Source organism: Streptomyces longwoodensis, assembly GCF_001514125.1.
Taxonomy (GTDB): Bacteria; Actinomycetota; Actinomycetes; order Streptomycetales; family Streptomycetaceae; genus Streptomyces; species Streptomyces longwoodensis.
The window spans coordinates 542,471-583,539 of sequence record NZ_KQ948551.1 but is presented as its reverse complement, the minus strand read 5'-3'; the positions used below and the strand labels follow the sequence as shown (position 1 = coordinate 583,539).

Below are 41,069 nucleotides of genomic sequence, written 5' to 3'. Positions count from 1 at the left end.
GGCGACGATGAACAGCGTCTCCGCCGGGTCCAGGTCGCGGGTCGCCTCGTGCAGGTCGGCGCCGTCGACGTTGGAGACGAACCGGACCGTCAACTCCCGGTCCGTGTAGGGGCGCAGCACCTCGTAGGCCATCGCCGGGCCCAGGTCCGAGCCGCCGATGCCGATGTTGACGACGGTGCGGATCCGCCGGCCGGTGTGCCCGGTCCACTCCCCGGACCGCACCCGCTCCGCGAAGTCGGCCATCCGGTCCAGCACCGCGTGCACCGCCGGCACGACGTTCTCGCCGTCCACCTCGACCACCGCGTCCGCGGGAGCCCGCAGCGCGCTGTGCAGCACCGCCCGGTGCTCGGTGATGTTGATCTTCTCGCCGCGGAACATCGCGTCGCGGAGTCCGAACACGTCCCGGGCGGCGGCCAGTTCGCGCAGCAGCCGGAGCGTCTCGTCGGTGATCAGGTGCTTGGAGTAGTCGATGTGCAGGTCACCGACCTGGAGCGTGTACCCGGCGCCGCGGGCGGGGTCGGCGGCGAACAGCTCACGCAGCTGCACCTCGCCGACGTCCTCGCGGTGCCCGGCGAGGGCGCTCCACTCGGGCGTCCGGTTCAGCCTCGTACGACCGTCTGCGTTCATGTGCGACTTCAGCCTTCTTCCGTGCCTGTCCCAGCGGATCCAACCTAGTTGATCAGCGCGGGCACGGTGTCACGAAGAGCCCTGTCGGCCCGCGGATCGCGGTCGGGCGCGCCGGAGCGGGGTCACAGCATCTCCAGCAGCTGTTTGCTCCTCGGCGGCGGGAACGCCCGGTCCAGGGTTGCGAGGTCCTCGGCGGTCAGGTCCACCTCCCGCGCCGCCGCGTTCTCCTGGACGTGCGCGCGGGAGGACGCCTTCGGGATCGCGATGACGTCGTCGTGCCGCAGGACCCAGGCCAGGGCGATCTGCGCGGGGGTCGCACCGTGGGCGGCTGCCACGTCCCGCAGCGCCGGGTGGCCGAGCAGGCGGCCCTGCTCGACCGGCGAGTACGCCATGACGGGGATCGACAGTTCACGGCACCTGGGCAGCAGGTCGTACTCGGGCCCCCGACGGCTGAGGTTGTACAGCACCTGGTCGGTCTGCGGCCCGGCTCCGGGCGGCAGGTCGGCGAGATCGTCCACGTCCAGGTTGCTCACTCCCCAGGAGCCGATGGCGCCGTCCCGCACCAGGGACTCGAACGCCTCGACCGTCTCCTCCAGCGGCACGGCCCCGCGCCAGTGCAGCAGGTACAGGTCGATCCGGTCGGTGCGCAGACGACGCAGGCTCCCGCGGCACGCCCGGGTCACCCCGGCGGCGTCCGCGTGGGACGGGAGCACCTTGCTGACCAGGAAGACCTCGTCCCGCCGTCCGGCCACCGCCTCGGCCACCACGTCCTCCGCCGCGCCGTCCCCGTACATCTCCGCGGTGTCGACGAGGGTCATCCCCAGGTCCAGTCCGGCGCGCAGGGCCGACACCTCGGCCGCGCGGTGCCCGGGGTCCTCCCCCATGCCCCAGGTGCCCTGGCCGAGCGCCGGGACGGCAGCACCGCACGGCAGGACGACCGTCCGCGGATCCGCCATGGCTTCCTCCTGGAGGTGAGGGGCGGGATCTCCCGTCGGGATCTCCCCTCGGGATCTCCCGTCGAGGCGTTCAGCCGGGCTGCCGGCCGAGCGCTGCCGTCGGACGCAGGTTCTCCTCGAGTCCGTCGCCCGTGGCGGCCGCGGCCAGTGCCCGTCCCAGCCGGGGTGCCTGCTTGAACAGGTTGTGCCCGGCGGCGAAGTAGATCCCGTCCGCTTCCCAGACCGCCATGCCGTCCTCGCTCCACGGCAGGCTCGTCACCCAGCAGTGCAGGTACTCGACGGGCTCGGGGTCGAGGCCGGGCAGGGCGCGGGAGACGTACGCGCGGGCGCGGTCGTTGAGCGCCACCAGTGCCCGCGGGTCGGCGAAGCTGCCGTCCTCCCGTACCTCGACCGTTTCGTTGAGGCCCACCGCGTACCGGCTGTTGCCGGGGTAGGGGGTCGCGTAGACGCCGACCTCGCCGAAGTCGCCGCTGCTGTCCTGCAGACAGGCGACGCGCTCCGGGGGTGCTCCCCTGACCTGGAAGGTGAGGCGGACGTGGGCTGCGGGCTGCACGGGCAGCGAGAGCCCCACGGTGCGCGCCAGCCGCGCCGTGCCCATGCCCGCGCACACCACGGCCGTCGCGTACTCCTCGCGGCCGACGGAGCTGAGCACCTCCACCGTGCCGCGGCCGGTCGGGTGCAGTGAGATGACCTCGTCGGAGACCACGGCGTCACCCAGCGCGTCGGCCAGGCTCTCGACCGCGGCACGGGTACGGATGGCGCCACCGCCCTCGTCGAGCATGGCGGGGCCGCTGTAGTCGGCCAGCAGCGGCATGCGGGCGTGGAGCTCGGCGCCGTCCACGCTCCGGGCCGGTATGCCGCCGGCCTCCTGGAGGATGCGCAGTCTCCCGGGAACGGAACCGCCGAGGGCGACCACTCCGTCACCGGAGATCAGCTCGGCCCCCAGCCGCTCGGCCCACTCGTCCCAGACGGCGCGGCCCTCGCGGGTGAACTCCACCAGGCGGGGGTCGTCGTGCGCGTGGCGGAAGATGCGGGACTGGCCTCCGGACTGCCCGTGGCCGGGGACGCCGCTCTCGTAGACCCGCACCGGTGTTCCGCGTTCGGCCAGTGCGAAGGCGGTGCAGAGGCCGACGATGCCGGCTCCTACCACGGCCACCTCGGGAACCCGACTCATGCGATCGCCTCGCTTCACGTCCCGGAGCTGTCTGCCCGCCGACTGCCGTCCCGCCGGGCAGGGACAGCCGGGTTCCCCTCCCCTCGGGCCTCACACCGGCCCGGGATGTGTCAACCGGCCGCAGGCCCCGTCCCTCGGACGGATCACGTCGGCCGTCGCCACCCGACGTCGAAGGTGCTCCGGTCCGCGTGGTCGCGACTCGGCGGCATCGACATGCTGGTGAACAACGCCGGCATCGGCATGCGCAGGGTCAACCCACGCTTCATGACGGAGCCTCACAACCACTCGACCATGCGACGCGCCGGTTTCGTTCCCTACGGGCCGTCACGTGCCGGCAGCGAGGCACCCACTAGGGGCACGGGTTCCTGATGCCCGAATCGTCGCCGCCGAGTTCGCACCGTGGCTGCGGGACCGGACGCGCCGGCAATGAGGGCGCGGACCCTAGATCTCGCCCCGCAGCTTGGCGAGCGCCTCGGCGAGGATCGCCTCGCCGTCCGCGTCGCTGCGCCGCTCCCGGACGTACGCGAGGTGCGTCTTGTAGGGCTCGGTGCGCGGGGGGTCCGGCGGGTTGTCCTGGTCCTGTCCGGCCGGGAAGCCGCAGCGGGGGCAGTCCCAGGTGTCGGGGACCTGCGCGTCGCTGGCGAAGCTCGGCTGCGTCTCATGCCCGTTGGAGCACCAGAAGGAGACGCGCAGGCGCGGCGCGGACTCGCCCCGCTCGGCCTCGCCCATCGGCCCCGCCCCGACCCGGCTTCCTCGGATCGCGTTGCCACTTGCCACGGTCGTAACTCCCTGCGTGATGGTGCCGCGAAGCGAGTCGGCGTTTCGCTCCGCTGCGAGCGCCTCAGTCTACGTAAGGCCCAACGCGCGTCCAGTGCGCGGAGTTACCGACCCCCACACAGACGCACGCCCCATGATAGGCCGCGCCGGGGAGCGCGTACCGAACATGGGGCGTTACGTGCGGAACGAGTGTGCCGCGGGGGCGTACCGCGCGTCGGTCTCAGCTGTTGCTCTTCATCAGCAGGCCGAGCACCACGATGCACGCGAACCAGAGCAGACCGATCACCACGGTGATCCGGTCGAGGTTGCGCTCGGCGACCGAGGAGCCGCCGACGGAGGACGCCATGCCACCGCCGAACATGTCGGACAGGCCGCCGCCCTTCCCCTTGTGCATCAGCACCAGCAGCATCAGCAGCAGGCTGAAGACGATCAGGGCGATCGAGAACCCCAAAACCACGGCTGGACCAACTTCCTCGGATTCGGATGACGACGGGGCGTGGTGGCTGCCCACCACGCCCCGCAAGGGTACGACGAAACGCCGTCACCGCCTACTCACAGCTCGTCTCACTGGTCGCGGAAACGCACGATCTTGACGAACTCGTCGGCGTCCAGCGAGGCACCGCCGACCAGGGCGCCGTCGATGTCGGCCTGCGCCATGATCTCGGCGACGTTGCCCGACTTCACGGAGCCGCCGTACTGGATGCGGACCGCGTCGGCCAGCTCCTGGGAGTACAGCTCGGCGAGCTTGCCGCGGATGGCGGCGCAGACCTCCTGCGCGTCCTCGGCGCCGCACACCTTGCCGGTGCCGATGGCCCACACCGGCTCGTAGGCGATCACGACGCTCTCGGCCTGCTCGGCCGGGACGTCCTTCAGGCCGCCCTCGACCTGGGCGAGGGTGTGGCCGACGTGGTTGCCCGCCTCGCGGACCTCCAGCTCCTCGCCGACGCAGAGGATCGGGGTGATGCCGTGCTTGTAGGCGGCCTTCACCTTGGTGTTGACGACCTCGTCGGTCTCGGCGTGGTACTGGCGGCGCTCGGAGTGGCCGACGGCGACGTAGGTGCACTTCAGCTTCGCCAGCATCGGGCCGGAGATCTCGCCGGTGTAGGCGCCCCCGTCGTGCGCCGAGATGTCCTGGGCGCCGTACTTGATCTTCAGCTTGTCGCCGTCGACCAGGGTCTGCACGGAGCGCAGGTCGGTGAAGGGCGGCAGGACGGCGACCTCGACGGCCTCGTAGTCCTTGTCCGCGAGGGCGAAGGCGAGCTTCTGGACGTGGGCGATGGCCTCGAGGTGGTTGAGGTTCATCTTCCAGTTGCCCGCCATCAGCGGCGTGCGAGTGGTCATGCGGGGTCAGTCCTCCAGTGCGGCGAGGCCGGGGAGCGTCTTGCCCTCGAGGTATTCGAGGGAGGCGCCGCCACCGGTCGAGATGTGGCCGAAGGCGTTCTCGTCGAAGCCCAGGGTGCGCACGGCCGCGGCGGAGTCGCCGCCGCCGACCACGGAGAAGCCCTTGGAGTCGACGAGGGCCTGGGCGACGGCCCGGGTGCCCTCGGCGTAGTCGGGGTGCTCGAAGACGCCCATGGGGCCGTTCCAGAAGACGGTGGCGGCGTCGGCGAGCTTCGAGGCGTACAGCGTGCGGGTCTGCGGGCCGATGTCCAGGCCCTCCTGGTCGGCCGGGATGGCGTCCGCGGCGACGGTCGTGGGGTGCGTCGGGGCCTTGGCCTTCAGGTCCGGGAACTCGGTGGAGACCAGCACGTCGACGGGGAGGACGAGCTCGACGCCGTTCTTCTCGGCTCGCTCGATGTACTCCTTGACGGCCGGGACCTGGTCCTCCTGGAGGAGGGAGATGCCGACCTCGTAGCCCTTGGCCTTGAGGAAGGTGTAGGCCATGCCGCCGCCGATGAGGAGGCGGTCGGCCTTGCCGAGGAGCTGGTCGATCACGGCGAGCTTGTCGGAGACCTTGGCACCGCCGAGGGCAACGACGTAGGGCCGCTGGACGTCCTCGGTGAGCTTCTTCAGCACGCCGACCTCGGTGGCGATGAGGTAGCCGGCGTAGTGCGGCAGGCGGGCCGGGAGGTCGTACACGGAGGCGTGCTTGCGGTGCACCGCGCCGAAGCCGTCGCCGACGTAGACGTCGGCGAGCGCGGCGAGTTCGTCGGCGAAGGCGCCGCGCTCGGCGTCGTCCTTGCTGGTCTCGCCCGCGTTGAAACGGAGGTTCTCCAGGACGGCGACCTGGCCGTCGGCGAGGCCGGCGACGGTGGCCTTCGCGGACTCGCCGACCGTGTCGGACGCGAACGCCACCGGGCCGTCGAGGAGTTCACCGAGGCGGGCGGCGGCCGGCGCGAGGGAGAAGGCGGGGTCCGGGGCGCCCTTGGGGCGGCCCAGGTGCGAGGCGACGACCACCTTGGCGCCCGCGTCCACGAGGGCCTTGACGGTGGGCAGCACGGCGCGGATGCGGCCGTCGTCGGTGATGGTGCCGCCGTCCAGCGGCACGTTCAGGTCGGCGCGGACGAAGACCCGCTTGCCGCTGACGCCTTCGGCGAGAAGTTCGTCGATCGTCTTCATTGAGGGGACTCCTGAAGGGCTCGTGATGCCCCTGATGGTAGGAGAGCTGATCCGTACGTGCGGCAGGGCCCGGGCGGCGCGGCGGTGCGCTGCCCGAGCCCTGCTGTCACATCGAGGTGCCTGGTGCGGCGATCAGAGCTGGTTGCCGACGAAGACCGTGAGGTCGACGAGGCGGTTGGAGTAGCCCCACTCGTTGTCGTACCAGCCGAGGATCTTCACCGTCGTGCCCTCCTGGACCATGGTCAGGGAGGAGTCGAAGGTGCAGGACGACGGGTCGCTGACGATGTCCGAGGAGACGATCTCGTCCTCGGTGTAGGTCAGGTAGCCCTGCAGCTCACCCTCGGAGGCCTTCTTGAACGCGGCGTTGACCTCGTCCTTGGTGACCTCGCGGGACAGCTCCACGACGAGGTCGGTGGCCGAGCCGGTCGGGACCGGGACGCGCATGGCGATGCCGTCCAGCTTGCCCTTGAGCTGCGGCAGGACCAGCGCGGTGGCCTTGGCGGCGCCCGTGGTGGTCGGGATGATGTTCTCGGCGGCGGCACGGGCGCGGCGCAGGTCCTTGTGCGGGAAGTCCAGGATGCGCTGGTCGTTCGTGTACGCGTGCACCGTGGTCATCAGACCCTTGACGATGCCGAAGTTCTCGTCGAGGACCTTCGCCATCGGCGCCACACAGTTGGTGGTGCAGGAGGCGTTGGAGATGACATGGTGGTTGGCCGCGTCGTACTTGTCCTGGTTGACGCCCATCACGATGGTGATGTCCTCGTCCTTGGCCGGGGCCGAGATGAGGACCTTCTTGGCGCCGCCGGCGATGTGCTTGGCGGCGTCGTCCTTCTTCGTGAAGATGCCGGTCGACTCGATGACGATGTCGACGCCCAGCTCGCCCCAGGGGATGTCGGCCGGGTTGCGCTCCGAGAGCACCTTGATGGTGTGGCCGTCGACGGTGATCGTGTCGGCGGTGTGGGACACCTCCTGCTTCAGGCGGCCCAGGATCGTGTCGTACTTCAGCAGGTGAGCGGTGGTCGCGGTGTCACCCAAGTCGTTGACGGCCACGACCTCGATGTCCGCTCCCTGCTCCAGCAGTGCGCGGAAGTAGTTGCGCCCGATGCGGCCGAAGCCGTTGATGCCTACGCGGATCGTCACGAACCGATCTCCTCGTTGGTACGCCGGCCATGCGGTGCCGGCGAGCTCTGTTTGGGATGTCCCCGACCACCCCCGACCCTACCTCTCCGGGGCCCCCGGGGTGACATCGAGCTGCCCCATACACGGCAGGACGGTCCGTACCCGCAAGTAGGGTACGGACCGCCCAGACCGTGGGGCTCATTCACTCCTTTTGCGGGTATCCGTTCTGCTCGCTCCGACACCCCTCGTCATCGTTCGAGCGCGTCCAGTGCTCGCTTGAGCAGCGCCGTCCGGTCGGCCGCCGTGCGCAGGTGCTCCAGGCCGAAGCCCAGCAGCACGGTGTCGTCGGTGGTGACCGCGCCGTACGTCTGGAACAGGGCTCCGGTGCGGGTCCAGTCCTTCAGGACGGCCGGGCTGCCCGGGGGCGGTCCGGCGGCCCGCCAGGCGCCCAGGGACGTCTCGAAGCCCTCCGTCTCGGTCGCGGTGCCGCCGGTGACCAGCGAGGCGTCGTCGACGAGGACGCCGTGGCCGCCGCTGCCGGGGTCGGTGACGTAGCTGATCGACACCTCGATCTGCTTGCCGGCGTAGGCGCTCAGGTCGAAGTTCACCTGCTGCCAGCCGCTGGAGGCGCCGGTGAGGGCGTTCCAGGTGCCGGTGGTGCCGCTCGCGGTGCAGTCGTTGCCGGTCAGGGTGAGGTAGTGGGTCAGCCAGGGGTGCTCCCCGACGTAGAACCCGCCCCCGCACTCCGCCGGTACGGCCGTGCCGGTCGCGCCGCCGGCCTCCGGGAGCGTGGTCCAGTCGTCGGCGCCCACGGTGTGGACCTCGACGATCGCGTTGTCATAGCCCGGCTCGGTGTCCCACAGCAGCCGGGTGCGCAGGGTGGGCCGCTGGGCCGCGGGGACACCGGTGAGGTCGACGGTGCGGGTGAGGCGCTTGTAGGCGTCGTCGGTGTGCACGGCGGCGGCCATGCCCGACCCCGAGTACGGCCCGTAGGGGTTGACGGTGCCCGCGAACTGCCCGGCGCCGGCGCTGGCGAACTGCGGGTAGGACGAGACGGGCAGCTCGTCGGAGGTGACGCCGTAGGTGCCGGCCCGGTCCAGCGGGTTGCCGGGCGCGTCGCCGAGGGGTCCGCCGGCGCCGGCGAGCCTGCCCGAGCCGGTGAAGCCGGTGGCCCCGGGCGTGGACGTACGGGAGTAGGCGCCGAGGTAGTACTGGCTGAAGTCGTTGGACGGGGTGCCGTCGCCGAGGTCGACGTTGCCGCCGGCCTGCTCGCCCGCCTCGATCAGCTTGCCGCCCTCGTTGAGGTAGGCGCGCAGTTCGAGCTGGGTCGGGTTGCCGGGCACCTGGGCGCCCGTGTAGTGGACGACGGTGCGGAAGTGCTTCAGCACGCCGAGCGCGTCGGGCACGCCCTGGGTGGCGACGTCCCAGACGGCCGCCCGGCGCCCGTTGGCCCGCAGCGCGTCGACGTAGGCCTGGGCATGGGTGGCGGCGGCGCCCTCCTCGGCGACGACCAGGACGTCGGCGCGGGGCCGTGCGGCCACGGTGTAGGTGAAGTGCGTGCTGGAGGCCTTCTTGCCGCCCCGGCCGCGGCCGGTGAACCAGACCTCCACGCGGTCGCCCGGGTCGGCGCCGCGCACCGTGGCCCGGTACTCGTCGAAGTACAGGTTGTCGTCGCCGCCGTAGGTCTCGCCGCCCCGCCAGGGCCGCAGCGCCGCGGTGTGCGTGCGGCCGCCGTTGACGCGGTACGCCAGTTCCTTGTTCCGCACGGCCTCGCGGACGACGACGGAGACCTCCTGGTCGGCGCCGCGCGCGTACGACGTGGTGAACGGGGCCGGGGTGAAGTCGGCCGCGGTCAGGCCGACGGACGACGCCGGCGTGTCGGGGTGGGCGGCGGTCTCGGCGACCGACAGCGCGAACGGGACGTTCTTGGCGAACTCCTGCTGGATCAGCTTCTCGTCGTCCGGGAAGTTGAACACCGACTGGCAGTCGGCCGCGTTCCACTGGTCGTTCGGGTCGAGCGCGGACGCGGTCTGGCAGGTGGACATCTCGGGGGTGAACATCGCCGTGCCGTTGACGTTGGCCGCGTGACCGTCCGCCTCGCCGTTGGTGGTGTACAGCTCCGAGGAGACCTGCGGGTGGTAGCCGGGGACGGCGGAGTGGTCCGGGGTGCCCGCGAGCGCCTTGTAGAGGACGTCGTCCGGGGTGTCGGTGGCGACCTGCCAGCCGACGCCGTAGAGGAGGAGTTCGGCGGCGGAGTGGTAGTTGATGCCGTACGTGAAGCCGATGCGCTTCTCGAACGCGTCCAGCGCCCGCGTCTCCGGCTCGGAGGCCGGGGCGGCGCCGCGGTAGGTCTGGCTGGTGGGGTTGGGGGACGAGCCCTCGTCGTCGTAGCCCCACTTGTAGGGGAAGTTGCGGTTGAGGTCGACGCCGTCGCCGGTGGAGATCACCCCGTCGCCGTTGACGTCCCGGAGGTTCTTGCGCCACAGGCGGTTCGCCGGGTCCTGGAAGGTGTAGTCGTAGCCGTCGGGGTTGGCCGACAGCACGAACCACAGCTCGGTGGAGTCGACAAGTCGCTTGATCCGCTTGTCGGTCCGGTAGCCGTTCAGGTAGTAGTGCATCAGCCGGCGGGTCATCTCCGGCGTGATCCACTCGCGCGCGTGCTGGTTGGACAGGTAGAGCACGGAGGGCTTGGCGCCGTCCTTGGTCTTCCGGGCGCCCTGGGTGAGCTTGAGCGCCAGGATGTCCTGGCCCTTGAGGGTCTTGCCGATGGAGACGACCTTGGTGAGGCCGGGGTTCTGCTGGGCGGTGCGGAGGATCTCCTCCCTCAGCCCGCCGCTGCCGCTGTACGGCCGGAACACCCCGTCGGCGGCGGCCTCCACCCGCTGTTCGGCCTTCGCGCTGAGGGAGTGCTCGGTGAGGTGGACGCCCTGCTTCTGCAGCTTCTTCGCCTGGTCGTCGGTGAGGTAGACCTCGACGGCGGCGGTGCCCTTCGCGGGCACGCTCTCCCCGAGTTCGTGGCCGTCCTGGCCGGCGGCCAGGAGGAGGGGCACCTGCTGCTTGGTGACCTCGGCGCGGAAGACCTTGACCCCGTCGTCGTCGGAGGTCCGCGCCGGACCGCCGTCCTGGGCCTGGGCGATGGGTGCGATGCTCGCTCCGCCGATCAGGAGCGCGCCGACAGCGAGGATCGATCTCGCTCTGTGTCTCATGAACCCCCCTTGTACGGGTCCGCCGCAGCAGCGAACACATGCCAGGCTCATGACACCGCATGATCGAGTCAAGGGTGCCTCAAGAACGACAGGACGCCGGTGCTCCCGCCCGATCGGGCCATGAGCACCGGCGCCTGACGGGCCGTCGGGCCGGTCCGTGTCCTGACCGGCCCTTTCGCTGAGGGAACGTCAGCCGACGAGGTTGTCCGCGAGTTCCTCGCTGATGTTGGCCTCCGTGCCCGGGATGCCGAGGTCGGACGCGCGCTTGTCGGCCATCGCCAGCAGCCGGCGGATCCGGCCGGCCACCGCGTCCTTGGTCAGCGGCGGGTCGGCGAGCGCGCCCAGCTCCTCCAGCGAGGCCTGCTTGTGGTCCATGCGCAGCCGGCCCGCGGCCGCGAGGTGCTCGGGCACCTCGTCGCCGAGGATCTCCAGGGCGCGCTGGACCCGGGCGCCCGCGGCGACGGCGGCCCGCGCGGAGCGGCGCAGGTTGGCGTCGTCGAAGTTGGCGAGACGGTTGGCCGTGGCGCGCACCTCGCGGCGCATCCGCCGCTCCTCCCAGGCCAGCACCGACTCGTGGGCACCGAGCCGGGTCAGCAGGGCGCCGATGGCGTCGCCGTCGCGGACCACGACCCGGTCCACCCCGCGCACCTCACGGGCCTTGGCGGCGATCGACAGCCGGCGGGCGGCGCCGACCAGGGCGAGCGCGGCCTCCGGGCCGGGGCAGGTCACCTCCAGGGAGGAGGAGCGGCCCGGCTCGGTCAGCGAGCCGTGCGCCAGGAAGGCACCGCGCCAGGCGGCCTCCGCGTCGCAGGTGGCCCCCGAGACCACCTGCGGGGGCAGGCCCCGGATCGGGCGCCCCCGGCCGTCCACCAGGCCCGTCTGGCGGGCCAGCTGGTCGCCGCCGGCGACCACGCGCACCACGTAGCGCGAACCGCGCCGCAGGCCGCCCGGGGCCATCACGATCAGTTCCGAGCTGTGCCCGAAGATCTCCAGGATGTCCCGCTTGAGGCGGCGGGCCGCCATCGCCGTGTCCAGCTCCGCCTCGATCACGATGCGGCCGCTCACCAGGTGGAGGCCGCCGGCGAACCGCAGGATGGCGGAGACCTCCGCCTTCCTGCAGCAGGTCCGGGTGACGGGGAGCCGGGAGATCTCGTCCTTCACCGCTGCCGTCATCGCCATGGGCCGATCCTTCCATGCATCCGAAAAATACGGTCGTACGCGGCGGCCAACAGCTCCGGATCATGCCGCGGAGTCCCGTCGGGCCGGGCCACCGGCGCCAGCTCGATCGCGGCTCCGAACCGTTGGGCGGCGTCGGCCAGGGAGTCGCGGTCGGGCACGGCGGCCTCGTCGGCCAGCACCACGTCCAGGGCGAGTTTAGGGGCGTGTCGGCCCAAAACCTCCAAATGACGCTGCGGGGAGAACCCTTCGGTTTCTCCCGGCTGCGGCGCGAGGTTCAGTACGAGCACCCGGCGTGCCTTGGTCTCCATCAGGGCGTCCAGCAGCTGCGGCACCAGCAGGTGCGGCATCACCGAGGAGAACCAGGACCCCGGTCCGAGGACCACCCAGTCGGCGTCCAGCACCGCGGCAACGGCCTCCGGGACGGCGGGCGGGTCGTGCGGCACCAGGTGCACGGACTGCACCTCGCCCGGGGTGAGCGCGACCGTGGCCTGTCCCCGGACCGTGTCGACGTCGTCCGGGCGCGCCGGGTCGTGGCCCCTGACCAGGGCCTGGAGCTCCAGCGGCACGGCGGACATCGGCAGGACGCGGCCCTGCGCGCCGAGCAGCTTGCCGACCAGGTCCAGGGCCTGGACGTGGTCGCCGAGCTGCTCCCACAGGGCGACGATCAGCAGGTTGCCCACGGCGTGCCCGTTGATCTCGCCCTGCGACTGGAAGCGGTGCTGGATGACCCGGGCCCAGGTCTGGCCCCAGTCGTCGTCGCCGCACAGCGCGGCCAGCGCCTTGCGCAGGTCGCCGGGGGGCAGCACGCCCAGCTCGTCGCGCAGGCGGCCGCTGGAGCCGCCGTCGTCGGCCACCGTGACGACGGCCGTGAGGTCGCCGGTGATCCGGCGCAGCGCGGCCAGCGAGGCGGACAGCCCCATGCCGCCGCCGAGCGCGACGACCTTGGGCTGGGTGCCGCGGCGGCGCGGTTTGCCGCCCCGGGCCTCGACCGGCCGGCCTGCGCGTCCCTCGGGCGTCGCCCTGCGCAGCCGGCCCAGCCGCGGTGTACGTCCTGTCATTCCCGTCCCATGTCCCGGTGCACTACCACCGTCTCCACACCCTCGGCCGCCAGGCGCGCGGCGAGCTTCTCCGACATCGCCACGGACCGGTGTTTGCCGCCCGTACATCCGACGGCGATGGTCACGTAACGCTTGCCCTCCCGACGGTAGCCCGTGGCGATCAGCTGGAGGAGTTCGGCGTACCGGTCGAGGAACTCCTTCGCGCCGGGCTGGTTGAAGACGTAACCCGCGACCTCCTCGTTCAGGCCGGTGAAGGGGCGCAGCTCCGGGACCCAGTGCGGGTTGGGCAGGAAGCGGCAGTCGACGACGAGGTCGGCGTCGACCGGCAGGCCGTACTTGTAGCCGAACGACATGACGGTGGCCCGCAGCTCCGGCTCCTCCTCGCCGGCGAACTGGGCGTCCATCTTGGCGCGCAGCTCGTGCACGTTGAGGCTGGAGGTGTCGATCACCAGGTCGGCGTCGCCGCGCAGCTCGCGCAGCAGCTCGCGCTCGGCGGCGATGCCGTCGACGATGCGGCCGTCGCCCTGGAGGGGGTGCGGGCGGCGCACGGACTCGAAGCGGCGCACCAGGGCCTCGTCGGAGGACTCCAGGAAGACGATCCGCCGGGTGACCTGCTTGGCCTCCAGGTCGGCGAGGGACTCGCGGAGGTTGTCGAAGAAGCGCCGGCCGCGGACGTCGACGACGACCGCGATCCGGGCCACGTTGCCCTGCGAGCGGGCGCCGAGCTCCACCATGGTGGGGATCAGCGCGGGCGGCAGGTTGTCGACGACGAACCAGCCGAGGTCCTCCAGGCACTTGGCGGCGGTCGACCGCCCGGCCCCGGACATGCCGGAGATGATCACCAGCTCGGGAATGGCCGCTTCGGGGATCCCCGGCCCTGTGCTGTCCTGGCTCACCTGTGCTCCGTTGTCGTGACGCCCGCCCTGCGGGACGGGATGCTGACCCCGCGGGACGGGGTGCCCGCCCGCGTCGCCGGGTGCGGGATCTCGCTGTGCTGTGGGCTGCTGCTCGTGCTCGGTCATGGCTCCTGCCCCCGTCGTTCGTCCGGGGCGCCGGTCCGCACCGGCTCCCCCGGGGAACCCGCCGTCGTCACGGGTTCCTCGTCCTCAATGATCTCTCCGGTCGCCGTGTTCACGGCGGGGCCGCCCGGGACCGCCTGGGCGAGGACCGCGGCGATCGTCTCGGCCGTCTTGCGGCCTATGCCCGGGACCTCGCAGATCTGCTCGACGGTCGCGCCCCGCAGCTTCTTCACCGAGCCGAAGTGCCGGATCAGCGCCTGCTTCCGGGTCTCGCCGAGACCCGGTACGGCGTCCAGCGGGCCGGCCCGGAACCGCTTGGCGCGCTTGCTGCGCTGGTAGGTGATCGCGAAGCGGTGCGCCTCGTCCCGCACGCGCTGCAGCAGGTACAGGCCCTCGCTGGTGCGGGGCAGCACGACCGGGTCGTCCTCGCCCGGCACCCAGACCTCCTCCAGACGCTTGGCGAGGCCGCACACCGCGATGTCGTCGATGCCCAGCTCGTCCAGCGCCCGCCGGGCCGCCGCGACCTGCGGCTGCCCGCCGTCCACGACGACGAGCTGCGGCGGGTAGGCGAACTTCCGCGGCCGGCCGTCCTCGTCCTTCAGGGCACCCGTGGGCGCGTCGCCGTCGGCGAGGGTGTGCTCGTCGTCCGACCACTCCCCCGTGCGCTCCTTCTCGGCCAGGTAGCGCCGGAAGCGGCGGCTGATCACCTCGTGCATCGAGCGGACGTCGTCCTGGCCCTCGAAGCCCTTGATCTGGAAGCGCCGGTACTCGCTCTTGCGGGCCAGGCCGTCCTCGAAGACGACCATGGAGGCGACGACGTCGTCGCCCTGGAGGTGGGAGATGTCGTAGCACTCGATGCGCAGCGGGGCGCCGTCCAGCTCCAGGGCGTCGGCGATCTCCTCCAGCGCCCGCGAGCGCGTGGTGAGGTCGGAGGCGCGCTTGGTCTTGTGCAGGACGAGGGACTGCTGGGCGTTGCGCTCGACGGTCTCCATCAGGGCGCGCTTGTCGCCGCGCTGGGGTACGCGCAGGGACACGGCCGAGCCGCGGCGTCCGGTCAGCCACTCCTGCACCGGCTCCAGCGGGTCGGGCAGCGCGGGGACCAGCACCTCCTTGGGGACGGCGTCGCCGGTCTCCTCGCCGTAGAGCTGCTGCAGGGCGTGCTCGACGAGGGCGCCCGTGGTGATCTCCTCGACCTTGTCGGTCACCCAGCCGCGCTGGCCGCGCACGCGTCCGCCGCGCACGTGGAAGATCTGGACGGCCGCCTCCAGCTCGTCCTCGGCGACCGCGATCAGGTCGGCGTCGGTCGCGTCCGCGAGCACGACCGCGTTCTTCTCCATGGCCTTGCGCAGGGCCCCGATGTCGTCGCGCAGCCGCGCGGCCCGCTCGTACTCCATGTCCTCGGCCGCCTGCTCCATCTGCTTCTCCAGACGGCGCAGGTAGGTGCCGGTGCGGCCGGCCATGAAGTCGCAGAACTCCTCGGCCAGCTCCCGGTGGTCCTCGGCGTCGACGCGGCCCACGCAGGGCGCGGAGCACTTGCCGATGTAGCCGAGCAGACAGGGCCGGCCGGAGCGGGCGGCGTTCTTGAAGACGCCCGCGGAGCAGGTGCGCACGGGGAAGACGCGCAGCAGCAGGTCGACGGTGTCGCGGATCGCCCACGCGTGCGCGTACGGCCCGAAGTAGCGCACGCCCTTCTTCTTGTGTCCGCGCATGACCTGCACGCGCGGGTACTCCTCGTTCATCGTCACCGCGAGGTACGGGTAGCTCTTGTCGTCGCGGTACTTGACGTTGAACCGGGGGTCGTACTCCTTGATCCAGGAGTACTCCAGCTGCAGCGCCTCGACCTCGGTGGACACCACCGTCCACTCCACGGACGCCGCGGTGGTCACCATGGAACGCGTGCGCGGGTGCAGTCCGGCCAGGTCCTGGAAGTAGTTCGCCAGGCGCTGGCGCAGGCTCTTCGCCTTTCCGACGTAGATCACCCGGCGGTGCTCGTCGCGGAACCGGTACACCCCCGGGGAGTCCGGGATCTCACCCGGCCTGGGGCGGTAGCTGGAGGGGTCGGCCATGTCTCACACCCTACTGGCGTGGGGTGACACTCCGGTGTGGCTGTGGACAACGGTCCGGGGTCCCGAGTCGGCCATCCGCGCGCCGAAGCCCCGTCGCGGGTGTTGTCGGGTGTGGGCCGACACGCTTCAATGCGGAGGAACTCGGGGCCGTGCACGACGCCGCAGGGAGCGCGACGAGGCCCGGCGTCCACGGGGAGGCCCCGAGCACTGACGCGCGACGGTCTGACCAGCCGTTGTGAGCTTTCACAGAGAAGAGGGCCCCTGCCATGCCGCACGCCACACAGCACGCGGACGCCGCGGCCGGTGTCGCCGCCGCGGAACTGGACACGGCCCTGCGGGGCGGCCCCTTCCACGTCGCGCTGCGTGCCGCCATCGCCGCCCGCGGGCTGCCCCTGCAGCGCGTCCAGCACCACCTGTCGCGTCACGGGGTGCGGGTGGGCGTCACCAGTCTGAGCTACTGGCAGCAGGGTGCCCGGCGCCCGCAGCGCCCCGAGTCGCTGCGCGCGGTACGGGCCCTGGAGGAGATCCTCCAGCTGCCTGAGGAGTCACTGATCCGGCTGCTCGCCGACACCGGCCCGGCGACCGGGTCCGGCCGGCCCGCGGCACGCTCCTACCGCTCCGTCCAGGAGGCGTCGGAGGTCCTGCACCGTCTGCTCGGAGACCTCGGCGCCCCGCTCGACGGCGGCCTGCACACCCTCGGCCACCACGAACGGGTGCGCATCGGGGCCCGCCGCGAACTGCTCGGCCGGGAGTCCCACCACATCGTGCGCGCGCACCGCGACGGCGTCGACCGCTTCGTCGCCGTCCACCACGGGGACCCCGGCTGCGCGCCCGAGCGGATGGCCGTGCACGCCCTGGAGAACTGCCGCACCGGGCGGGTGCGCCTGCACCCGGCCACCGGGATCCTCGTCGCCGAGCTGCTGTTCGACACCCGGCTGCGCGCCGGTGACACCTTCCTCTTCCGGTACGCCGTCGAGGACGGCACGGCGGGCGTCTGCCGCGAGTACGTGCGCGGCCACGGTCCGGCGGGCGGCCAGTACGCCCTCCAGGTCCGCTTCGACGCGCGCGCCCTGCCGGTGCGCTGCCACCGCTTCGTCCAGCACTCGCCGGCCGCGCCCCGCGGGGGCCGCCAGGACCTGCCCCTGAGCCGCCGCCACCACTCGGTCCACCTGGTCGAGCCGCGGGTGCGGTCGGGGATGCCGGGGATCGCGTGGGACTGGGAGTGACGGGCTGGGGCTGCGGGGGTGCGGCCGGTGGGTGTGGCGGGTGTCCGGGGCCGTCCTCCTGAGGTGCTGCTCTCGGATCCCCGGCGGTGCGGGTTTCAGGCTCCCGGGCCCGCCACGATCGTGCCCCGCTCGGCCTTCACCGGCAGCTCGTGCAGGGGCTCGGTGGCCGGGTCGCGCAGCACCCTGCCGGTCATGGCGTCGAACTCGCTGCCGTGGCAGGGGCAGATCAGGGTGGTCCCGTCGAGCTTGTTGATCGCGCACCCCGCGTGCGTGCAGATCGAGCTGTACGCCTTCAGCGTGCCGTCGTCCGACCGGCTGACGACCACGTCGTGGTCCCGGTAGAGCCGGGCCCCGCCCTTCGGGACCTCGCTCTCCGACCCCAGTTCGACCGGCGCCGTCGGGGTGGCGCGCGCCGTCGTCCCGCCGGTCGGCGAGCAGGCGGCGGCGCCGAGACCGGCGACGGGGGCGACGGCCGCTCCCCGCAGGACGGTGCGGCGGGTCGCGGAGGGGCGGGCGGACATGCGGGCTCCAGGGGTCACGGGTGTCACGGGGCGGGGCCGAGGTCGGTACCTGGGGCACGATAGTGGACGGGTACGTAAGCGTTCGCGTAAACGCTTGCGTAAGCGTTTACGCGCCCATGCGGGATGCGGTACGGTCCCCCCGCTGGAGGGACGGAGCAGAGAGGGTGGGAGCACCATGCCGACCATGACCGACGTCGCCCGGCACGCCGGTGTGTCCGTGGCCACCGTGTCCCACGTGCTCAACGACACCCGCCCGGTCCTCCCCCACACCCGGCAGGCCGTCCTCGACGCCATCGAGGTGCTGGGCTACACCCCCAACACCCTCGCCCGGTCCCTGGTCACCGCCCGCACCCGGTCCATCGGCCTCGCGGTGTCCGCGATCAGCAATCCCTACTTCACGGAGATCCTCCAGGGCGTCGAGGCGAGCGCCCTGGAGCACGGCTACGGCCTGCTGATCGCCGACCCGCACGACGACCCGGAGCACGAGCGCACCGTGGTGCAGCTGCTGCACGAGCGGCGCGTGGACGGCATGATCGTCGCCCCGTCCGCCGAGCCGAGTGCGCTGCTGGCCTACCTGACCCGCCACCGCGTCCCGGCGGTCCTCCTCGACCGCACCGTGGACACGCCGGCAGGAGCTTCGGCGGAGGTCGACGACGCACCCCGCTTCGACCAGGTGTGCGCCGAGAACACGGAGCCGATGTCCCGGCTGGTCACCCACCTCGCGGAGCGCGGGCACCGCCGGATCGCCCTGGTCGCCGGTCTGCCCGGCCTCAGCACCACCGCCGAACGCATCTCCGGCTACCGGCTCGGCCTCGCCGCGGCGGGGCTGCCGTACGACGAGCGGCTGCTGGTGCACGGCGACTCCGCGTCGGAGGGCGCCCAGCGGGCCACGGCGGGGCTGCTGTCGCTCGCCGTCCCGCCGACGGCCCTGGTCACCGGCAACAACGCCATGACCATCGGCGCGCTGCGCGCCCTGCGCGACCGGGGTCGGTCGGTGCCCGAGGACCTCGCCCTGTGCTGTTTCGACGACTTCGCCTGGGCCGACCTGTTCTCGCCCCGGCTCACCGCGATCGCCCAGCCCAGCCGGGAGATCGGCGCCGTGGCTGTACGGGTCCTGCTCGAACGCCTCGACGCCCCGCGACGGCCGGCCCGGACCGTGCGGCTGCCCTGCGCCTTCGTCCACCGCACGTCCTGCGGCTGCCCCGAGGAGCAGCCCGAGGAAGGAGACCGCCCGTGATCGTCGTCGCCGGTGAGGCCCTGATCGACCTGGTACCGCAGGGCCAGGGCGCCCTGGCGCCCCTGCGGCCGGCGCTCGGCGGCGGCCCGTACAACACGGCCGTGGCCCTCGGCCGCCTCGGCTCCCCCACCGCGTTCTGCTCGCGGACGTCCCACGACGCCTTCGGCGAGGCCCTGCTCGACGGGCTGCGCGGCGCGGGTGTGGACGTCTCCGCGGTGCAGCGCGGCCCGGAGCCGACCACCCTCGCGGTGGCCACGCTCGACGCGCACGGCTCGGCCTCCTACTCGTTCTACGTGGACGGCACCGCCGACCGCCTGTTCTCCGTCCCGGCCGCACTGCCCGCGGGGACGCGCGCGGTCTCCTTCGGCACCTGCTCACTGGTCCTGGAACCCGGGGCGAGCGCGTACGAGGAGCTGATGCGCGGCGCGGCCGCGAGCGGGGTGTTCACCGCCCTCGACCCGAACATCCGTCCGGGGCTGATCCCGGACGCGGACGCCTACCGGGCGCGGTTCAGGACGTGGCTGCCCTCGGTGAGCCTGCTGAAGCTGTCCGAGGAGGACGCCGGGTGGCTGGGCGGCACGCCCGGGGAATGGCTGGCGGCCGGCCCCTCGGCGGTCGTGGTCACCCGGGGCGGCGACGGTCTGACCGCCTACACCCGGGGCGGCGGGGTGCACTCGGTGCCGGGCGAGCGGGTCGACGTGGTGGACACGATCGGCGCGGGCGACACGGTGAACGCCGCCCTGCTGCACGGGCTCGCCCGGCTGGACGCGCTCTCGCAGGAGGCGCTGTCCGGGCTCGACCCGGCGGGCTGGGAGCGGCTGCTGCGGTTCGCGGCGCGCGCGGCGGCGGTCACCTGCTCCCGAGCGGGCGCCGAGCCGCCGTACGCCCGGGAGGTCGGGGAGTTCTGAGGCGGGCGGGCGCCGGGTGACAACGGGCGGCGCCCCGCGGGGAGTTCCCGCGGGGCGCCGTCCTGGGTTCGGTGCCGCTCGTCGCGTCGGCCGTCAGGCCATGAGGACGGACCTCAGGCCTTGCGGGCCCGGGTCGTCTTCTTCGCCGCGCCCGCCTTCGTGGCTCCGGCCGCCTTCTTGGCCGTCGCGCCGTCGGCGGTCCCGGTGGCAGCGGTCCGGGCGGTGGCGGTCTTCTTGGCCGTCGCCTTGACGGCGACCGTCTTCTTCGCCGCCTTGCGCGGGGCCTTGACCGGCTCGGCGTCGCTGATCCGGTCGGCGCCGAGGATCTCGCGCAGGAACTTGCCGGTGTGGCTGGTCGGCACCCCGGCGACCTCCTCCGGCGTGCCCTCGGCGACCACCACGCCGCCGCCCGCGCCGCCCTCGGGGCCCATGTCGATGACCCAGTCGGCGGTCTTGATCACGTCGAGGTTGTGCTCGATGACGATGACCGAGTTGCCCTTGTCGACCAGGCCGGACAGGACCTTCAGCAGCTTGCTGATGTCCTCGAAGTGCAGACCGGTGGTCGGCTCGTCCAGCACGTAAACCGTGCGGCCGGTGGAGCGCTTCTGCAGCTCGCTGGCGAGCTTGACGCGCTGGGCCTCGCCGCCCGACAGCGTGGTCGCGGACTGACCCAGCCGCACGTAGCCCAGGCCGACGTCCTTGAGGGTGTTGAGGTGGCGGGCGATCGCGGGGACCGCCTCGAAGAACCCGGTCGCCTCCTCGATCGGCATGTTGAGCACCTCGGCGATGGACTTGCCCTTGTAGTGGACCTCCAGGGTCTCCCGGTTGTACCGGGCGCCGTGGCAGACCTCGCACGGGACGTAGACGTCCGGCAGGAAGTTCATCTCGATCTTGATGGTGCCGTCGCCCGAGCAGTTCTCGCAGCGACCGCCCTTGACGTTGAAGGAGAAGCGTCCGGGCTGGTAGCCGCGGACCTTCGCCTCGGTGGTCTCGGCGAACAGCCTGCGGATGTGGTCGAAGACGCCGGTGTACGTCGCCGGGTTCGAGCGCGGGGTGCGGCCGATCGGCGACTGGTCGACGTGCACGACCTTGTCGACGAGGTCGTCGCCGTCCACGCGCGTGTGCCGGCCGGGGACGGCGCGGGCGCCGTTCAGCTCGCGCGCCAGGTGCGTGTACAGGATGTCGTTGACCAGGGTCGACTTGCCGGAGCCGGAGACGCCGGTGACCGCGGTGAACACGCCGAGCGGGAAGGAGACGTCGATGTCCCGCAGGTTGTTCTCCCGGGCGCCGCGCACCGTGAGCCGGCGCGAGGGGTCCAGCGGGCGCCGGACGTCGGGCAGCGGGATGGACTTCCGGCCCGAGAGGTACTGGCCGGTCTGCGACTCCTCGTTGGCGAGGAGCTCCTTCAGGGCACCGCTGTGGACGACCTTGCCGCCGTGCTCGCCGGCGCCGGGGCCGATGTCGACGATCCAGTCGGCGACCTTGATCGTGTCCTCGTCGTGCTCGACGACGATCAGGGTGTTGCCCATGTCGCGCAGCCGGACCAGGGTCTCGATCAGCCGGTGGTTGTCGCGCTGGTGCAGGCCGATGGACGGCTCGTCGAGGACGTAGAGCACGCCGACGAGGCCGGAGCCGATCTGGGTGGCCAGGCGGATGCGCTGGGCCTCGCCGCCGGAGAGTGTGCCGGCCGCGCGGTTGAGCGAGAGGTAGTCGAGGCCCACGTCGACCAGGAACCGCAGCCGCTCGTTGACCTCCTTCAGCACCCGCTCGGCGATCTTCTTGTCGCGCGCGTTGAGCTTCAGTTCGCCGAGGAAGTCCGCGCAGTCGCTGATCGACATGGCGGAGACCTCGGCGATGGACTTGTCCATGATCGTCACCGCGAGGACGATCGGCTTCAGGCGCGTGCCCTGACAGCTCGGACAGGGCACCTCGCGCATGTAGCCCTCGAAGCGCTCGCGGCTGGCGTCGCTCTCGGCCTCGCTGTGGCGGCGCTTGACGAAGGGCACCGCGCCCTCGAAGGGCGTGGTGTAGACGCGCTCGCGCCCGTACCGGTTGCGGTAGCGGACCTCGATCTGGGTCTTGTGGCCGTGCAGCAGGGCCTTCTTGGCGCGCTGGGGCAGACCGGCGAAGGGGATGTCCGTCCGGAAGCCCAGGGCGTCCGCGAGGGCGTTGATCAGCCGGGCGAAGTAGTCCTTGGTGTGGCCGTGCGACCAGGGGTGGATGGCGCCCTCGTCGAGGGACTTGTCCTCGTCGGGGACGATCAGTTCCGGGTCGACCTCCATGCGCGTGCCGATGCCGGTGCACTCGGGGCAGGCGCCGAAGGGCGAGTTGAAGGAGAAGGAGCGCGGCTCCAGCTCCTCGAAGGACAGGTCGTCGTACGGGCAGTACAGGTGCTCGGAGTACATCCGCTCGCGCTCGGGGTCGTCCTCGGGGAGGTCGACGAAGTCGAGCACGACCATGCCGCCGGACAGGCCGAGGGCGGTCTCGACCGAGTCGGTCAGGCGCCGCTTGGCGGACTCCTTCACCGTGAGGCGGTCGACGACCACCTCGATGGTGTGCTTCTCCTGCTTCTTCAGCGTGGGCGGGCTGGACAGCTGGACCGTCTCGCCGTCCACGCGCGCGCGGGAGTAGCCCTTGGTCTGCAGCTCGGCGAAGAGGTCGACGAACTCGCCCTTGCGCTCGCGCACCAACGGGGAGAGCACCTGGAAGCGGCTGCCCTCCGGCAGCTCCAGGACCTTGTCGACGATGGCCTGCGGCGACTGGCGCGAGATGGGCCGGCCGCACTGGGGGCAGTGCGGCTTGCCGATGCGCGCGAAGAGCAGGCGCAGGTAGTCGTAGACCTCGGTGATGGTGCCGACCGTCGAGCGCGGGTTGCGCGAGGTCGACTTCTGGTCGATCGAGACGGCGGGCGACAGGCCTTCGATGAAGTCGACGTCCGGCTTGTCCATCTGGCCGAGGAACTGGCGGGCGTACGAGGAGAGCGACTCCACGTAGCGCCGCTGGCCCTCGGCGAAGATCGTGTCGAAGGCCAGGGAGGACTTGCCCGACCCGGACAGGCCCGTGAAGACGATGAGCGAGTCACGGGGCAGCTCGAGCGAGACGTTCTTCAGGTTGTGCTCGCGCGCGCCACGGACGATGAGACGGTCGGCCACGCCGGTCCGCACCTTTCTTGAGAGAAGAGACAGGGGCGGGGCCCCCGTCTCTTTCAGACTAGGGGGAGCCACTGACAACGCCGGTCGGATTCCCGGGTTGGTTCACTGGATGCAAACAATCCCCAGCTCTCCAGCATGCCCGACGCCACGCCCGACCTTATAGCACGCGCATTCGATTTATGGTCCGGCTTCGCCACCTTCACCCGAAGGAGTGGCGCGGCTAGGGTCAGCACCATGATTGATCACGCTCATGACCTGGCGTCTGTACGCGAAGCGACCGACCGGCTGCTGACCGCAGTCGCCGCCCTGGACAACGCCGCCCTCGCCGAGCCGTCACGGCTGCCCGGCTGGAGCCGCGGCCACGTGCTCGCCCACCTCGCCCGCAACGCCGACGCCCTGGTGAACGTGCTCAAGGGGCGTCCGATGTACGCCTCCGGGGACGCCCGCGACAAAGACATCGAGCGGGACGCGCCCCGCCCGGCGGCCGCCCAGCTCGCCGACCTGCGCGAGAGCGGCGCGCGCTTCCAGGAGGCCGGCGCGGTCCCCGCGGACTGGACCCGCACGGTGGAGCTGCGCAACGGCGTCACCGACTCCGCCGCGCGCGTGCCGTTCCGGCGCTGGATCGAGGTCGAGCTGCACCACGTGGACCTCGGGATCGGGTACGAGCTGGAGGACCTGCCGGCCGAGTTCACCGAGCGCGAGATCGACTTCCTCACCCAGCGGTTCTCCGGGAACCCGGACGTGCCGCCGACCCGGGTGACGGACGGCACACGCGCGTGGAGCACCGGGCGGGCCGCGGACGCCCCCGAGGTGACCGTCACGGGCCCGGCCGCCGACCTCCTGGGCTGACTCGCCGGCCGCCGCGACGGCTCGGGACTGACCGCCACCGGCGGGCCCCTGCCCACGCTGCCCCCGCTATAGGCTGCCGCCATGACGTACAGCGGAGAGGTGCGGGTCGGCGGTCCCGCGGACGTGCACGAGCTCAAGGACCTGATGATCACCAAGATCGCGGTCGGCCCGATGGACAACAACGCCTACCTGCTGCGCTGCCGGGCCACCGACGAGCAACTGCTGATCGACGCGGCGAACGACGCGCACACCCTGCTCGGCACGATCGGCGACGACGGCATCGCGTCCGTCGTCACCACCCACCAGCACGGCGACCACTGGCAGGCGCTCGCCGAGGTGGTGGCCGCCACGGGCGCGCGCACGTACGCGGGGCGCGACGACGCCGACGGCATCCCGGTGCCGACCGACGTACGGGTCGACGACGGCGACGTGATCCGGGTCGGTCAGGTGGAGCTCGTCGCGCGCCACCTGGTCGGCCACACGCCGGGCTCCATCGCCCTCGTCTACGACGACCCGCACGGGCATCCCCACGTCTTCACCGGGGACTGCCTGTTCCCGGGCGGAGTGGGCAACACCCGCAAGGACCCGGAGGCGTTCGCCCGGCTGATCCACGACGTCGAGACGAAGATCTTCGACACGCTCCCCGACGAGACGTGGGTCTACCCGGGCCACGGCAACGACACGACACTGGGCGCGGAGCGCCCGCACCTGCCGGAGTGGCACGCGCGGGGGTGGTGAAACACCGGGGCCGGTGCGAGCGGACGCGGGCGCGCGGGGCTGGTGACGTGCCGGGCCCCGTGCGAGCGGACGCGGGCGCGCGCGGGGGGTGAACTGCCGTGCGCGCGCCCCGTGTGAAGCGCGCGCACGCGCCGGTGGTCCGCGCGCGCTCCCCGCGGAGCTCCTCGCGCGGTCAACTGGGGGCAGCCCCGCGCGGGATGACGGCTCCCGCTCGGCAGGGCCGCCGGTCCCCATCTCCCGCCCTCGGCCGGCGGCCCGGGCGGGCCGCTGTTCACACGGCCGCAACACCCGTTCCCACCATGCGGACAGATGATCGCATGACCTCGACAAACGGGACCCCGGGTGTCAATCTCCCGCCATGCACCCTGCTCCACGCGCGCTGCGCCGTGCCGTCGTCGCCGTCACCGTCGCCCTGCTCGCCACCGCCGTCGGCTGCGCCCCGCAGCCCGAGGAGTCGGCGAAGGCCTCGCCCTCCGGATCGACCGCGAGCACCGCCTGCGCCCCGGGCAAGCTGGCCACCAGGACCTCCGGCAAGCTGACCGTCGCCACCGACGAACCGGCGTACGAACCGTGGTTCAAGGACGACAAGCCCGCCAACGGCCAGGGCTACGAGTCGGCCGTGGCCTATGCCGTGGCCCAGCGGCTCGGGTACGACAAGAGCGCCGTCGTCTGGCAGAGCGTGCCGTTCAACAAGGCGTTCGCGCCCGGCGAGAAGACCTTCGACTTCGACATCAACCAGGTGTCCATCAGCGACGAGCGCAAGAAGGCCGTGGACTTCTCCTCCGGCTACTACGACGTGCGCCAGGCGGTCATCGCGCTGAAGGGCACGAAGGCCGCGCGGGCGAAGAGCATCGCGGACCTCAAGGGCCTCAAGCTGGGCGCCCAGGTCGGCACCACCAGCCTGGACTACATCGACGACGTCGTGCGGCCCACCCACCAGGCGGCCGTCTACGCCAAGAACGACCAGGCCAAGTCCGCGCTGAAGAACGGCCAGGTCGACGCCATCGTCACCGACCTGCCGACCGCGTTCTACATCACCGCCGCCGAGGTGACCGACGGCACCATCGTCGGCCAGTTCGAGAACAGGGCCGGTACGCCCGAGCAGTTCGGCCTGGTGCTCGACAAGGGCAGCGCGCTGACCTCCTGCGTGACGTCCGCCGTCGACGCCCTGCGCAAGGACGGCACGCTCGCCCGGCTGGAGCAGCAGTGGCTCTCCGACGCCGTCGACGCGCCGGTGCTCAAGTGACCGTGACGGAGGAGCAGTCCGGCGCACGGGACGCGTACGTCCCGTCGCCGCGGCGGCTGGAGCGCGAACGGTACCGTCGCACGCGTGCCCGCCGCGCCACGGCCGTCGCCGCCCTCTCGACCCTCGTCACCGGCGTCGTCCTGTACCTGGTCGTCGTCAACGCGCCCGGCTGGCCGCGCACCCGGGAGACGTTCTTCGACGCCCACTACGCGCGCGAGGCGTTCCCGAAGGTCCTGGAGGGCCTGTGGCTGAACGTCCGGCTGCTGCTGGTGTGCGGCGCCGCCGTGCTGGTCCTCGGCATGCTCATCGCCATCGCCCGCACCCTGCGCGGCCCGGTGTTCTTCCCGCTGCGCGCCCTCGCCGCGGCCTACACGGACTTCTTCCGCGGGCTGCCCCTCATCATCAACCTGATGATCGTCGTCCTCGGGGTCCCGGCGCTGCGCCTGCAGGGCGTGACCGTCGACCCGGTCCTGCTCGGCGGTACGGCACTGACGCTGACGTACTCGGCGTACGTCGCCGAGGTGTTCCGCGCCGGCATCGAGTCGGTCCACCCCTCGCAGCGTGCGGCGGCCCGCTCGCTGGGCCTGACCAACCGGCAGGCGCTGCGGCACGTCGTCCTGCCGCAGGCGGTGCGCCGCCAGGTGCCGCCCCTGCTGAACGACCTGGTGTCCCTCCAGAAGGACACCGGGCTCGTGTCCATCGGCGGCGCGATCGACGCCGTACGGGCCGCGGACATCATCGTCGGCCGCAGCCTGAACTACACGCCGTACATCGTCGCGGGCCTGGTGTTCGTGGCGCTGACCATCCCGATGACGCGGTTCACGGACTGGGTCACGGCCCGGATGGACCGCCGGCGGGCCCAGGGAGGGGCACTGTGAGCGACGCGCCCGTGCTGCGGATGGAGTCGGTCCGCAAGACCTTCGGCGGCTCGGTCGTACTGCGGGACGTCGACCTGGAGGTCGCGCCGCACACGGTGACGGCCCTGATCGGCGCCTCCGGTTCCGGCAAGTCCACCCTGCTGCGCTGCGCCAACCTGCTGGAGGACATCGACGACGGCGCGATCTGGCTGGACGGCGAGGAGATCACCGACCCGCGCGTCGACCAGGACGCGGTACGGCGCCGTATCGGCGTGGTGTTCCAGGCGTACAACCTCTTCCCGCACATGACCGTGCTGGAGAACATCACCCTCGCCCCGCGCCGCGTGCACGGCGTCCCGCGCGCGAAGGCCGAGGCACACGCGCGTGAGCTGCTGGAGCGGCTGGGGCTGGTCGCGAAGGCGGACGAGTACCCGGACCGGCTGAGCGGCGGCCAGCAGCAGCGGGTGGCGATCGTGCGCGCCCTCGCGGTCCGGCCACGACTGCTGCTGCTCGACGAGGTCACCGCCGCCCTCGATCCCGAGCTGGTCGGCGAGGTGCTGGGCGTCGTCCGCGACCTCAAGGCCGACGGGATGACGATGGTGCTGGCCACGCACGAGATGGGCTTCGCGCGCGAGGTCGCCGACCAGGTGTGCTTCCTGGACGGCGGCGTGGTGCTGGAGCGCGGGACGGCCGAGCAGGTGTTCGGCGACCCGCAGCAGGAGCGCACGCGGCGCTTCCTGCGGCGGATCGTGGAGGCGGGCCGGCTGTAGGAGGGGCGGTGGGGACGCCTGCGGACGTGCCTACGCGTCGGCCTGCGCCGGTCCCGCCAGCGCGGCCACCCGCTCCACGGCGAACGCGTACCCCTGCACCCCGCACCCCGCGATCACCCCGTCGGCGCGCAACGAGACGTAGGAGTGGTGCCGGAACGACTCGCGCCGGTGGATGTTGGAGATGTGGACCTCGATCACCGGCAGGCCGTCGCAGGCGTTGAGCGCGTCCAGGATCGCGACCGAGGTGTGCGAGTAGGCGCCCGGGTTGATGACGATGCCGCAGTGGTCCAGGCGTGCCTCGTGGATCCAGTCGACGAGCTCGCCCTCGTGGTTGGACTGGCGGAAGTCCACCGTGCCGCCGTGCGCCTTCGCCGTCCTGGCGCACAGCGCCTCGACGTCCACGAGCGTGTCCTTGCCGTAGATCTCCGGCTGGCGCTGCCCGAGCAGGTTCAGGTTGGGGCCGTTGAGGATCATGATCGGGGCGCTGGCCAGGGTGCGGGGCACGGTTCCTCCGGTCCGTCGAATGGGTGCGGCCGCCGTGGCGGACCGCTGCTCGGACCCCGGTTTATCACGGTGCGCCGCCGGGGTGCGGGCCCGTAGCCTCCCGCCATGACGACGCCCCTGTGCCCGCCCAAGCCCGCCCCCGGCGACCGCATCGCCGTCATCTCCCCCTCCGCCGGCCTGCCGGGGCTCTTCCCGCGCCCCCACGAGCTCGGCCTGGAGCGGCTGCGCACGGTGTACGGGCTGGAGCCCGTCGAGTACCCGACGACCCGCACGATGGGGGCGACGCCCCAGCAGCGCGCCGACGACATCCACGCGGCGTTCGCCGACCCGGACGTGAAGGCGGTCATGGCGACGATCGGCGGCGACGACCAGATCACGGTGCTGCCGCATCTGGACCGGGAGCTGATCCGGAGCAATCCCAAGCCGTTCTTCGGGATGAGCGACAACACCAACTTGCTGGCCTTCCTGTACGCCACGGGCATCGTCGGCTTCCACGGCGCCACGGTGATGGCGGCGCTGGGACGCCCCGGCGCCCTGCACCCGCAGACCGAGGAGTCGCTGCGGGCCGCGCTGTTCACCCCCGGCCCCTTCGAGCTGCGGCCCGCCGAACGCTGGCGCGACGTCGACGGCGACTGGGCCGACCCGGCGACCTTCGCGGCCGAACCGGAGACCCGGCCCGGCACCGGCTGGGGTTGGGTGAACGCCGACCGGGTGCTGGAGGGCCGCAGCTGGGGCGGCTGCCTGGAGATCCTGGCGATGCTGCTGATGGCCGACCGCGAGGTCTCCCACGACCTGTCCGTGTACGACGGCGGCGTGCTCCTGCTGGAGACCTCGGAGGAGATGCCGAGCGACACGGAGGTGTTCCGCACGCTGCGGAGCATGGGTGAGCGCGGCCTGCTCCAGCGCTTCCCGGCCGTGCTGGTCGGCCGGCCCAAGACCTGGTCCTTCGAGCGGCCCCTCAGCCCAGAGGAGGGGGCCCGCTACGCCGCGGGCCAGCGGGAGGCGGTCCTGCGCGCCCTGCGGGCCTACGCCCCGGACACGATGGTCGTCTTCGACGTGGACTTCGGGCACACCGACCCGCAGCTCGTCCTCCCCTACGGCGGCACGGTCCGCGTCGACGGCCCGTCCCGGCGGATCACCGTCACCTACTGACGGCCGCCGGGCCCCGGGTCTTCGCGTCCGGCTACGGGTTGATCGCCAGCTCCAGGTAGGCCGCGAACAGCACTAGGTGGACCCCGCCCTGCAGGGGTGTGGCGCGGCCGGGGACCACGGTCAGCGAGCTGACCACCACCGTCAGGGCGAGCAGCACCATGTGGGTCGGGCCCAGGCCCAGCACGAGCGGGCCGGACAGCCAGACGGAGGCCAGGGCGACCGCCGGGATGGTCAGGCCGATGCTGGCCATCGCGGAGCCGAGGGCGAGGTTGAGGCTGGTCTGCACCCGGTCGCGGCGGGCCGAGCGCAGGGCGGCGATGGTCTCGGGCAGCAGCACGAGCAGCGCGATGATCACACCGACGACTGCCTGGTGCAGTCCGGCAGCCTCCACGCCGGACTCGATGGTGGGCGAGACGCCCTTGGCGAGGCCCACCACGCCGATCAGTGCCATTCCCAGCAAGCCCAGGCTGATCAGGGCGGTGCGCGAGGACGGCGCGCCGGCGTGGTCGTCGCCCGTGATGACCTCGCCCTGCCGGGTGACGGGCAGGAAGTAGTCGCGGTGCCGGACGGTCTGGGTCGCCACGAACAGGCCGTAGAGGATCAGCGACGACAGGGCCGCAAAGGTGAGCTGGACGGTGGAGAACTCCGGCCCCGGCTTGCTCGTGGTGAACGTCGGGAGCACCAGGCTGAGCGTGGCCAGGGTGGCGACCGTGGCGAGGGCCGCGCCGGTGCCCTCGGGGTTGAAAACCGCCGTGCCGTGGCGCAGGGACGCGGCGATGAGGGACAGTCCGACCACACCGTTGCAGGTGATCATCACGGCGGCGAAGACGGTGTCCCGGGCCAGGGTGGAGCTCTTGTCCCCGCCGTCCGCCATCAGGGTCACGATCAGCGCGACCTCGATGACCGTGACGGCGATCGCGAGCACCAGGGAACCGAAGGGTTCGCCGACGCGGTGCGCGACCACCTCGGCGTGGTGGACGGCGGCCAGGACCGCCCCGGCCAGGACCAGCGTCACGACGGCCACGACCGCGCCGGGCAGGTCGCGTCCCCAGGTGAGGACTAGCAGGACCACCGCGAGCACCGGCACGAGGGACGTCCACCGCTGTGTGAGCGACCTGAGCCGAGCGATCATGCTGCGATCGTCCCAGAGGGGCCCGGGGGCCGCACTCCGGTTGCTCGTCACGGGGTCGGTGGACGACGGGTGGCCGGTGCTCCCGGAGCGGCGGTCGGCCGGCGCCGAGCGCCGCTCCCGGTGTTCCTGCTGCTGGGTCATGAACTCCTCAGACGTCGATGCGGTCCTTGGGCGCGGTCTCGGCCGTCTGCTTCCTGGTGGCCCGCAGGCTGGTGATCGTGGTGATGACCAGCACGGAGCAGATCACGCCGAGGGAGACGGGGATGCTGATCTCGGGGACGTGGACACCGGACTCGTGCAGGGCGTGCAGGACCAGCTTCACTCCGATGAAGCCCAGGATCACCGACAGGCCGTAGCTGAGGTGGACCAGCTTCTTGAGCAGGCCGCCGATGAGGAAGTACAGCTGCCTGAGGCCCATCAGCGCGAAGGCGTTGGCCGTGAACACGATGTACGGGTCCTGCGTGAGGCCGAAGATCGCGGGGATCGAGTCGAGCGCGAACAGGACGTCCGTGGTGCCGATCGCGAGCATCACGACGAGCATCGGGGTCATGACCCGCTTGCCGTTCTGCTGGATCCACAGCTTGGTGCCGTGGTAGCGGTCGGCGACGCCGAACTTGCGCTCGGCGGCCTTGAGGAGCTTGTTCTCCTCGAACTCCTCGTCCTCCTGGTCGGCCCGGGCCTCCTGGATGAGCTTCCAGGCGGTCCAGATGAGGAACGCGCCGAAGAGGTAGAACACCCACGAGAAGCTGGCGAGGATGGCGGCGCCCGCGGCGATGAAGACGGCCCGCAGGACCAGGGCTATGAGCACGCCGATGAGCAGGACGCGCTGCTGGTACTGCGAGGGCACGGCGAACTTCGCCATGATCAGGACGAACACGAAGAGGTTGTCGACGCTCAGCGACTTCTCGGTGATGAAGCCCGCGAAGAACTCACCGGCGGGCTGGCCGCCGCCGAAGAGCAGCAGGCCGAGTCCGAAGAGTCCGGCGAGGGCGATCCAGACACCGGTCCAGATGCCCGCCTCTTTCAGGGACACGTCGTGCGGTTTGCGGCCGATGAAGAAGTCGACCGCGATCAGGGCGGCGAGGCCCACGATCGTCAGGACCCACAGGGTCATGGAAACATCCACTGCGCCTCCGGCAGGACGTAACGGCAGGTAGTCAGCGTCGTCGCGCTGCCGGAGGTCTCTTCCACCCGCTAGGGCCGGCGTCCCGGGATCCCAGTGATCCGTACTGACGAGAGCGCCGCAGTCAGGGAGTACTCCCCTCCGTGCGGACTACGGTACCCCAATGACCAAGAAAGAGTAAAGTGCTTGGCAAAAGAAAGATCAAAACCCCAGCTCAGTCACTCTTTACGATCGCTTGGTACGGGCGGCCGCGACCTGCCGCAGGACCGTCTCGAGGACGCCGCTCCCGGGCGGCACGAGCGCCGGCTCGTACGTCCAGGCGTGGCCGACCCACGGATCGGCCAGATGGTCGTCGGGCACGGGCGTCAGCCGCAGCAGGGAGCGCCACAGCGGGTCCAGCAACGGACCGTAACCGGCGGCGTCCTCCCGGTCGGCCACCATCATCAGGTGTACGCCGACGGCCGGGCCCTCGTCCGCGAGGTAGCGCAGTTGGGTCACGGCACGGTCGTCGAAGCCGTGCGGGAAGTCGTTGACGACGAGCAGCTGCTGGGCCGTGTCGAAGTCGGGCGGCAGCGAGTCCGCCACGCCGCCGCGCAGCGCCATCTGCACCAGGTCGACGCGCTGCGTCAGCCGGCCCAGCACGTCCGCGACCCCGGCCGCGCCCCGCGCCGGGGGCCCCGCGAGCACCCCGCTGCGCACCAGCGGTGCGAGGGCCTGGGCGCCCGAGCCGGCCGGATCGACGAGGTGGACGGTGAACTCGTCCGCCGGGTACACCGCGAGCAGGCGCGCCGTGTGCGCCACCGCAGACTCCATGGCCAGGCGGCGCCGCTCGTGGGTGTCGACGAAGACGTCGTCGGCCATCGCCGTGCGCCCGCTGTCGATCCACAGGCCGCGCTCCAGCGGCAGCCGGACCAGCAGCGGGATGCGCAGCCGGTCGCTCTCGGGCAGGCCGAGGTCTCCGATGCGCAGGGCCATGGGGATCTCCATCGGCACGCGGTAGGAGTGCCACACGGGGTTGTCCCAGCCTGCGAAGGCCGGCGGCAGCGCCGGCTCGACGACGTCGGCCTCGGCGACGAGCTGGGCCAGGTCCCGGTCGAGCGCCTGACGGGCCTGGTCGACGAGCTGGGTCTGCCGGGCGAGGGCGGCCTCGCGGGCCGCGTCGCCCTGGCCACCGATCCGGTTGCGCGGATCGGACAGGACCTGGTCGATCTCCTTCTCCAGGCGCGACTCGGCGAAGTCGACGGCGCTGCGGTAGGCGGCCGTCGTCCGGGCCAGGTCCTCGAACATCCCCCAGATCTGGTTGTAGAGGCGCTCCTCCATGGACCAGCCGGTCGCGTCGCCCGCGACGGGCTGGGCGGGCTGCCCGGGGGCGGCCGGGGGCGCGGTCGGCGGGGGCGGGGGCGGAGCCGTGGTCCCGCGGCGCGGGTGGCTGTAGTCGATCGGGCCGCCGCCGGCGGGGCCGGTGGGCGGCGGGGTGGGGCCGGCGGCCGACGGGTCCGCCGGTGCGGGACCGGACGGGTGCCCCGCCCCGGGGCCCGCGGCCGGCGGGACGGGCGGGGTGCCGGGGGTGCCCTGGGGGGCGTACGGCCCGGCGGGGTTCTGGTGGCCCTGGGTGCCGTAGGGCGCGGGACCGCTCTGGTCCGGGCCGAGGGCGGACGCGGCCGTCTGCCGGGAGCGGTCGCCGTCGGCCGTGCGGGGCGGCGGGGCCTGGACCGAGCGGGCGAGCCCCTGGGCCACGGCCTCGTGGATGCCGGACGCGAGCTGCTGGGCCTGCGGCAGGCCCTGGTCGGTGAGGAGCTCGGCGAGTCCGCCGGCGTACCCCTGGCCGACCGCACGGACCTTCCAGGCGCCCTGGCGCCGGTACAGCTCCAGGGCGACGACGGCCGACTCGCTGTCCAGGCCGGTGATGGTGTAGCTGGCGACCTCGCCGCCGTCGAGTCCGGTGACGGCGACGAAGGGGGCGGCGACGGCGCCGAAGCGGACCGGGCCGCCGCCCGCCTGCGGGAGCGAGATCAGCACGTGCACCCGGTGCACGGCCTCCGGCATGGCGTCCAGGTCGACCGCCAGACGGTGATCGGCGGCCGCCTGCCGGGAGACCTCCAGTCCGGGCAGGGTGGGCGTCCCGGGGTGGGCCACCCACTCGACGCCCCGCACGGTGCCGCCGTCGTCGCCGAGCGTCGCGGCGGCCACGACGGGCGTGCCGGCCGAGACCCTGATCTCGAGGTGGGCCTGGGAGAGCGGGTGGTTCTGCCCCCGCACCAGCTCGGCCGTCATCGCCTTCCCCCTGTGTCGCGTCTTGTGTTGTCGGTGCGGTCGCCGCCGTACTACAGCAGCGGCAGGATGGCCGGCATCAGGTCCTGGAAGGTGCGGCCGTTGGCCGGGGTGCCGAGGGCGGTCATCGTCCAGCCCGGGCCCGCGCGGTGCACCTTCGCCATGACCTGGGCCGTGTAGGCGCCGCCGCCCGCGAGGGTGTAGCGGGCCAGCTCCTGGCCGTTGGTCTCGTCGACCAGGCGGCAGAACGCGTTCTGCACCTCCTGGAACGTCTGGCCCGTGAAGGAGTTCACGGTGAAGACGATCTGGTCGATGTGAACGGGCACGCGCGAGAGGTCCACGAGGATGGCCTCGTCGTCGCCGCCCTGGCCGACACCGCCGACGAGGTTGTCGCCGGTGTGCCGCACGGAGCCGTCGTCGCTCACCAGGTGGCGGAAGAAGACGACGTCGACGGGCTGCTTGTCGGCGAAGAGGACCGCCGAGGCGTCGAGGTCGATCTCCCGCGTGCGGGTGCCGAACAGGCCACGCCGGGGGGCCGCCTGCCAGCCGAGACCCATGCGCACCGCGGTCAGGCTGCCCCCGTCGTTCTTCTGCAGACTGATGGCCTGACCCTTGGTCATGTTGACGGTCACGCGCTGATTCCCCTCTCGAACGTCCCCTGTTGCCGCGGTCTGCGCGGTTGACCAGAACCTTACGCAAGGGCACCGACAGTGCCGTACCCGGGAGCGCACTTTGTGTCGGTCCTGCAACACAGCGCGTGGGCGGGTACGGCACGTCGGCGCCGTACATCGACATGGGCGGCGAGCCGGACCGGGGCCGGGCCGGCCGCGCGTCAGGCCAGTCCGGCCTCCTTCATCTGGCGCAGTTCCTTCTTCATCTCCGAGACCTCGTCGCGCAGCCGGGCCGCGATCTCGAACTGCAGGTCCGCGGCGGAGGCCCGCATGCGCTCGGTCATCTCCTCGATCTGCGCGGCGAGGTCGGCGGCGGGGCTGTCGGTCGGGACGGTCTCGCGGGCCTTGCCGTGGGCGGGCTTGACGGTCTTCGAGCCCTTGGCGCCCTTGAGGGACTTGTCGCCGAGCGAGGGAACCGGCGCCTTGGTGGGCCGCCCGTCCTTCTTCGCGCGGTAGCCGGTGCCGAGGAGCTGCTCGGTGTCGATCTCCTCGCGCGCGATCTGGGAGACGATGTCGTTGATCTTCTTGCGCAGCGGCTGGGGGTCGATGCCGTTCGCCTTGTTGTAGGCGACCTGCTTCTCCCGGCGGCGGTTGGTCTCGTCGATCGCCCGCTCCATCGCGGGGGTGATCTTGTCGGCGTACATGTGGACCTCGCCGGAGACGTTGCGCGCGGCGCGGCCGATGGTCTGGATCAGCGAGGTGCCGGAGCGCAGGAAGCCCTCCTTGTCGGCGTCCAGGATGGCCACCAGGGACACCTCGGGCAGGTCCAGGCCCTCACGCAGCAGGTTGATGCCGACCAGGACGTCGTACTCGCCGCTGCGCAGCTCCCGCAGCAGCTCCACGCGGCGCAGGGTGTCGACGTCGCTGTGCAGGTAGCGCACCTGGATGCCCAGTTCCAGGAAGTAGTCGGTGAGGTCCTCGGCCATCTTCTTGGTGAGGGTGGTGACCAGGACGCGCTCGTCCTTGTCGGTGCGCTTGCGGATCTCGTGCACCAGGTCGTCGATCTGGCCCTCGGTGGGCTTGACGACGACCTGCGGGTCGACGAGGCCGGTGGGGCGGATGATCTGTTCGACGACGCCGTCGCCGCGGGACAGCTCGTAGGTGCCCGGGGTCGCCGACAGGTAGACGGTCTGGCCGATGCGCTCCTGGAACTCCTCCCACTTCAGCGGCCGGTTGTCCAGGGCGGAGGGCAGCCGGAAGCCGTGGTCGACGAGGGTGCGCTTGCGGGAGGCGTCGCCCTCGTACATCGCGCCGATCTGCGGCACGGTCACGTGGGACTCGTCGATGACCAGGAGGAAGTCCTCCGGGAAGTAGTCGAGCAGCGTGTTGGGCGGGGACCCGGGCAGGCGGCCGTCGAAGTGCATCGAGTAGTTCTCCACGCCGGAGCAGGTGCCGATCTGGCGGAGCATCTCGATGTCGTACGTGGTGCGCATGCGCAGGCGCTGCGCCTCCAGGAGCTTGCCCTGCTTCTCCAGCTCGGCCAGCCGGTCCCCGAGCTCCTTCTCGATGTCGTTGACGGCCCGCTCCATGCGCTCGGGGCCGGCGACGTAGTGGGAGGCGGGGAAGACGTACAGCTGCTGCTCGTCGCTGATGATCTCGCCGGTGAGCGGGTGCAGCGTGGTGAGCGCCTCGATCTCGTCGCCGAACATCTCGATGCGGACGGCGAGCTCCTCGTACACCGGGAAGATCTCGATAGTGTCGCCGCGCACGCGGAAGGTGCCGCGGGTGAACGCCATGTCGTTGCGCGTGTACTGGATGTCGACGAAGCGGCGCAGCAGCTGGTCCCGGTCGATCTCGTCGCCGACCCGGAGCGGCACCATGCGGTCCACGTACTCCTGCGGGGTGCCCAGGCCGTAGATGCAGGACACCGAGGCCACCACGACCACGTCACGGCGGGTGAGCAGCGAGTTCGTCGCCGAGTGGCGCAGGCGCTCGACCTCCTCGTTGATCGAGGAGTCCTTCTCGATGTAGGTGTCCGACTGCGGGACGTACGCCTCGGGCTGGTAGTAGTCGTAGTACGAGACGAAGTACTCGACCGCGTTGTTCGGCAGGAGCTCGCGGAACTCGTTGGCCAGCTGGGCGGCCAGCGTCTTGTTCGGCGCCATCACCAGGGTGGGTCGCTGGAGCTTCTCGATCATCCACGCGGTGGTGGCGGACTTGCCGGTGCCGGTCGCGCCCAGCAGGACGACGTCCTTCTCACCCGCCTGGATGCGCCGGGCCAGCTCGGCGATGGCCGCCGGCTGGTCGCCGTTGGGCTGGTAGGGACTGACGACCTCGAAGGGCGCCACCGTGCGTTCGATCTGGGAAACGGGCCGCATGCCATCAACCGTACGACCCCCCACTGACAACCGGCTCCGGTCAGCGGTTCTGGGCCGTGCGGTGCTCCAGCCGGAGGTCCCTGCGGCCGGGGCGCACGACGGGCCGCCGCCCGGACCGCGGGGCCGGCGCGTGGGCCGGTACGCCGGGCTTGTGCTCCACCGGTGTCCAGTCCGGCCCGCCCATCACCATCAGCGGGTCGAACAGGACGACGACGCCGGCGAGGCACAGGAAGGCGAGCGGGCCGATCAGCATCGGCGCGAGGAGCGCGGCGGGTGAGTCCCCAGTGCCCGGCGCGCCCGTGTGCAGGTGGACGCTCATCGCGGCCATGCCCGTGTAGTGCATGCCCGTGACGGCGAGCCCCATGACGAGGCTCGCGCCGACGCTCCACAGCAGTCCCCGCACCTGTCCCGCGGCCCACAGCGCCGCGGTGGCGGCGGCCATCGCGATCACCACGGAGAAGCCGACGGTCAGGGTGTTGTACTCCAGCCGTCCGTTCAGCTGCAGGCTCGCCATGCCCAGGTAGTGCATGGAGGCGATGCCGAGGCCGGTGAGGGTGCCGCCGGTGAACAGCGCGGTTCCTGAGGCGCCCTTGTAGCCGACGATGAAGATCCCGACGCCCACCATGAGGATCGCGACGCCCAGGCTGGCGTACGTCAGGGGCTTGTCGTAGTGGATCGGCGCGCCGTGGACCGTGAAGCCCATCATCGCGACGAAGTGCATGGTCCATATGCCGGAGCCGATGGCGGCCGCTCCGAGGGCGAGCCAGCCGGGGCGCCAGGAGTGCGCGACGAGCATCGCCCTGGTCGTGCAGCGCAGGCCGAGGGCACCGCCGAGGCAGGCCATCAGGTAGGCCACCAGCGGGGTGACGAGTCCGTAGCTGAATCCGTCGACCGTGCCCTGCATGCGCGGCTGCCCTTCCGCCGTGGTACCCGAACTGCCCGGAACTGCCCCCCTCCCACGACCGCGCGGGCGATCGTGGTCGACGCAGAAAGTATGACTGCCACCGGAACGGTCGAACGACTCTGCGGCAAAGACACACGACCTTGCCACATCTGGGGCAGGACCGAGCGGGCTCGGGCAACCGCGTTCATCGTGGAGTCGTGCCGCACTCCCGCGTCGTTGACTCTTCGCTGTCACAGTGGAGCTGTACGTGACGGCCGGAGTCCGCTCGACACGAGGAGTACGCATGCACGCGCGCGTCGCCGCCCTGACCACCGCGCTCGTGGGCCTGGTGGCCCTCCTGCTCCCGGCGTCCGACGCCCGGGCGGGACTGGCCGGCCCCGAGCCGGCGCGGGTCCCGGCGCCGGTCGTCGTCGCGCACCGGGGTGCCTCCGCCTACGCGCCCGAGAACACCCTCGCCGCCGTCGACGAGGCCGCCGCCCGGGACGCCCGCTGGGTGGAGAACGACGTCCAGCGCACCAAGGACGGCGAACTCGTGGTGATCCACGACGACGGGCTGGGCCGGACCACGGACGCGGAGGACGTCTTCCCGGGCCGCGCTCCCTGGAAGGTGAAGGACTTCACCGCCGCCGAGATCGCCCGGCTCGACGCGGGCAGCTGGTTCTCCCCCGCGTACGCGGGCACGCGCGTGCCGACGCTGGAGCAGTACCTGCGCACGGTCGAATCCCACCACCAGGGCCTGCTCCTGGAGGTCAAAAATCCGGAACTGTACCCGGGGATCGAGCAGCAGATCCTCAAGGAGCTCGGCAACGAGAACTGGCTGGACCAGCGGCACCTCGCCGGCCGGCTGATCGTGCAGAGCTTCAGCGCCGACAGCCTGCGCACCGTGCACGCGCTGGCGCCGGAGGTGCGCACCGGCCTGCTCGGCACGCCGAAGGCGGCGGACCTGCCCACGTACGCGCGGTTCGTCGACCTGGTCAACCCCTCGCACACGTCGCTGTCCGCCGCCTACGTCTCCGCGGTGCATGCCCAGACGGGACCGCACGGTCTGCCGCTGCGATTGTTCGCCTGGACGGTGGACGACGCGGACACCGCGCGCACCGTCGTCGGGTACGGCGCCGACGGGCTGATCAGCAACAAGCCGGACGTGGTGCGCCAGGCCGTGTCCGGGCACTGACCGGACGGACGGCGTCGGGGCCTGGGCCGGGCGGGACTCGGCTCTCCGCAGCGCTGTCAGTGGGCGGCCGTACGGTGGGGGCATGGACAGCCAGGGGCAGTACGAGCAGCAGGTCGTGTGGGCCGTCGTCGGGACGCCCATCGGCCCCCTGCTGCTGGCCGCGACCCGTGAGGGTCTGGTCAACGTCGTGTTCCACGCGACGGACCCGGTCCGCGAGAAGGCGCTCGCCCGGCTCGCGGAGCGGCTCGGCACGACGCCCGTCGAGGCGCCGGACTCACCGCTGCTGGCCGAGGCGATACGCCAGGTCGACGCCTACTTCGCGGGCGAGCTGCGCGGCTTCGCGCTGCCGCTGGACTGGTCGCTGATCTCCGGCTTCAACCGCCAGGTGCTGCGCGCGCTGGCCGAGGGCGTCCCGTACGGCGCGGTGGTCGGGTACGGCGATCTGGCCCGGCGGGTGGGGCAGCCGGGGGCCGCGCAGGCGGTGGGCATGGCGATGGGTTCCAATCCACTGCCGGTCGTGGTGCCCTGCCACCGGGTGGTGGAGAGCGGCGGCGGGATCGGCGGGTTCGGGGGCGGTCTGGAGACCAAGCGCAAGCTGCTGGCGTTGGAGGGCGTGCTGCCCGAGCCGCTGTTCTGAGGTCGCGCCGAGTCCAGGGTGGGGGTTTGGCCGAGGGTGCCACCCGCCAGGGATGAGGGGAGGGCGACGACAGGAGGCAGGCGCGTGACGTCGGTGGTGTCGGAAGAGGTACGGGAAGCGCTGGACGCGCGTCGCCCGGTGGTGGCGCTGGAGTCCACGATCATCGCCCACGGGCTGCCACGCCCGCGCAACCTCCGGGTGGCGCTGGAACTGGAGGCGGCGGTCCGCGCGGAGGGCGCCGTACCGGCGACCATCGCCGTGCTCGACGGGCGGCCGCACATCGGTCTGGACGAGAAGCAGGTCGAGCGGATCGCGAACGAGGACGGGATCCGCAAGCTGGGCCACCGTGACCTGCCGCTCGCGGTGGCCGCGGGCGCCGGCGGGGCGACCACGGTGTCGGCGACGGCGCTGCTGGCGGCGCGCGCGGGGATACGGGTGTTCGCGACCGGCGGGCTCGGCGGCGTGCACCGGGAGTGGACGGTGACGCAGGACGAGTCGGCCGATCTGGGACTGCTGGCGCGCACCAGGATCACGGTGGTGTGCGCCGGGGTGAAGTCGATCCTGGACGTGCCGGCGACGCTCCAGCGGCTGGAGACGCTGGGCGTCGCGGTGGCCGGCTACGGCACGGACCGCTTCCCCGGCTTCTACCTGTCCGACTCCGGGCACCCGGTGGACTGGACGCTGGAGACGCCGCAGCAGGTGGCCGAGGTGATGCGGGCTCAGGACGCGGTCGGGGGGCCGGAGTCCGCGCTGATCGTCGCGAACCCCGTCCCGGAGCAGGAGCAGTTGGACCCGGAGCTGCACGCGCGGGTGCTCGCCGAGGCCCTGCGCGCCTGCGAGGCGGAAGGCGTCACCGGCCAGGCCGTCACCCCCTTCCTGCTGGACCACCTCGTCCGCCACACCGACGGTGCCTCCCTGGAGGCCAACCTGGCGGCGGTGCGCGGCAACGTGCGCCTGGCGGCGCGCATCGCGGCGGCCTGGGCCGGGGCGTGACGACGGAGGCGGCGGGCGGCCCCGGTGGCGGGGCCCTGCTGGTCGTCGGGGACGTGGTGACCGACGTCGTGGCGCGGCACCGGGAGCCGCTGGCCGCGGGGACGGACACGGCTGCCGAGATCCGCACGCTGCCGGGCGGGGCCGGCGCCAACGTGGCGTGCTGGGCTGCTTACACCGGCTGTGCGGACGTGCGCCTGCTGGGCCGTGTGGGCGCCGACGCGGCGGCGTGGCACGAGCGCGCGTTGCGGGCGGCCGGGGTGCGTCCGGTGCTGGTCGTCGATCCCGAGGCACCGACCGGGACGGTGATCTGCCTGGTCGACTCGGGAGCGGGGGCGGAGCGGACGTTCCTCACCGACAGCGGGGCGTCGCTGCGGCTGGAGCCCGCGGACTGGTCGGAGGACCTGCTCGACGGGGTCGCGCGGCTGCACCTGTCGGGCTACCTGCTGTTCTCGGCGTCCGGGCGTGCCCTCGTGCGCGTGGCGTCGGCGTCGGCCCGCGCGCGGGGGGTGCCGACGAGTCTGGATCCGGCGTCGGCCGGGTTCCTCCGCGAGCTGGGTGCCGGGCGGTTCCTCGACCTCGTGGAGGGGGTGGACGTGCTGCTGCCGAGCCGGGACGAGGCCTGTCTGCTGACCGGGCTGCCGGACGCGGAGGAAGCGGCGGCCGAGCTGAGCCGGCACGTGCCGCTCGTGGTGACCAAGTGCGGCTCGGACGGCGCGGTCATGGCCGACGCGGGCACCGTCGTCGCCCGCGTCGCCGCCGCACCGGCCGATCCCCGGGACACCACGGGCGCCGGGGACGCCTTCACGGGGGCGTTCCTCGCGGCGCTGGTGGTGGGCGCGGAACTGGAGGCCGCGGCGGCGCAGGGGTGCCGGGCGGGCGCGCGGGCGGTGGAGCGGGTGGGGGGCAGGCCGCCGGAGCGAGGGTGAGCGGAGGGGCGACTGCCTGA

34 protein-coding genes and 1 pseudogene are annotated in these 41,069 nt (G+C 72.1%); 13 read left to right on the top strand and 22 right to left on the bottom strand.

Annotated features, from left to right (window positions below; all coding sequences use genetic code 11):
• The 13 genes from AQJ30_RS39310 to uvrC form a co-directional block, all read right to left on the bottom strand.
• Positions 1-627, bottom strand: a 627-nt coding sequence (locus AQJ30_RS39310) for a glucose-6-phosphate isomerase (protein WP_483855235.1), incomplete at its 3' end; no start/stop codon positions are given.
• A gap of 122 nt (positions 628-749) precedes the next feature.
• A complete protein-coding gene (locus tag AQJ30_RS11620) occupies positions 750-1,583 on the bottom strand; it encodes an aldo/keto reductase (RefSeq protein WP_067232151.1) in 834 nt (277 codons plus the stop codon).
• Positions 1,584-1,653: 70 nt separating this feature from the next.
• Positions 1,654-2,757, bottom strand: a complete 1,104-nt coding sequence (locus AQJ30_RS11615; RefSeq protein ID WP_067232148.1) for an NAD(P)/FAD-dependent oxidoreductase — start codon at positions 2,755-2,757, stop codon at positions 1,654-1,656.
• A 441-nt stretch (positions 2,758-3,198) separates the two neighbouring features.
• Positions 3,199-3,534 (bottom strand): RNA polymerase-binding protein RbpA, encoded by a 336-nt coding sequence (locus AQJ30_RS11610; protein WP_079083975.1) that lies wholly within the window; start codon positions 3,532-3,534, stop codon positions 3,199-3,201.
• Between the two features lie 220 nt (positions 3,535-3,754).
• Complete coding sequence (gene secG, locus AQJ30_RS11605; RefSeq protein ID WP_079060170.1) at positions 3,755-3,991, bottom strand: preprotein translocase subunit SecG; 237 nt, start codon at positions 3,989-3,991, stop codon at positions 3,755-3,757.
• Positions 3,992-4,098: 107 nt separating this feature from the next.
• Entirely contained in the window at positions 4,099-4,875 is a 777-nt protein-coding gene (tpiA, locus tag AQJ30_RS11600; RefSeq protein ID WP_067232136.1) for a triose-phosphate isomerase, read from the bottom strand.
• 6 nt (positions 4,876-4,881) lie between these two features.
• Positions 4,882-6,093 (bottom strand): phosphoglycerate kinase, encoded by a 1,212-nt coding sequence (locus tag AQJ30_RS11595; RefSeq protein ID WP_067232135.1) that lies wholly within the window; start codon positions 6,091-6,093, stop codon positions 4,882-4,884.
• Positions 6,094-6,225: 132 nt separating this feature from the next.
• A complete protein-coding gene (gene gap, locus AQJ30_RS11590) occupies positions 6,226-7,233 on the bottom strand; it encodes a type I glyceraldehyde-3-phosphate dehydrogenase (RefSeq protein ID WP_067232133.1) in 1,008 nt (335 codons plus the stop codon).
• Positions 7,234-7,460: 227 nt separating this feature from the next.
• On the bottom strand, positions 7,461-10,418 hold the full coding sequence (locus tag AQJ30_RS11585; RefSeq protein ID WP_067232131.1) for a M14 family metallopeptidase: 2,958 nt from the start codon (positions 10,416-10,418) through the stop codon (positions 7,461-7,463).
• A 189-nt stretch (positions 10,419-10,607) separates the two neighbouring features.
• Entirely contained in the window at positions 10,608-11,597 is a 990-nt protein-coding gene (gene whiA / locus AQJ30_RS11580) for a DNA-binding protein WhiA (protein WP_067232129.1), read from the bottom strand.
• Positions 11,588-12,655, bottom strand: a complete 1,068-nt coding sequence (locus AQJ30_RS11575) for a gluconeogenesis factor YvcK family protein (RefSeq protein WP_067232126.1) — start codon at positions 12,653-12,655, stop codon at positions 11,588-11,590. The genes whiA and AQJ30_RS11575 overlap by 10 nt, the downstream gene beginning before the upstream one ends.
• A complete protein-coding gene (gene rapZ / locus AQJ30_RS11570) occupies positions 12,652-13,677 on the bottom strand; it encodes an RNase adapter RapZ (RefSeq protein ID WP_079083974.1) in 1,026 nt (341 codons plus the stop codon). Before rapZ ends, AQJ30_RS11575 begins: the two co-directional genes overlap by 4 nt.
• Positions 13,674-15,740: an excinuclease ABC subunit UvrC gene (uvrC, locus tag AQJ30_RS11565; RefSeq protein WP_067232121.1), complete on the bottom strand. Its 2,067-nt coding sequence runs from the start codon at positions 15,738-15,740 to the stop codon at positions 13,674-13,676. The genes rapZ and uvrC overlap by 4 nt, the downstream gene beginning before the upstream one ends.
• Before the next feature lie 266 nt (positions 15,741-16,006).
• On the opposite strand from uvrC, the gene AQJ30_RS11560 reads away from it, so the two are divergent.
• The gene (locus AQJ30_RS11560) at positions 16,007-16,966 is read left to right on the top strand and encodes a hypothetical protein (protein WP_067232118.1); all 960 of its coding nucleotides are present in this window, start codon (positions 16,007-16,009) and stop codon (positions 16,964-16,966) included.
• Between the two features lie 95 nt (positions 16,967-17,061).
• On the opposite strand, the gene AQJ30_RS11555 is transcribed toward AQJ30_RS11560, so the two are convergent.
• On the bottom strand, positions 17,062-17,487 hold the full coding sequence (locus AQJ30_RS11555) for a Rieske (2Fe-2S) protein (RefSeq protein WP_067232115.1): 426 nt from the start codon (positions 17,485-17,487) through the stop codon (positions 17,062-17,064).
• Positions 17,488-17,662: 175 nt separating this feature from the next.
• Here AQJ30_RS11555 and AQJ30_RS11550 point away from each other — a divergent pair, with 175 nt between their 5' ends.
• Positions 17,663-18,724, top strand: coding sequence for a LacI family DNA-binding transcriptional regulator (locus AQJ30_RS11550; RefSeq protein WP_067232107.1), 1,062 nt, complete (start codon positions 17,663-17,665; stop codon positions 18,722-18,724).
• Entirely contained in the window at positions 18,721-19,632 is a 912-nt protein-coding gene (locus AQJ30_RS11545) for a carbohydrate kinase family protein (RefSeq protein WP_067232105.1), read from the top strand. Before AQJ30_RS11550 ends, AQJ30_RS11545 begins: the two co-directional genes overlap by 4 nt.
• A gap of 113 nt (positions 19,633-19,745) precedes the next feature.
• On the opposite strand, the gene uvrA is transcribed toward AQJ30_RS11545, so the two are convergent.
• Positions 19,746-22,784 carry an excinuclease ABC subunit UvrA gene (gene uvrA / locus AQJ30_RS11540; protein WP_067232103.1) on the bottom strand — a complete coding sequence of 1,013 codons (3,039 nt, stop codon included), beginning with the start codon at positions 22,782-22,784 and terminating at the stop codon, positions 19,746-19,748.
• A 234-nt stretch (positions 22,785-23,018) separates the two neighbouring features.
• On the opposite strand from uvrA, the pseudogene AQJ30_RS11535 reads away from it, so the two are divergent.
• The 5 genes and pseudogenes from AQJ30_RS11535 to AQJ30_RS11515 all read left to right on the top strand — a co-directional run bounded on the left by AQJ30_RS11535 (position 23,019) and on the right by AQJ30_RS11515 (position 27,244).
• Positions 23,019-23,705 (top strand): annotated as a pseudogene (locus AQJ30_RS11535) (maleylpyruvate isomerase family mycothiol-dependent enzyme).
• Between the two features lie 9 nt (positions 23,706-23,714).
• The gene (locus AQJ30_RS11530; RefSeq protein WP_067232100.1) at positions 23,715-24,371 is read left to right on the top strand and encodes an MBL fold metallo-hydrolase; all 657 of its coding nucleotides are present in this window, start codon (positions 23,715-23,717) and stop codon (positions 24,369-24,371) included.
• A 358-nt stretch (positions 24,372-24,729) separates the two neighbouring features.
• Complete coding sequence (locus AQJ30_RS11525) at positions 24,730-25,617, top strand: ABC transporter substrate-binding protein (protein WP_067232098.1); 888 nt, start codon at positions 24,730-24,732, stop codon at positions 25,615-25,617.
• On the top strand, positions 25,614-26,495 hold the full coding sequence (locus AQJ30_RS11520) for an amino acid ABC transporter permease (RefSeq protein WP_067232096.1): 882 nt from the start codon (positions 25,614-25,616) through the stop codon (positions 26,493-26,495). Before AQJ30_RS11525 ends, AQJ30_RS11520 begins: the two co-directional genes overlap by 4 nt.
• Positions 26,496-26,515: 20 nt before the next feature.
• Positions 26,516-27,244 (top strand): amino acid ABC transporter ATP-binding protein, encoded by a 729-nt coding sequence (locus tag AQJ30_RS11515; RefSeq protein WP_067232694.1) that lies wholly within the window; start codon positions 26,516-26,518, stop codon positions 27,242-27,244.
• 30 nt (positions 27,245-27,274) lie between these two features.
• On the opposite strand, the gene aroQ is transcribed toward AQJ30_RS11515, so the two are convergent.
• Entirely contained in the window at positions 27,275-27,748 is a 474-nt protein-coding gene (gene aroQ, locus AQJ30_RS11510) for a type II 3-dehydroquinate dehydratase (RefSeq protein WP_067232093.1), read from the bottom strand.
• A 105-nt stretch (positions 27,749-27,853) separates the two neighbouring features.
• On the opposite strand from aroQ, the gene AQJ30_RS11505 reads away from it, so the two are divergent.
• Positions 27,854-28,900, top strand: a complete 1,047-nt coding sequence (locus AQJ30_RS11505; RefSeq protein ID WP_067232088.1) for a S66 family peptidase — start codon at positions 27,854-27,856, stop codon at positions 28,898-28,900.
• Positions 28,901-28,931: 31 nt separating this feature from the next.
• Here the strand turns inward: AQJ30_RS11505 and AQJ30_RS11500 are convergent, their stop codons facing one another.
• The 6 genes from AQJ30_RS11500 to AQJ30_RS11475 all read right to left on the bottom strand — a co-directional run bounded on the left by AQJ30_RS11500 (position 28,932) and on the right by AQJ30_RS11475 (position 37,319).
• Positions 28,932-30,032 (bottom strand): calcium:cation antiporter, encoded by a 1,101-nt coding sequence (locus tag AQJ30_RS11500; RefSeq protein WP_067232691.1) that lies wholly within the window; start codon positions 30,030-30,032, stop codon positions 28,932-28,934.
• A 148-nt stretch (positions 30,033-30,180) separates the two neighbouring features.
• On the bottom strand, positions 30,181-31,158 hold the full coding sequence (locus tag AQJ30_RS11495) for a TerC family protein (RefSeq protein ID WP_079083973.1): 978 nt from the start codon (positions 31,156-31,158) through the stop codon (positions 30,181-30,183).
• Positions 31,159-31,380: 222 nt separating this feature from the next.
• The gene (locus AQJ30_RS11490) at positions 31,381-33,429 is read right to left on the bottom strand and encodes a TerD family protein (RefSeq protein WP_067232084.1); all 2,049 of its coding nucleotides are present in this window, start codon (positions 33,427-33,429) and stop codon (positions 31,381-31,383) included.
• Between the two features lie 50 nt (positions 33,430-33,479).
• Complete coding sequence (locus tag AQJ30_RS11485; protein ID WP_067232081.1) at positions 33,480-34,058, bottom strand: TerD family protein; 579 nt, start codon at positions 34,056-34,058, stop codon at positions 33,480-33,482.
• A 200-nt stretch (positions 34,059-34,258) separates the two neighbouring features.
• Positions 34,259-36,415 carry an excinuclease ABC subunit UvrB gene (uvrB, locus tag AQJ30_RS11480; RefSeq protein WP_067232079.1) on the bottom strand — a complete coding sequence of 719 codons (2,157 nt, stop codon included), beginning with the start codon at positions 36,413-36,415 and terminating at the stop codon, positions 34,259-34,261.
• 40 nt (positions 36,416-36,455) lie between these two features.
• The gene (locus AQJ30_RS11475) at positions 36,456-37,319 is read right to left on the bottom strand and encodes an MHYT domain-containing protein (protein WP_067232077.1); all 864 of its coding nucleotides are present in this window, start codon (positions 37,317-37,319) and stop codon (positions 36,456-36,458) included.
• A 283-nt stretch (positions 37,320-37,602) separates the two neighbouring features.
• On the opposite strand from AQJ30_RS11475, the gene AQJ30_RS11470 reads away from it, so the two are divergent.
• The 4 genes from AQJ30_RS11470 (at position 37,603) to AQJ30_RS11455 (ending at position 41,049) form a co-directional block, all read left to right on the top strand.
• On the top strand, positions 37,603-38,493 hold the full coding sequence (locus tag AQJ30_RS11470) for a glycerophosphodiester phosphodiesterase (RefSeq protein ID WP_067232069.1): 891 nt from the start codon (positions 37,603-37,605) through the stop codon (positions 38,491-38,493).
• 82 nt (positions 38,494-38,575) lie between these two features.
• Positions 38,576-39,130: a methylated-DNA--[protein]-cysteine S-methyltransferase gene (locus tag AQJ30_RS11465; RefSeq protein ID WP_067232067.1), complete on the top strand. Its 555-nt coding sequence runs from the start codon at positions 38,576-38,578 to the stop codon at positions 39,128-39,130.
• 84 nt (positions 39,131-39,214) lie between these two features.
• Positions 39,215-40,123, top strand: a complete 909-nt coding sequence (locus AQJ30_RS11460; protein ID WP_067232064.1) for a pseudouridine-5'-phosphate glycosidase — start codon at positions 39,215-39,217, stop codon at positions 40,121-40,123.
• Positions 40,120-41,049: a carbohydrate kinase family protein gene (locus AQJ30_RS11455; RefSeq protein WP_067232058.1), complete on the top strand. Its 930-nt coding sequence runs from the start codon at positions 40,120-40,122 to the stop codon at positions 41,047-41,049. The genes AQJ30_RS11460 and AQJ30_RS11455 overlap by 4 nt, the downstream gene beginning before the upstream one ends.
• The last annotated feature ends 20 nt before the right edge of the window (positions 41,050-41,069 follow it).

What these genes read in the sequence shown, in the direction of transcription:
- AQJ30_RS11620 (WP_067232151.1), bottom strand. Translation starts at nt 1,583, where the DNA reads ATGGCGGATCCGCGGACGGTCGTCCTGCCGTGCGGTGCTGCCGTCCCG.
- AQJ30_RS11615 (WP_067232148.1), bottom strand. Translation starts at nt 2,757, where the DNA reads ATGAGTCGGGTTCCCGAGGTGGCCGTGGTAGGAGCCGGCATCGTCGGC.
- tpiA (WP_067232136.1), bottom strand. Translation starts at nt 4,875, where the DNA reads ATGACCACTCGCACGCCGCTGATGGCGGGCAACTGGAAGATGAACCTC.
- AQJ30_RS11595 (WP_067232135.1), bottom strand. Translation starts at nt 6,093, where the DNA reads ATGAAGACGATCGACGAACTTCTCGCCGAAGGCGTCAGCGGCAAGCGG.
- AQJ30_RS11585 (WP_067232131.1), bottom strand. Translation starts at nt 10,418, where the DNA reads ATGAGACACAGAGCGAGATCGATCCTCGCTGTCGGCGCGCTCCTGATC.
- whiA (WP_067232129.1), bottom strand. Translation starts at nt 11,597, where the DNA reads ATGGCGATGACGGCAGCGGTGAAGGACGAGATCTCCCGGCTCCCCGTC.
- AQJ30_RS11575 (WP_067232126.1), bottom strand. Translation starts at nt 12,655, where the DNA reads ATGACAGGACGTACACCGCGGCTGGGCCGGCTGCGCAGGGCGACGCCC.
- rapZ (WP_079083974.1), bottom strand. Translation starts at nt 13,677, where the DNA reads ATGACCGAGCACGAGCAGCAGCCCACAGCACAGCGAGATCCCGCACCC.
- uvrC (WP_067232121.1), bottom strand. Translation starts at nt 15,740, where the DNA reads ATGGCCGACCCCTCCAGCTACCGCCCCAGGCCGGGTGAGATCCCGGAC.
- AQJ30_RS11560 (WP_067232118.1), top strand. Translation starts at nt 16,007, where the DNA reads ATGCCGCACGCCACACAGCACGCGGACGCCGCGGCCGGTGTCGCCGCC.
- AQJ30_RS11555 (WP_067232115.1), bottom strand. Translation starts at nt 17,487, where the DNA reads ATGTCCGCCCGCCCCTCCGCGACCCGCCGCACCGTCCTGCGGGGAGCG.
- AQJ30_RS11550 (WP_067232107.1), top strand. Translation starts at nt 17,663, where the DNA reads ATGCCGACCATGACCGACGTCGCCCGGCACGCCGGTGTGTCCGTGGCC.
- AQJ30_RS11530 (WP_067232100.1), top strand. Translation starts at nt 23,715, where the DNA reads ATGACGTACAGCGGAGAGGTGCGGGTCGGCGGTCCCGCGGACGTGCAC.
- AQJ30_RS11525 (WP_067232098.1), top strand. Translation starts at nt 24,730, where the DNA reads ATGCACCCTGCTCCACGCGCGCTGCGCCGTGCCGTCGTCGCCGTCACC.
- AQJ30_RS11515 (WP_067232694.1), top strand. Translation starts at nt 26,516, where the DNA reads ATGGAGTCGGTCCGCAAGACCTTCGGCGGCTCGGTCGTACTGCGGGAC.
- AQJ30_RS11505 (WP_067232088.1), top strand. Translation starts at nt 27,854, where the DNA reads ATGACGACGCCCCTGTGCCCGCCCAAGCCCGCCCCCGGCGACCGCATC.
- AQJ30_RS11500 (WP_067232691.1), bottom strand. Translation starts at nt 30,032, where the DNA reads ATGATCGCTCGGCTCAGGTCGCTCACACAGCGGTGGACGTCCCTCGTG.
- AQJ30_RS11490 (WP_067232084.1), bottom strand. Translation starts at nt 33,429, where the DNA reads ATGACGGCCGAGCTGGTGCGGGGGCAGAACCACCCGCTCTCCCAGGCC.
- uvrB (WP_067232079.1), bottom strand. Translation starts at nt 36,415, where the DNA reads ATGCGGCCCGTTTCCCAGATCGAACGCACGGTGGCGCCCTTCGAGGTC.
- AQJ30_RS11475 (WP_067232077.1), bottom strand. Translation starts at nt 37,319, where the DNA reads ATGCAGGGCACGGTCGACGGATTCAGCTACGGACTCGTCACCCCGCTG.
- AQJ30_RS11470 (WP_067232069.1), top strand. Translation starts at nt 37,603, where the DNA reads ATGCACGCGCGCGTCGCCGCCCTGACCACCGCGCTCGTGGGCCTGGTG.
- AQJ30_RS11465 (WP_067232067.1), top strand. Translation starts at nt 38,576, where the DNA reads ATGGACAGCCAGGGGCAGTACGAGCAGCAGGTCGTGTGGGCCGTCGTC.